53 protein-coding genes (1 of these 53 running past the window's edge) are annotated in these 57,671 nt (G+C 61.6%); 37 read left to right on the top strand and 16 right to left on the bottom strand.

The window, feature by feature from the left end; all coding sequences use genetic code 11:
* The 21 genes from LB577_RS19135 to LB577_RS19035 form a co-directional block, all read left to right on the top strand.
* Positions 1–259: the final stretch of a carbohydrate ABC transporter permease gene (locus tag LB577_RS19135; protein ID WP_031258236.1), read on the top strand. 680 nt of this gene lie to the left of the window's left edge; the window shows 259 of its 939 coding nt (coding positions 681–939); its start codon lies beyond the left edge, outside the window; it ends in the stop codon at positions 257–259.
* Between the two features lies 1 nt (position 260).
* Complete coding sequence (locus LB577_RS19130) at positions 261–1,154, top strand: carbohydrate ABC transporter permease (RefSeq protein ID WP_023767874.1); 894 nt, start codon at positions 261–263, stop codon at positions 1,152–1,154.
* A gap of 477 nt (positions 1,155–1,631) precedes the next feature.
* Positions 1,632–2,816 (top strand): ROK family transcriptional regulator, encoded by a 1,185-nt coding sequence (locus LB577_RS19125; protein WP_224687886.1) that lies wholly within the window; start codon positions 1,632–1,634, stop codon positions 2,814–2,816.
* 110 nt (positions 2,817–2,926) lie between these two features.
* A complete protein-coding gene (locus tag LB577_RS19120; RefSeq protein ID WP_224687885.1) occupies positions 2,927–4,237 on the top strand; it encodes an ABC transporter substrate-binding protein in 1,311 nt (436 codons plus the stop codon).
* A 77-nt stretch (positions 4,238–4,314) separates the two neighbouring features.
* The gene (locus LB577_RS19115) at positions 4,315–5,235 is read left to right on the top strand and encodes a carbohydrate ABC transporter permease (protein WP_224687884.1); all 921 of its coding nucleotides are present in this window, start codon (positions 4,315–4,317) and stop codon (positions 5,233–5,235) included.
* Positions 5,232–6,137: a carbohydrate ABC transporter permease gene (locus LB577_RS19110; RefSeq protein ID WP_224687883.1), complete on the top strand. Its 906-nt coding sequence runs from the start codon at positions 5,232–5,234 to the stop codon at positions 6,135–6,137. The genes LB577_RS19115 and LB577_RS19110 overlap by 4 nt, the downstream gene beginning before the upstream one ends.
* Before the next feature lie 24 nt (positions 6,138–6,161).
* Entirely contained in the window at positions 6,162–8,303 is a 2,142-nt protein-coding gene (locus tag LB577_RS19105; protein WP_224687882.1) for a beta-galactosidase, read from the top strand.
* Between the two features lie 1,156 nt (positions 8,304–9,459).
* Positions 9,460–10,398 carry a pyrroloquinoline quinone biosynthesis protein PqqB gene (gene pqqB / locus LB577_RS19100; RefSeq protein ID WP_224687881.1) on the top strand — a complete coding sequence of 313 codons (939 nt, stop codon included), beginning with the start codon at positions 9,460–9,462 and terminating at the stop codon, positions 10,396–10,398.
* Positions 10,395–11,153, top strand: a complete 759-nt coding sequence (gene pqqC, locus LB577_RS19095) for a pyrroloquinoline-quinone synthase PqqC (RefSeq protein WP_224687880.1) — start codon at positions 10,395–10,397, stop codon at positions 11,151–11,153. Before pqqB ends, pqqC begins: the two co-directional genes overlap by 4 nt.
* The gene (pqqD, locus tag LB577_RS19090) at positions 11,150–11,446 is read left to right on the top strand and encodes a pyrroloquinoline quinone biosynthesis peptide chaperone PqqD (protein WP_224687879.1); all 297 of its coding nucleotides are present in this window, start codon (positions 11,150–11,152) and stop codon (positions 11,444–11,446) included. The genes pqqC and pqqD overlap by 4 nt, the downstream gene beginning before the upstream one ends.
* Positions 11,443–12,561, top strand: a complete 1,119-nt coding sequence (pqqE, locus tag LB577_RS19085) for a pyrroloquinoline quinone biosynthesis protein PqqE (RefSeq protein WP_224687878.1) — start codon at positions 11,443–11,445, stop codon at positions 12,559–12,561. The genes pqqD and pqqE overlap by 4 nt, the downstream gene beginning before the upstream one ends.
* A 733-nt stretch (positions 12,562–13,294) precedes the next feature.
* The gene (locus tag LB577_RS19080; RefSeq protein WP_224687941.1) at positions 13,295–14,017 is read left to right on the top strand and encodes a heme-binding protein; all 723 of its coding nucleotides are present in this window, start codon (positions 13,295–13,297) and stop codon (positions 14,015–14,017) included.
* Positions 14,014–15,891 (top strand): methanol/ethanol family PQQ-dependent dehydrogenase, encoded by a 1,878-nt coding sequence (locus LB577_RS19075; RefSeq protein ID WP_224687877.1) that lies wholly within the window; start codon positions 14,014–14,016, stop codon positions 15,889–15,891. The genes LB577_RS19080 and LB577_RS19075 overlap by 4 nt, the downstream gene beginning before the upstream one ends.
* Positions 15,892–15,937: 46 nt before the next feature.
* Positions 15,938–16,741, top strand: a complete 804-nt coding sequence (locus LB577_RS19070; protein ID WP_023767860.1) for a substrate-binding domain-containing protein — start codon at positions 15,938–15,940, stop codon at positions 16,739–16,741.
* Positions 16,738–17,271: a c-type cytochrome gene (locus tag LB577_RS19065; RefSeq protein WP_224687876.1), complete on the top strand. Its 534-nt coding sequence runs from the start codon at positions 16,738–16,740 to the stop codon at positions 17,269–17,271. The genes LB577_RS19070 and LB577_RS19065 overlap by 4 nt, the downstream gene beginning before the upstream one ends.
* A complete protein-coding gene (gene coxB / locus LB577_RS19060; RefSeq protein WP_023767858.1) occupies positions 17,268–18,281 on the top strand; it encodes a cytochrome c oxidase subunit II in 1,014 nt (337 codons plus the stop codon). The genes LB577_RS19065 and coxB overlap by 4 nt, the downstream gene beginning before the upstream one ends.
* A complete protein-coding gene (gene ctaD / locus LB577_RS19055; protein ID WP_023767857.1) occupies positions 18,278–20,251 on the top strand; it encodes a cytochrome c oxidase subunit I in 1,974 nt (657 codons plus the stop codon). Before coxB ends, ctaD begins: the two co-directional genes overlap by 4 nt.
* The gene (locus LB577_RS19050; protein ID WP_023767856.1) at positions 20,248–20,853 is read left to right on the top strand and encodes a heme-copper oxidase subunit III; all 606 of its coding nucleotides are present in this window, start codon (positions 20,248–20,250) and stop codon (positions 20,851–20,853) included. Before ctaD ends, LB577_RS19050 begins: the two co-directional genes overlap by 4 nt.
* A 1-nt stretch (position 20,854) precedes the next feature.
* Positions 20,855–21,196 (top strand): hypothetical protein, encoded by a 342-nt coding sequence (locus LB577_RS19045; RefSeq protein WP_224687875.1) that lies wholly within the window; start codon positions 20,855–20,857, stop codon positions 21,194–21,196.
* Positions 21,193–22,071: a cytochrome c oxidase assembly protein gene (locus tag LB577_RS19040; protein WP_224687874.1), complete on the top strand. Its 879-nt coding sequence runs from the start codon at positions 21,193–21,195 to the stop codon at positions 22,069–22,071. The genes LB577_RS19045 and LB577_RS19040 overlap by 4 nt, the downstream gene beginning before the upstream one ends.
* Positions 22,052–22,468, top strand: coding sequence for a c-type cytochrome (locus LB577_RS19035; RefSeq protein WP_224687873.1), 417 nt, complete (start codon positions 22,052–22,054; stop codon positions 22,466–22,468). The genes LB577_RS19040 and LB577_RS19035 overlap by 20 nt, the downstream gene beginning before the upstream one ends.
* On the opposite strand, the gene LB577_RS19030 is transcribed toward LB577_RS19035, so the two are convergent.
* The 7 genes from LB577_RS19030 to LB577_RS19000 form a co-directional block, all read right to left on the bottom strand.
* Positions 22,469–23,272: an ABC transporter permease gene (locus tag LB577_RS19030; protein ID WP_224687872.1), complete on the bottom strand. Its 804-nt coding sequence runs from the start codon at positions 23,270–23,272 to the stop codon at positions 22,469–22,471.
* Entirely contained in the window at positions 23,269–23,994 is a 726-nt protein-coding gene (locus LB577_RS19025; RefSeq protein WP_224687871.1) for an ABC transporter ATP-binding protein, read from the bottom strand. Before LB577_RS19025 ends, LB577_RS19030 begins: the two co-directional genes overlap by 4 nt.
* Positions 23,991–24,953, bottom strand: coding sequence for a PQQ-dependent catabolism-associated beta-propeller protein (locus LB577_RS19020; RefSeq protein ID WP_224687870.1), 963 nt, complete (start codon positions 24,951–24,953; stop codon positions 23,991–23,993). Before LB577_RS19020 ends, LB577_RS19025 begins: the two co-directional genes overlap by 4 nt.
* On the bottom strand, positions 24,941–26,116 hold the full coding sequence (locus LB577_RS19015) for an ABC transporter substrate-binding protein (protein WP_224687869.1): 1,176 nt from the start codon (positions 26,114–26,116) through the stop codon (positions 24,941–24,943). The genes LB577_RS19020 and LB577_RS19015 overlap by 13 nt, the downstream gene beginning before the upstream one ends.
* Positions 26,117–26,862: 746 nt before the next feature.
* Positions 26,863–27,702 (bottom strand): hypothetical protein, encoded by an 840-nt coding sequence (locus LB577_RS19010; protein ID WP_224687868.1) that lies wholly within the window; start codon positions 27,700–27,702, stop codon positions 26,863–26,865.
* Positions 27,699–28,091, bottom strand: coding sequence for a phage holin family protein (locus LB577_RS19005; RefSeq protein ID WP_023767847.1), 393 nt, complete (start codon positions 28,089–28,091; stop codon positions 27,699–27,701). Before LB577_RS19005 ends, LB577_RS19010 begins: the two co-directional genes overlap by 4 nt.
* A complete protein-coding gene (locus LB577_RS19000; protein ID WP_023767846.1) occupies positions 28,088–28,696 on the bottom strand; it encodes a DUF1206 domain-containing protein in 609 nt (202 codons plus the stop codon). The genes LB577_RS19005 and LB577_RS19000 overlap by 4 nt, the downstream gene beginning before the upstream one ends.
* Positions 28,697–29,387: 691 nt before the next feature.
* On the opposite strand from LB577_RS19000, the gene LB577_RS18995 reads away from it, so the two are divergent.
* Together LB577_RS18995 and LB577_RS18990 are read left to right on the top strand one after the other, a co-directional pair.
* Entirely contained in the window at positions 29,388–29,639 is a 252-nt protein-coding gene (locus LB577_RS18995; RefSeq protein WP_224687867.1) for a hypothetical protein, read from the top strand.
* 148 nt (positions 29,640–29,787) lie between these two features.
* On the top strand, positions 29,788–31,410 hold the full coding sequence (locus LB577_RS18990; protein WP_224687866.1) for a M20/M25/M40 family metallo-hydrolase: 1,623 nt from the start codon (positions 29,788–29,790) through the stop codon (positions 31,408–31,410).
* A gap of 25 nt (positions 31,411–31,435) precedes the next feature.
* On the opposite strand, the gene LB577_RS18985 is transcribed toward LB577_RS18990, so the two are convergent.
* Positions 31,436–32,353 carry a hypothetical protein gene (locus LB577_RS18985; RefSeq protein ID WP_224687865.1) on the bottom strand — a complete coding sequence of 306 codons (918 nt, stop codon included), beginning with the start codon at positions 32,351–32,353 and terminating at the stop codon, positions 31,436–31,438.
* A gap of 501 nt (positions 32,354–32,854) precedes the next feature.
* Here LB577_RS18985 and LB577_RS18980 point away from each other — a divergent pair.
* Genes LB577_RS18980 through LB577_RS18970 form a run of 3 tightly spaced genes read left to right on the top strand, consistent with a single transcriptional unit; the run spans position 32,855 to position 35,589 of the window.
* Positions 32,855–33,886 (top strand): glycosyltransferase, encoded by a 1,032-nt coding sequence (locus tag LB577_RS18980; protein WP_224687864.1) that lies wholly within the window; start codon positions 32,855–32,857, stop codon positions 33,884–33,886.
* Positions 33,887–33,888: 2 nt separating this feature from the next.
* Positions 33,889–35,034 (top strand): UDP-galactopyranose mutase, encoded by a 1,146-nt coding sequence (gene glf / locus LB577_RS18975; protein WP_224687863.1) that lies wholly within the window; start codon positions 33,889–33,891, stop codon positions 35,032–35,034.
* Positions 35,035–35,067: 33 nt separating this feature from the next.
* A complete protein-coding gene (locus tag LB577_RS18970; RefSeq protein ID WP_224687862.1) occupies positions 35,068–35,589 on the top strand; it encodes a ferritin-like domain-containing protein in 522 nt (173 codons plus the stop codon).
* 52 nt (positions 35,590–35,641) lie between these two features.
* Here the strand turns inward: LB577_RS18970 and LB577_RS18965 are convergent, their stop codons facing one another.
* Positions 35,642–36,811 carry a beta-glucosidase gene (locus tag LB577_RS18965; RefSeq protein ID WP_224687861.1) on the bottom strand — a complete coding sequence of 390 codons (1,170 nt, stop codon included), beginning with the start codon at positions 36,809–36,811 and terminating at the stop codon, positions 35,642–35,644.
* A 297-nt stretch (positions 36,812–37,108) separates the two neighbouring features.
* On the opposite strand from LB577_RS18965, the gene LB577_RS18960 reads away from it, so the two are divergent.
* The 5 genes from LB577_RS18960 to cyoD all read left to right on the top strand — a co-directional run bounded on the left by LB577_RS18960 (position 37,109) and on the right by cyoD (position 42,302).
* Complete coding sequence (locus LB577_RS18960) at positions 37,109–37,978, top strand: MBL fold metallo-hydrolase (RefSeq protein WP_224687940.1); 870 nt, start codon at positions 37,109–37,111, stop codon at positions 37,976–37,978.
* Between the two features lie 205 nt (positions 37,979–38,183).
* Positions 38,184–39,209 (top strand): ubiquinol oxidase subunit II, encoded by a 1,026-nt coding sequence (gene cyoA / locus LB577_RS18955; RefSeq protein ID WP_224687860.1) that lies wholly within the window; start codon positions 38,184–38,186, stop codon positions 39,207–39,209.
* Between the two features lie 2 nt (positions 39,210–39,211).
* A complete protein-coding gene (cyoB, locus tag LB577_RS18950; protein ID WP_224687939.1) occupies positions 39,212–41,212 on the top strand; it encodes a cytochrome o ubiquinol oxidase subunit I in 2,001 nt (666 codons plus the stop codon).
* Positions 41,209–41,895, top strand: coding sequence for a cytochrome (ubi)quinol oxidase subunit III (locus tag LB577_RS18945; protein WP_224687859.1), 687 nt, complete (start codon positions 41,209–41,211; stop codon positions 41,893–41,895). The genes cyoB and LB577_RS18945 overlap by 4 nt, the downstream gene beginning before the upstream one ends.
* Positions 41,892–42,302 carry a cytochrome o ubiquinol oxidase subunit IV gene (gene cyoD / locus LB577_RS18940; protein ID WP_224687858.1) on the top strand — a complete coding sequence of 137 codons (411 nt, stop codon included), beginning with the start codon at positions 41,892–41,894 and terminating at the stop codon, positions 42,300–42,302. The genes LB577_RS18945 and cyoD overlap by 4 nt, the downstream gene beginning before the upstream one ends.
* A 76-nt stretch (positions 42,303–42,378) precedes the next feature.
* Here the strand turns inward: cyoD and LB577_RS18935 are convergent, their stop codons facing one another.
* Complete coding sequence (locus LB577_RS18935) at positions 42,379–44,370, bottom strand: AI-2E family transporter (RefSeq protein ID WP_224687857.1); 1,992 nt, start codon at positions 44,368–44,370, stop codon at positions 42,379–42,381.
* A 219-nt stretch (positions 44,371–44,589) separates the two neighbouring features.
* On the bottom strand, positions 44,590–47,907 hold the full coding sequence (locus LB577_RS18930) for a DEAD/DEAH box helicase (RefSeq protein ID WP_224687856.1): 3,318 nt from the start codon (positions 47,905–47,907) through the stop codon (positions 44,590–44,592).
* Between the two features lie 440 nt (positions 47,908–48,347).
* Between LB577_RS18930 and LB577_RS18925 the strand changes: the two genes are divergently transcribed.
* The 4 genes from LB577_RS18925 (at position 48,348) to LB577_RS18910 (ending at position 50,106) form a co-directional block, all read left to right on the top strand.
* Positions 48,348–49,082 carry a Crp/Fnr family transcriptional regulator gene (locus LB577_RS18925; protein WP_224687855.1) on the top strand — a complete coding sequence of 245 codons (735 nt, stop codon included), beginning with the start codon at positions 48,348–48,350 and terminating at the stop codon, positions 49,080–49,082.
* A gap of 19 nt (positions 49,083–49,101) precedes the next feature.
* Positions 49,102–49,338 (top strand): DUF6894 family protein, encoded by a 237-nt coding sequence (locus tag LB577_RS18920; RefSeq protein ID WP_224687854.1) that lies wholly within the window; start codon positions 49,102–49,104, stop codon positions 49,336–49,338.
* Between the two features lie 295 nt (positions 49,339–49,633).
* The gene (locus tag LB577_RS18915; RefSeq protein ID WP_023767901.1) at positions 49,634–49,810 is read left to right on the top strand and encodes a hypothetical protein; all 177 of its coding nucleotides are present in this window, start codon (positions 49,634–49,636) and stop codon (positions 49,808–49,810) included.
* 119 nt (positions 49,811–49,929) lie between these two features.
* A complete protein-coding gene (locus LB577_RS18910) occupies positions 49,930–50,106 on the top strand; it encodes a hypothetical protein (RefSeq protein WP_224687853.1) in 177 nt (58 codons plus the stop codon).
* Positions 50,107–50,255: 149 nt separating this feature from the next.
* Here LB577_RS18910 and LB577_RS18900 read toward each other — a convergent pair whose 3' ends face one another.
* The 3 genes from LB577_RS18900 to LB577_RS18890 form a co-directional block, all read right to left on the bottom strand.
* Complete coding sequence (locus LB577_RS18900) at positions 50,256–50,936, bottom strand: response regulator transcription factor (protein ID WP_249491036.1); 681 nt, start codon at positions 50,934–50,936, stop codon at positions 50,256–50,258.
* 325 nt (positions 50,937–51,261) lie between these two features.
* Positions 51,262–51,792, bottom strand: coding sequence for a DUF1003 domain-containing protein (locus LB577_RS18895; RefSeq protein ID WP_224687851.1), 531 nt, complete (start codon positions 51,790–51,792; stop codon positions 51,262–51,264).
* A 40-nt stretch (positions 51,793–51,832) separates the two neighbouring features.
* Positions 51,833–52,870: an alpha/beta fold hydrolase gene (locus LB577_RS18890; RefSeq protein WP_224687850.1), complete on the bottom strand. Its 1,038-nt coding sequence runs from the start codon at positions 52,868–52,870 to the stop codon at positions 51,833–51,835.
* A 180-nt stretch (positions 52,871–53,050) separates the two neighbouring features.
* Here LB577_RS18890 and xth point away from each other — a divergent pair, with 180 nt between their 5' ends.
* Positions 53,051–53,836 (top strand): exodeoxyribonuclease III, encoded by a 786-nt coding sequence (gene xth, locus LB577_RS18885; RefSeq protein ID WP_224687849.1) that lies wholly within the window; start codon positions 53,051–53,053, stop codon positions 53,834–53,836.
* 16 nt (positions 53,837–53,852) lie between these two features.
* Here the strand turns inward: xth and LB577_RS18880 are convergent, their stop codons facing one another.
* Positions 53,853–54,023 carry a hypothetical protein gene (locus LB577_RS18880; protein ID WP_224687848.1) on the bottom strand — a complete coding sequence of 57 codons (171 nt, stop codon included), beginning with the start codon at positions 54,021–54,023 and terminating at the stop codon, positions 53,853–53,855.
* A 214-nt stretch (positions 54,024–54,237) separates the two neighbouring features.
* Positions 54,238–54,486 (bottom strand): hypothetical protein, encoded by a 249-nt coding sequence (locus tag LB577_RS18875; protein WP_224687847.1) that lies wholly within the window; start codon positions 54,484–54,486, stop codon positions 54,238–54,240.
* Between the two features lie 276 nt (positions 54,487–54,762).
* Here LB577_RS18875 and LB577_RS18870 point away from each other — a divergent pair.
* Positions 54,763–57,671, top strand: a 2,909-nt coding sequence (locus LB577_RS18870; RefSeq protein WP_224687938.1) for a GAF domain-containing protein, incomplete at its 3' end; no start/stop codon positions are given.

Below are 57,671 nucleotides of genomic sequence, written 5' to 3'. Positions count from 1 at the left end.
GATCATTGCCATCACCATGACCTTCTCAGTGCTGTTCACCTTCACCGACTTCCAACTGATCTATGTGCTCACTCGTGGCGGCCCGGTAAACGCCACTCATTTGATGGCGACATTATCGTTCCAGCGCGGCATTTCCGGAGGCCAACTCGGCGAAGGTGCGGCAATCGCCGTCGCCATGATCCCCTTCCTGCTGGCGGCGATCCTGTTCAGCTATTTCGGCTTGCAACGGCGCAAATGGCAGCAAGGCGGCGGAGACTGATATGGCCACGATCAGGCAAGCGGAGCGCATCGAGACCGACGATGGCGGCATGGGCTATTTGCAAAGCCTGCCCCGCCGGGTTGTGACGGTCTATCTGCCGCTTCTGGTGTTTATGATCGTGCTCCTGTTTCCCTTCTACTGGATGACCATCACGGCAATCAAGCCGAATGCCGAGATGACCGACTACGTGAACTACAACCCGTTCTGGGTTGTTCACCCGACATTGCAGCACATACGTTATCTGCTGTTCGAGACCTCCTATCCTGGTTGGCTGCTCAACACGATCATCATCTCGACCGCCGCCACTTTCCTGTCACTGTTGGCAGCGGTGCTGGCGGCCTATGCGATCGAACGCCTGAGATTCTCGGGCGCGCGGCAGGTCGGCCTTGCAGTGTTCCTGGCCTATCTTGTGCCGCCTTCGATTCTATTCATCCCGCTATCGCTGATGGTGTTCAACCTCGGCCTCTATGACACCCCGTTCGCGCTGATCCTCACCTACCCCACGTTCCTCGTCCCCTTCTGCACCTGGCTGCTGATGGGCTATTTCCGCTCGATCCCGTTCGAACTTGAAGAATGTGCTCTCATCGACGGGGCGAGCCGCTGGCAGATCCTCACCAAGATCGTGCTGCCGCTGTCAGTCCCTGGCCTGATTTCCGCCGGCATCTTCGCTTTCACGCTATCCTGGAACGAGTTCATCTACGCGTTGACCTTCATTCAATCGTCGGAAAAGAAGACGGTGCCAGTCGGCGTGCTCACCGAGCTGGTTCGCTCCGACGTCTATGAGTGGGGCGCGCTGATGGCAGGCGCGCTGATCGGGTCGTTGCCAGTGGTGGTGCTCTATTCATTCTTTGTCGAGCACTACGTTTCCTCAATGACCGGCGCGGTAAAGGAATAACGCCGTGCGACGAACGCCGTTGGCAGATTAGCCACGGGAGGCGAGCAATGAAAACTTCGCTTGGAGATCGAGAAGCTTCTATTTGACGATAGCCCTACGAGCGCGGCCGCATTGGGGCCGTTAACGGCCTGGCAGCTTTCAAGATGACTGGCAAGAAAGCCGACCGTTAGGTCGAGCGTAGTGCGCGCCGCTTGGCGCCAAAAACGGTCCTTGTTGGTTCCGCGCCAAAGGCGGACGAGCTCGTAACCGATTGAAGCAACCGGACTCAGTTATTTGCACGAGTAAGCGCAGTGACTCCGGAGGGCTCGGGCGCGCACGGAACTGATCGCCGTAGTCATCGAACGGGCTACCGCGGTAGCTTTCACTGCGGAGCGACAACTGACGTTCGGCGTCATTAGAAAAAGGCGGACTCTGGGACGGTTCTGGTCTATGCCGACGCTCGTTGCCGGTCCGCCGGCCTTTGCAACTGGTCCATGAATGAAGCGCCAGCCCACGACGTCGAGCCTGTTACGCCGACTCAATCGTTCGGCGGTGGTGGATTTGATCCGCACCGAAGGAGTGGCATCACCTTCGAGCCTCGCCGAGCGACTGAACATCAGCATCCCGACGGTGATGCGGGTGATCGAGGATTTGATTGCCGAGGATTTGGTGGCGTATGACGGGTTTGACGAGGCCAATGTCCGTGGCCGTCCCCGGGCACGCATCAAGTTCCGCGGCGCGGCGCATGCGATCATCGGCATCGAGGCCGGCAAGGGCGAGTTCTATGGCGCCGTGGCCAATCTCCAGGGCGTCGTGCAGACCGAAATGCACGAGACCGCCGACGATGATGGCGAGCGCAATTTGGAGAAGCTGGTCGGCCTGATCCGCCGACTGATGGCGGCCCCCCGCCCGCGCGGCCAGACCATTCGCGGCATCGGCATTGGCCTGCCCTCTATCGTTAGGCAGCCGCAGGGCGAAGTGGTGCTGACGCTCGGGCTCGGCTGGCGCGACATGCCGTTGCGGGCGCGGCTCAGCGAATATTTTCAGATGCCAATCGTCGTCGAGAACGGGCGCAACCTCGCCGCCGTGGGCGAATGGGGATTCGGGGCCGGGCGTGGCGCCGACAGCGTCGTGAGCCTCTCGATCGGGCCCGGCGCCGGCGCGGGCGTCGTGATCGACGGCAAGCTCTATGGCGGGCACTCGCATGCGGCGGGCGAGCTCGGCTGGTATCTCGATGACCCCCTCCTCACCGGGCGGCCGTTCGAACATCTGGGCGACAAGCAATCGCTGCGCTTTTTCGGCATTCCCGAGGAGGCGACCAAGATGCTCGAAGAGGCCAACACGCAATATGCGGCGGGGAAGCTCACCCTGGCTGCCGTCACCGACCGGCAGGCGGGCAAAATCGCGCCAGTCGTGACCGAACTGCTCGACTATGCGACGATGGCGGTGGGCAGCGTTGCTGCCTTTATGAACCCCGAAATCATCGTACTGGCGGGCCGGGTCGTCGGCGGCGGTGATCTGGTGCTCGATGTGCTGCGGCATCGCCTCAAGGGCAATGTGTATGACCCGCCGCGCCTCGTGATCGGCGCGCTGGGGCACCGCGACGTCGTGCTTGGAGCGGTGCGCCTGGTGCTCGATGCGACGACCCTCAACCCTGCCGACAGCCTCGTGATGGCCGACTGAAGATCAATCGATCGCAATTGACAGCGACTGTATGTCGGCATTAAGTTTCTAACTGAAAGAAAAACGTGGCTTGCATCGTGCGGGAGCGTATCTTTCGTGGGAGGAATTCAATGACGAAGATTTTCAATCCGCTGGGGCGGACGATGCAGCGTCGTGACTTCTTGAAAGTTGCGGGTGCGAGCTTTGCGGTAGCAGCCCTGCCGACGGCAGTTCGCGCTGCCGATCCCGTCAAGGTGGTGCTGTGGTCGTGGGTGCCGGATCTCCAGCTTCAGGTCGACATGTTCAACGCCGCGCATCCGGGCATCCAGGTCGAACTCGTGAATGCCGGCCAGGGGAACCCAGAATATCAGGCGGTCCGTGCCGGCCTGAAGGCGGGCAGCGGCCTGCCCGACGTCGTCCAGATCGAATACCAGCTCCTCGAGACCTTCCGCCAGGTCGACGCCTTCGCCGACATCGGCCCGTACGCCAATGCCCATAAGAGCGAGTTCCCCGAAGGCTTGTGGACGCAGGTCGCCAAGGGCGATGTGGTCAACGGCATGCCGCAGGATTACGGTCCGATGGCGATGCTCTATCACAAGGACATCTTCGACAAGCATGGGATCACGCCGCCCACCACCTGGGCCGAGTTTGCCGATGCGGGCAAGAAGATCCATGCGACCGATCCGAATGTGTTCATCACCGACGCGCCGTTCGGAGCCAATGCCGACTGGGTCTTGGGTCTTTTGTGGCCGATGGGCTGGAAGCCGGTCAGCCGCGATGGCGACAAGCTCGCGATCAACATCAACGACAAGATTGCTAAGGACTTCGCCGCCTATTGGCAGGACCTTATTGCCGCGGGTGTCATCGAGACCAAGCCGGGCTTCAACAATGAGTGGTACACCGGCCTCGACTCGGGCCGCTATGCCACCTGGCTCGCTGCCGGCTGGGGTCCTCTGTTCCTGACCTCGGTCGCCAAGACCAGCGTGGGCAAGTGGCGTGCCGCCGATCTGCCGCAGTGGGACGCGAGCAAGTTCGCGACTGGCGCTTGGGGTGGCTCAGCGCTGGCCGTGATGAAAACGACCCAGCATCTGCCCGAGGCCGCCGAAGTCGCGATCTGGCTGAACATTAATCCCGAAGCCACAAAGCTCTACACCACCAAGCAAAACTTCTTTCCTTGTACCCGCGCGCTGCTGTCGGATCCGGAATGGGCGAACGCGAAGCCGGATTTCTTCGGCGGCCAAGCGGTGAACAAAGTGTTCGCCAAATCGGCGAATGCCGTGGCGCCGTTTGAGTGGAGCCCGTTCCAGGACTTCCTCTACCAGTCGATGTCCGATGAATTCGGCGCCTCGATCGGCGGCAAGGGCACGCTGTCGGATGCGTTCGACCGCATCCAGGACGCCGTGGTCACCTACGCGAAGGAACAAGGCTTCACCGTCGGCTAACTCCTCCCGGGCAACCGCCGGGCGCGCTTGACCGGCGCGCCCGGCCTCTTCATCTTGCCGGACGGGGGACCATGGCAATGTCGAATTGGCCAGCCGCAGCGATGCGCCCAACGCGATCGGGCGGTTTTACGTTACGAAAGCTCACGCCCTATCTGTTCCTGGCGCCCTTCGTGCTGCTGTTTATCGCCTTCATCGTCGCGCCGCTGGTCTATGCGTTCTATATGAGCCTCTACCGCGACACGCTGGTGGGCGGACGGCAATTCGCGGGTGCAGCCAGCTACATCAAGGTCACAGGCGACGCCAAATTCTGGGGCGGCGTGTGGAACCTCGTTCTGTTCGGCATCGTGCAGGTGCCGATCATGCTGGGCCTGGCACTGTTGTTCGCCATTGTGCTCGATCGTGGCCAGGTCTATGGCAAGGGCGTCTTCCGGCTCGGCTTCTTTCTCCCCTACGCTGTGCCGAGCGTGATCGCGACGATCATCTGGGGTTATCTCTACGGCCCCAACTTCGGCCCGTTCACGCAGATGGCCAAGGCGTTCAACCTGCCACCGCCGGACTTCCTATCGCCGGGCGTGATGATCTTCTCATTGGCCAATATGGTGACGTGGGAATATGTCGGCTACAATATGGTGATCTACTACGCCGCGCTGAAGGCGATCCCGTCCGACCTCGCGGAGGCCGCGCGGATCGATGGCGCCTCGCCCTGGCAATTTGCGCGGCTGATCCAGTTGCCGCTGCTGTGGCCGGCGATCCTGCTCACCATCATCTTTTCGATCAACGGCACACTGCAGCTGTTCAATGAGCCGTATTTGATGCGCTCGCTCGCCAGTAACACCATCAATTCGAGCTACACGCCGAACCTTTATGCCTATTCGCTGGCGACTCAGAACCAGCAGTATGGCTATGCGGCCGCCGTCTCGTTCGTGCTTGGCATCGTGATCGCCGGTGCCTCCTACATCTTCACCCTGATCGTCAACCGCCGTCGGCCAGAGCAATGATGACTGCGACCACCGACATTGCCACTTTCGAAGCTGCCAGACGCCGGCCCGGCGAACGGCGGCGCTCTCGGATCATCCTCACGCTGCTGCTGTCATTGTTCCTCGTCTATAGCTTCGTGCCGCTGGTCTATCTGGTCCTATCGGCAACGAAGACGAACGGCGACCTGTTCACCACGTTCGGCTTCGGCTTCGGCACCGAGTTCAACCTCTGGCAGAATCTGAGTGATCTGTTCAGCCGCGACAATGGCATCTTCTCGCGCTGGATGTTCAACAGCGTGCTCTATTCGAGCGTCGCCGGGCTCGGTGCCGCGATCTTTTCTACTGCGGCAGGCTATGCGTTCGCCAAGTTCAAGTTCCGCGGGCGAAATCTGACCTTTGGGCTCGTGCTGGGCGCGGTGTTTGTCCCGCAGACGGCCCTCGTCGTGCCGATCTTCCTGCTGCTGGCACTGTCGGGTCTCAGCGACAATCCGCTGGGTGTGATCCTGCCCTCGATGATCTCGCCGATCGGCGTCTATCTGATGCGCGTCTATATCGAGCAGGGCGTCGACGACGAACTGCTCGACGCAGCGCGTCTCGATGGCGCCAGCGAGTTCGTGATCTTCCGTGCCATCGTGCTGCGGCTGGTGGCGCCGGGCATGGTGACCGTGGCGCTGCTCTCGTTCGTCGGGACCTGGAACAATTACTTCCTGCCGCTGATCGTGCTGCGCTCGCCGGAGTATCAGCCGATCACGGTGGGCCTTGCGAGCTGGTATCAGCTCGCGCAGCAGGGCGGTGGCGGCGGACAGGTGCTGTTCTCGATCATCATCACCGGCGCGCTGGTCAGCATCATCCCGGTCATCGTGGTGTTCCTGCTGCTGCAGCGGTTCTGGCAGGGCGGCCTCACCGCCGGCGCCGTCAAATAGACTATCGCCTGGAGTTTTCCGATTATGACGACTACCTCGAAATCCGCGCCTCTCTCTGTCTGGCGGCCGATCGCGACCGACACTTTCCTCGTCGGTACCCCGCATTACCCGGAGCATGTCGATGAGAGCTATTGGCAGCGCGACGCCGACCGCATGGCAGCCGCGGGCTTCAACGCGGTGCGACTTGCCGAATTCGCTTGGCATATTATCGAGCCGCATGAGGGGACGTTCGACTTCGATTTGTTCGACCACGCCATAGATCTGCTGGGCAAGGCTGGCATCAAGACCATTATGTGCACGCCGACGGCGACGCCACCGCGCTGGCTGACGGCGCGTTATCCCGAAGTGTTGCGCGTCGATGCCAATGGCCGCGCCATGAGCCATGGCTCGCGCCAGCACGCCAATCTTGCGAGCGGAGTGTTCCGCGAGCATTCGAAGCGCATCACTAAAGCGATGGCCGAGCATTATCGCGGCAATTCGCACATCATCGGCTGGCAGACGGACAATGAGCTCAATACCTCTGGATCGCTGTCCTACGGGGCGGTGACCCTGGCCGAGTTCCAGGCCTTCCTCAAGGACAAGTACAAGACCATCGCCGCGCTCAACGTTGCGTGGGGCGGGCATTTCTGGGCCACCGCCTACGACGATTTCGATCAAGTGGTGCTGCCGCTCGACTACGCCCCTGCGCCGGTCGGGCCGACCCATGTGGTCGACTATCACCGCTTCCTCGCCTTCGTCACGGCGCGGTTCCAGCACGATCAGGTGCTGATCCTGCGCGCCACCAATCCAGACTGGTTCGTCTTCCACAATCTGGGGCGGATCGATGACATCGACTTCCGCGGCGAGTTCTCGACCGATCTCGATTTTCTCGGCTTCGACATCTACCCGCATCTCGATGACGAGATGCAGCGGGTCGGCAGCGTCGGCGAGGCGCAGGCGCTGCGTCTCGACATCTGCCGCGGCTTCACCGGCAACTTCATCGTGCCAGAGCAGCAATCGGGCTTCGGTGCGCAGCCGAACTTCTCGACGCTGACGCCCGAACCCGGCGAGATGCGCCGCATGGCCTATACGTCAGTGGCGCGCGGCGCCGATGGCGTGATGTTCTTCCGCTGGCGGCCGGCGCATTTCGGCGCCGAGATCTATTGGATGGGCATCATCGATCACGACGACATCCCGCGGCGGCGCTATGACGAGGCCAAGCAGTTTGCGGGAGAGGTCACGGCGCTCAAGGACAAGATCCTCGGCACGCATGTGCGCATGGATTTGGGCATCGCCGGATCGGATTTCGACAATCAGGAGATGCACCGCTCCTGCCCCATCGGCATGCCGAGCCCGCAGGACGATGCGACGCTGCTGCATCGCTATTGCTACCGCCACAACATCGCCTGCGGCTTCATCCATCCCGAGGATGATCTCAGCAAGCTCAAGGCGCTCTACGTGCCGCATTGGCTGAAATGGACCGATGCATGGACGGCGCGGGTCGAGGCCTTCGCTAAGGCGGGCGGAACGGTAATCCTGGGCGGCCGCACCGGATCACGCGACGTTAACAACCACGTCATCCGCGACACCTCGCCGGGCAAGACGCTCTCGGCGCTGGCCGGGATCACGGTCGAGGAGTTCGGGTTGCTGACGCCGATCGGCGGCGAGGGCCTGTTCGAGCATGGCGGCCGCTTCGGCGCCAACACGGTGCGCAAGAAGCTGCCGGCGACGTCGGCGAGCCGCCAATACGAGCTCAAGATCGGGAATGCGCAGGTGACGGCGGCGCATCTTTATGAGCTGCTTAACGTCGCGCCCGGCACGGAGGTTATCGGCAGCTGGGCCAGCCGCTTCGCCGAGGGCCACGCCGCAATGACTTCGCGCAAAGTCGGCAAGGGCAATGTGATCTACCTCGGCACGTACCTCAGCGATGCTCTGGTCGAGGTGCTGGCCGATCAGGTGCTGTCGCACGCCGGTATCGTGCCGCTCATCGCCGACATGCCGGCCGGCGTCGAAGCGACAATCCGCGAGAGCAAGGACCGCCGCCTGCTGTTCATCCTCAACACGCTGGGCGAGCCGGCAAGCATCGGCAATGTCCCCGCTGGCAAGGATTTGCTCGGCGATGGCAAAGTACGCGGCGGTAAGCGGTCGCTCCCGGCCTATGGCTGCAGCATCATCGAACTCGACTAGGGATGTTGTCGAAGTCCTTCAAGCTCCAACGCCAAGGCCTTCAGGCTGCGTGTCAGCGTCTCCCTGTCCATGCCTGCATTCAATCCTTCGAATGCTATCACGGCGAGCGCCGTGGTCCGACGCTGCGCGTCACGCGTTCTCAGTGCTCCAAGCCATATGCGCAAAGGGCACCAAGGTGTACGACTTGCCCGGCAGGGATTCGCATCTGGAAGAAGAATCCCGAGTCTTCGCGCCATAGATACATCGCCCGCTCCAGGTGTACGTTTTAGGCGTACGTTTCTGGACAAGACGCGGCAATTGTGAAACAAAATCAAATATTTAGCAATAGTTGGCCCGGAGGACGTATCCGGGTGATTGGCTTTATTGGGTTTTTCGCGGGCCAAGATCAGAAGTCTTCCCGTATTGTTCCGTGTCGTCTGGCCACCGATTGGCGACTGGATGAAGAATTCGTCTGGAAGCAAGCCTGAACCCGCAACCAGCGTGGTCCGGCCAGCTTAGACGCCGCGGTCGCGGCCAAAAATGAATGCCATAGGCGATTGGTCGGCGAATTCCGCTTCGCCTTCAGCCGCTATGTCTCCGGCGCCGACCGGGTTTGGCGTCCGCCAGGTGCCCGAGGCATCGATAGCAGCAAGGGCGCTGGCGCGCCTTCGGCGTGTGCGGCGCGGCCAAATTCGCCACCATCCGCGTCCTTTGACCATATCCCGGAATTGCGCGCTCTTCATCGCTTTTCATCCGACAGCCTCGTCAGATGGACGGCAACAACACCCAAGATGGGCGTAAGGCAAAGCTGATTGCCTTGTCCGCCCCTCCTCCGAGATCGACCTTTCCCGGGTCGTGCAAGGAACAAAGCCGGCCTGTGGCTGGTTATACCAAGGCGCGAGCAGAAGCCGCTCAACAGGAGAGAGCAATGAAAAAGAACTGGAAGAAGCCGACCATGTGCCAGGTTGCAGCGGGCTTCGAAATTTCGCGGTATCTGCCGGCTGAAATCCCGCCCAGGGAATAAGCAGCAAACGTGCAGGTTCCTCTCAACAGGTGCATGCGCCTCCGTGCCGTGTGAGGACTTCGCGACAGGCTATCGCGCGGAAAACGCGGACAGGAAACCGTTTGTCGCGGAGAACTGGCTGCCGGTCAAATGGACTGCGGAGCAGGCATCGCCATGCGCGTGAAGATTATCGGGTCTGCGGCGGGGGGCGGCTTTCCGCAGTGGAACTGCAACTATCACCTGAGCCGTGTGGCTCGCGCCGCGATGGCCGGCGTGCGGTCGCGAACCCAATCAAGCCTTGCCGCATCAGTGAATGGGGTTGACTGGGTTCTCTTCAACGCCTCCCCGGACATTCGCCAGCAGATTGCACAAACGGCCGAACTGCAACCCGCAGCCGACGCACCGCTGCGCTCGACTCCAATCCGGGCGGTGGTGCTGACCAATGCCGATGTCGACCATATCGCCGGCCTACTCAGCCTGCGCGAACGACAGCCTTTCGCTGTCTATGCGACCGCAGAGGTGCTGGCGACGCTGGAGGCGAATTCGATTTTCAACGTTCTCGATCCGGCGATCGTGCCGCGGCGTCTCCTGGCGGCCGAAGAGCAAGTTGTGCTCTGCGACGCCCACGGCCATGAGACCGCCATGGTCCTCGAGAGCTTTCCCGTGCCCGGGAAGATCGCGCTCTATCTCGAGGACAGAGCCCATCCAGACGCCGATTACAGCTCAGACGCCTGCGACACGATCGGAGTCCGGATCACCTGGGCCGGCAGTCGCGGCGCCATCGTCTACATCCCGGGCTGCGCGCGCGTCGATGCCGCCTTGCGCGAGCACCTGGCCGATGCCGCCTGCCTACTGTTCGACGGCACCGTCTACACAGACGACGAGATGATCACTGCCGGCGTCGGCCAGAAAACCGGTACGCGGATGGGGCACATAGCAATGTCTGGGGAAGCAGGTTCGATCGCCGGTCTCGCCGATGTGAAGATCGGCCGCCGGATCTTCGTCCATATCAACAACACCAATCCTGTCCTCGATGAGAATTCCGCCGAACACGCGGCAGTCACGGCGGCTGGCTGGGAAGTCGCCTACGACGGGATGGAGATGGAATTTTGAGCCATTTCCGCAACGCGACCAGAGGTGGCCTGTCCAAGAGCGAACTCGAGGCCGTGCTGCGGCAGGTCGGTGCCGAGCGCTATCACATCCATCATCCGTTCCATCACAGGATGACCAGTGGCGCCCTGTCGAAGTGGGAAATGCAGGCCTGGGCGCTGAACCGATACTGTTATCAGGCCGTCATTCCGCGCAAGGACGCCATGATCCTGGCTCATGCCGAGGACCCGGCGTTTCGCGCCGCCTGGCGCAAGCGGATCGAGGACCACGACGGCGAGGACGGCTGGAGCGGCGGCATCGCGCGTTGGCTGTATCTAGCCACCTCGCTCGGGCTCGATACAGAAACCGTTAGGAGCGAAAGGCTGGCGCTGCCGGCGACCCGCTTCGCCGTCGGCGCCTATCTTTCTTTCTGCACGAACCGCACGCTGCTCGAGGCGGTCGCCTCCTCGCTGACGGAGATGTTCTCGCCGACCATCATTGACGAGCGGGTGTCGGCGATGCTGGCCAGATACGATTACATCACCGAGGACACGGTGGCCTATTTCAGCCGGCGGCCAGAACAGGCATCGCGCGATGCCGACTTCGCCCTCGCCTACGTCCTCGATCATGCCGACACGGCGGAGCGCCAGCAGCAGGCGATCGATGCGCTGGTTTTCAAATGCGACATACTCTGGGCCATGCTCGATGCGCTTCAACATGCCTATGGCGAACCGGGAAACCTACCGCCAGGCGCCTTCCGCCCGGGGGCGGCCAGATGATGGCGCAGCGCGAAAGAGCCGTGGTGTCGCTGCGATCGGCGCCGTCGCTGCCGAGGCACGTGCGCATACAATACGATTCCGTGCGGCAGGCCTTCGCCGTGCTTTCGCCGGAGAAGGTGTTCTGGCCGAACGAGATCAGCCTTGACATATTGCGTCGCTGCAATGGTCAGTCGACGGTCGGCCACATCATCGCCGATCTTGCCGCCGAATATGACGCCGAGGAGGAGGCCGTGGCGGCCGACGTCATCGCCTTCCTGCAGGAATGGACGGACAAGTTGCTGGTGAAGTTATGAGCGAGTCCCTCCTGCCTCCGATCGGAATGCTTGCGGAATTGACACATCGCTGCCCGCTGCAGTGCCCTTATTGCTCCAATCCGCTTGAACTGCTGAAGGCAAACCGCGAGCTTGATACGCAGACTTGGCTCGATCTCTTCTCGCAGACCGCCGATCTCGGCGTCCTCCAGGTGCACCTTTCCGGGGGCGAGCCGACGCTTCGACGCGACCTCGAGCAACTGATCGCCGGACTTTCGGCGCGCGGCGTGTACACCAACCTCATAACTGCCGGCGTCGGCCTTGCCGAGGGCCGCATCGAGGCTTTTGCCGAAGCCGGGCTCGACCACCTACAACTGAGCTTTCAGGGTGCCCGGCCGGCGACCACCGACCTTATCGGCAACCACCGGGGTAGCCATGAAAAAAAGCTGGAGGCGGCACGCCGCGCCCGCGCGGCCGGCCTGCCGCTCACAATCAACGCGCCGATCCATCGTCACAACATCGAGGAAGTGCCGGAATTCATCGATATGGCTCTTTCATTGGGCGCCGAGCGGCTCGAGATCGCCAACGTCCAGTATGCCGGCTGGGCGCTGGCCAATCGCAATGTGCTGATGCCCGAACGTGCCGCGGTCGACCGACAGGCGAAGATCGTCGCGGCGGCGCAGGAGCGGCTTGCCGGCGTCATCAACATCGATTTCGTCCCGCCGGATTATTTCGCCATCTATCCCAAGCCATGCATGGGCGGCTGGGCGCGCGACGCCTTCATAGTGGCTCCTGACGGCACCGTGCTGCCGTGCCATGCCGCGCAGACGATTCCTTCGCTACGCTTCGAGCGCTTCGGAGAGCGCACGCTTGCCGAAATCTGGGCCGATTCAGCGGCCTTCAATGCCTTCCGCGGCAGCGGGTGGATGCAGGAGCCGTGTCGAAGCTGCGAGCGCCGCGACGTCGACTGGGGCGGCTGTAGGTGTCAGGCGATGGCGATTGCCGGTGACGCCGCAGCTGCCGATCCGGCCTGCATCAAGTCGCCGATTCACGAGCGACTGGCCATGCTTATCGCCGGAACAGGCCGCGCGGCGGAAACTGCTGCCGCGGAGGAAGCCTTCATCTATCGCCGAATAGGCGTGGCCGACGTAGCCTGAACCATTTTACGCTGAATCGCGAGCCGAGCCAAAGCTGGAGCCGAACTGCCGGATCATGCCCGTGCCAATAAACACTGCGTCAGTTCGCCTGCCGAAAGCGGACGGTTAACCCCGATCCGCCAGACTGCAGGTTGCTCGCGCGATCAGAGGCAATGGCAGGTCCTTACAAGAAAGAACACGCCGACCCCGTACGGCACGACCAGCAACCCCAGAGCAATCCAGTAGCCGGGCTGGAGCATGGCCGCGAAATCTGAACGAAGCTGTTCCATCGAGAACCGAACGACGCGGTCGTGTGGTTGTTCCAAGCGGGTCCAGACAAACGCTTTGTCAATTGTGCCGGCAAATGGAACACGTTTTGGGCTTCGGTTTGAGGCAACATCGACTGCAACGAAGACGTTGGGCGGCCCCTTTAAAGCCAGAGCGGCCAACAGCAGCCCAAACTCTGCTGACTGGCCGCGGTTTGAACTGTGCGTAGCTACGGTCGTCGCGACATGTGCGTCCGGTCAGCGAAACGGCCCGACCCAGCGACCGTTTTCTGATTCAGCTCCGCCCAATCCGTTTCAGGATTTACTCGCCGCAGCCGGCGGAATGGTCGGTTACAAACTTTTTCGCATCGAGGAACAAAGGAACCGACTACCAGTTGGGATGATGTTCAACAACATGCATCGAGGCCATGGCACATCGTCGGTTCTCGCCACTAACTCTTGGTTTCCTGGCTTTGGCGTTCGGCTCGATGCCGCAAGGTGCTGCTTGGGCGCAGGCGCCTTGCCCTTCCGATCACGACAGGCTGCTCTCGGCGTTGAAGGCCAACGTAAAGGCGAGCGGCGGCCCGGCAAATGGCGGCTTCGAGACCAACGAATGGGCGGCGATCGTCGCCCGCGACGGTATAGTCTGCGCCATTGCCTTCAGCGGGCCCGCGGTCGATGCGCAGTGGCCCGGCAGCAGGTTGATCGCGGCTGAGAAGGCCAACACAGCCAATGGCCTCAGCTTGGCTAACATGGCCCTGTCCACCTCCAACCTTTATGCCGGGGTGCAGCCAGGGGGTCCGCTGTTCGGCTTACAGTTCACCAATCCCCCCAATCAAGCCGCGGCCTTTGCCGGCGACGCCAAGAGGTTCGGCAGCGCCAACGACCCGCTGATCGGCAAGTCGATCGGAGGCGTGGTGGTGTTTGGCGGCGGCCTAGCCCTTTACGACGGCAAGGGAATTGTGGGCGGCCTCGGCGTCAGCGGCGATTCTTCCTGCGCCGACCACAATGTCGCCTGGCGCGTCCGCGCGGGCCTCGGCCTCGACAAGGTTCCGGCCGGTGTCAATCCCAATCGCAAGGACGCCATTATCTACGATCTCAACCCCGGCGGGAAAAGCGCTTCCGGCTGGGGTCATCCGCTGTGTGCCGGGCACGAGGCCGACATAGCGGATGAACTGGGCGCCGGCGTCGGTGGTTCGACGCCAAAATGACGCAAGCAGCGCAATCGGCAAGACCCTGCGCTCACGCGGCACCTATCAAGCGCTCGGCGGCACCCCGGAAATATTCTGAGGGAATTCTTGCGGTGCTGCTGCTGGCCTGCGCTCCCTTGGTGACAGCCGCCTCGGACGCTCCGCCGTCGCCAACTATCTCGCCGCCCGCCGCGGCCGCACCGCCCGACGATGGGCAATGGACTATGCCCGCCAAGAATTATGCCTCGACCCGCTACAGCGAACTCGCCGAAATCAACGAAGGCAACGCCAAGAACCTTCAGGTGGCCTTCACTTTTTCGACCGGGGTGAACAAAGGCCAGGAAGCGGCGCCGCTTGTCGTCGGCAGCACCATGTACATCGTGACGCCGTTTCCCAACATCGTCTACGCGCTCGACCTCTCGAAGCCCGGCGCGCCGATGAAATGGAAGTACGAGCCCAATCCCGAGCCCGCCGCGCAAGGGGTTGCCTGTTGCGATGTCGTCAATCGCGGCGCGGCTTTCGCCGACGGGCGCATCTTCTTCAATACGCTCGACGGCCATACCATCGCGCTCGATGTTAATAGTGGCCAGCCAATCTGGAACGCCCATATCGGCAACATCAATATCGGCGAGACCATCACCATGGCGCCGCTGGTGGTGAAAGGCAAAGTTCTGGTCGGCAATTCCGGCGGCGAGATGGGCGTTCGCGGCTGGGTCAAGGCGCTCGACGCCGGCGACGGTCATGTCGTCTGGACGGCTTACAATACCGGCCCCGACAAGGATGTGCTGATCGGGCCGGACTTCAAACCGCATTACGACATGGACAAAGGCAAGGATCTTGGCGTCACGACATGGCCGCCAGAAGCATGGAAGATCGGCGGCGGCAACATGTGGGGCTGGATCTCCTACGACCCCGATCTCAACCTGATCTTCCACGGCACCGGCAATCCCGGGCCTTGGAATCCGGATCTGCGGCCCGGCGACAACAAATGGACATCAGGCATTTTTGCCCGAGATCCCGATACCGGAGCGGCGAAATGGTTCTATCAGTGGAGCCCGCACGACCTGCACGACTATGACGGCATCAACGAACAGGTCCTGCTCGACATGAGCTGGCAGGGCAAGCCGCGCAAGGTGCTGGTCCGGCCGGAGCGCAATGGCTATCTCTACGTCCTCGACCGGACCACCGGTGAGGTCTTGTCTGCAAAACCCTATGGCCCTGTCAATTCCAGCAAGGGCGTCGATCTCAAAACCGGGAAGTTGGCGGAAAACCCGGACAAGAAGACCGGCACTGGTAAGGTCGTCCGCGACATCTGCCCAACTGCCTCGGGCCTCAAGGATTGGCAGCCCTCCGCCTTCTCGCCGAAAACCGGCCTGCTCTACATCCCGCACAACAATCTGTGCATGGACGAAGAAGGCGTAGAGGTGAACTACATCGCCGGCACGCCCTACGTCGGAATGAACGTGCGCATGATCCCAGGCCCTGGCGGCAATCGCGGCGCCTTCACCGCTTGGGACATCGCCGCCGAGAAACCAGCCTGGAGCCTCAAGGAGAACTTCCCGGTATGGAGCGGCGCGGTGGTGACCGCCGGCGACGTGGTCTTCTATGGAACGATGGAAGGTTGGTTCAAGGCGGTGAGCGCGAAGACTGGTGACCTGCTTTGGCAGTTCAAGACCTCTTCGGGCATCATCGGTCAACCCATCACCTATCGTGGCCCGGACGGCCACCAATATGTCGCCATATTGTCCGGCGTCGGCGGTTGGGCCGGCGCGATCGTATCGGGCGATCTCGACCCGCGCGATGCCACCGCCGCGCTCGGCTTTGTCAATGCGATGAAGGACCTGAAGAACGCGACCACGGCGGGAGGCACGCTTTATGTGTTCCGTCTGCCCTGATGTATTCGGCTTGATCCACAGCGTGGCACGGAATGTATTCCCGCGGATGGCGCGCGGCATCACCGCGCTCGTCTTGCTGGTCTTACCAGCGACAGCCGGCACCCGCGAGCTCAGGGTCTGCGCCGACCCGAACAACCTGCCCTTTTCCAACGCGGCCGGTCAGGGCTTCGAGAACAGGATCGCGGAAATCATCGCCGGCGATCTCGGCGCCAAGCTGACCTACACCTGGTGGGCGCAGCGCCGCGGCTTTATCCGCAACACGCTGAAGGCAGGTCGCTGCGATCTCGTGCCCGGCACGCCGGCCAATCTGGAGATGCTGCGCACCACCGCGCCCTACTATCGTTCGTCTTATGTTTTTGTGACCCGCCAGAGCGGCCCGGATGTGACCTCCTTCAATGATCCGCGGCTGCGCGACCTGCGGATCGGTGTTCAGCTCATCGGCGACGACGGCGCCAACTCGCCGCCTGTCCAGGCGCTCGGCCGCCGCGGCATCGTCGGGCATCTCGTCGGCTACCCTGTCTATGGCGATTACTCCGCTCCCAATCCTCCGGCGCGCATCGTCGAGGCGGTGGCGAGCGGCGAAATCGACCTCGCGGTGGTCTGGGGTCCGCTCGCGGGCTATTTCGCCCAGAAGCAGAGGGTACCCCTCCGGATCACCCCTGTCACGCCTCGCATCGACGGACCGCAACTGCCGCTGATGTATGACATCTCGATGGGTGTTCGGCGCGAGGATGATGCGCTGCGCGGCGATGTGAACAGCGCGCTTGCCAGACACAAGGCCGAGATCGATGCGGTTCTGGCGCAATACGGCGTACCGCGTCTGGACATGCCCGGGAGTCCGGTGCGATGAGGCTGGCTCTGGCGATGGTGCTGCCCTTGACGATGGCCCTGGCCGCCTGCCAGCGTGAGGAGCGCGACACGCGGCCGCAATCGGCGCTCGGCTCAGGCGAGCAGCCGGCGCCTGTGACCACGCTGGAGCCGGGCGGCCAGCGACCCTCACCTTCCGAGAATAAGGCGGCGAGCTTCGAGGCCAACGCCTTCCACATGAGCGAGGGCAAACGCCTGTTCAGCTGGTTCAACTGCTCCGGCTGCCATGCCAATGGCGGCGGCGGCATGGGACCGGCCCTGATGGACGAGAAGTGGATCTATGGCAGCTCGATGGAAAGCATTCATGCCACCATCCGCGACGGCCGGCCGAACGGCATGCCGAGCTTCCGCGACAAGATCCCCGACGACCAGATATGGGAGCTTGCTGCCTTCGTTCGGTCGCTGGGCGGCAATGCACCCTCGTCCGCTGCGCCATCGCGCAATGACGACATGATGGTGCATCCCTCGGAAAACCGAATGCCGGACGCCGCCACGCTGGGGAAGTCGCCGTGAAGCGCCTCGTCTCGATGGCGTTCGCCACCGCCAGCGCTCTATTGCTCCAGGGATGCGCAGGCTGGCAATCGGCTCTCGACCCGAAAGGTCCAGCGGCGAGCGAGCTGGCATGGCTGATCTGGTTTTTCACCGGCCTCTGCGCGGTGGTGTGGGTGCTGGTGATGATCTCGGTTGCCGCGCCGTTGATGATGCGGTCGCGCGCGCAGGCGGAACCGCTTGCGATCGACGTCGGCGCGGACGGCCGGAAGCTTCGCGTGGTTCTGATCGCCGTCGCGCTGACCGCGGTGATACTGGTCGGGCTGACCTTGCTGAGCTTCTTCGCCAACAGGACGCTCGCCGCGATCGGCTCGGATGCAGCGCTGACCATTCGGGTCACGGGGCATCAATGGTGGTGGGAGGTGCGCTATGAGGATGCCACGCCGGGCCGCATCCTGACGACCGCGAACGAGATCCATATCCCTGCCGGCGAGCCGGTGAGGCTTCTTCTGACCTCGACCGATGTCATCCATTCCTTCTGGATCCCGAGCCTTTCCGGCAAGCTCGACCTCATTCCGGGCCACATGAACGTGCTCGACATCAAGGCCGACAAGCCCGGCGTCTATCGAGGCCAATGCGCCGAGTTCTGTGGCGCGCAGCACGCCAACATGGGCACCTTCATCATCGCCGAAACGCGTGAAAAGTTCGACGCGTGGTGGAACGACCAGTTGCAGCCGGCCGCGGCGCCGACCGATGCCGAGGCGAAAGCCGGCCAAGATCTGTTTCTGAGGCGCCCCTGCGTGATGTGCCACAGAATAGGCGGCACGCCGGCTGGAGGAACGGTCGCTCCCGATCTGACCCATATAGCCAGCCGGCAAACCCTGGCCGCCGGAACATTGACGATGAGCCGCGGCAATCTCGCCGCCTGGATAGCCGACCCGCAAGGTGTCAAGCCCGGATCCCATATGCCGGTGGTCGATCTTAGCGGCGACGAGCTCAACGCCATCGTGGCTTATCTCGAGGGTCTGAAATGAGCAGCGCCGATATCACAGGCGAGCGCGAAATCCCGGAGCCGGACACAGCGTCCAAGGGCGACATTGTTCCCGAACGCGACGGACCTCGCGACACCGGCATGGACGAAGCCAGCCTGCATCGCTGGCTGGCGCGGACATGGCGCACGCCTCCCGGCATCGTCGGGGCGCTGTCGAGCGTCGATCACAAGGTCATCGCACGGCGCTATCTGATCACCGCCTTCGTATTTCTGTGCCTGGGCGGGCTCAATGCCGTCGCCATGCGCATCCAGCTCTCAGGTCCCCGGCGCGGCCTGATCGGGCCGGACCTCTACAACCAGCTGTTCACAATGCACGGCGTTACGATGATGTTTCTGTTCGCTGTGCCAATCGTGCAGGCGACCGGCATCTATCTCGTGCCGCTGATGGTCGGCACCCGCAACATCGCGTTCCCTCGCCTGATCGCCTTCAGCTACTGGATCTACGTTTCGGGTGGCGCTTTCGCCTGGGTGTCTTTCGCGCTCAACATGGCGCCCGATGTCGGCTGGTTTGCTTACGTGCCGCTGTCCGGTCCCGAATTCGCACCGGGCAAGCGCGCTGACGTGTGGGCGCAGATGATCACCTATACCGAAGTGTCGTCACTGGCCGTCGCGGTGGCGACCATCGTCACAGTGTTCAAGCAGCGAGCCCCCGGCATGTCGCTGGACAAGATCCCGCTCTTTGTCTGGGCGATGCTAGTCACTTCCTTCGTCGTCGTCTTCGCGATGCCGGCGGTGATGATCACCTCCACGTTCCTGATCCTGGACCGTCTGGTCGGCACGCACATCTTCAACCCGGCGGAAGGTGGGGATGCTCTGCTGTTCCAACATCTCTTCTGGTTCTTTGGCCATCCGGAAGTCTACATCATCTTCCTGCCGGCCACTGGCATGGTCTCTTCAATTATCCCCGCCTTCGCTAGGCGGCCGACCTTCGGACACCTCGGGCTTGTCCTGTCGCTGATCGCGGTCGGCTTCCTGTCGTTCGGCCTTTGGGTTCATCACATGTTCGCCACCGGCTTGCCCAAGCTTGGCGCCAGCTTCTTCACCGCATCCAGCATGATGATCGCCATTCCGAACGGCGTGCAGATCTTCTGCTGGCTCGCGACACTGTGGGATGGCCGGCCGGTGATCCGGACGCCAATGCTGTTCGTCTTCGGTTTCTTCTTCATCTTCGTGATCGGGGGCCTAACCGGCGTGATGCTCGCCTCGGTGCCCTTGGATCTTCAGGTCCACGATACTTATTTCGTCGTCGCGCATTTCCACTACGTGCTGATTGGCGGCTCGGTGTTTCCGCTGCTTGGCGCGGCTTATTTCTGGTTCCCGAAGATCAGCGGCCGCATGATGAGCGAACGCCTCGGCCGCTGGCATTTCTGGCTGGCGTTTATCGGCTTTAATGCCACCTTTTTCCCGATGCATCTCGTCGGGCTGTGGGGCATGCCGCGCAGGGTTTACACCTATCCGGCCGAACTTGGTTGGGGAAACATCAACCTTTTCATCTCGGCCGGGGCGGTGCTCTTCTTCCTGAGCTTCGTCCTGTTCACTTTCAACCTTGCGCATGGCGCGCTGAAGGGCGCACCGGCCGGAAACAATCCCTGGGATGCCGGCACGTTGGAATGGGCGACGTCTTCGCCGCCGCCAAGCTATAATTTCGCGCGCATTCCGATTGTCACGCATGTCGAGCCGCTCTGGGCCGAGCGCGAAGCGCTGCCCGTGGCGACCGGGTTGCGGGTCGATGCACGCGAGCTTCTCATTTCGACTGTTGCCGAAGCCCATCCAGACATTCGCGAGAAATCGGCGACGCCGTCGATCTGGCCGCTGCTTGCGGCGCTCTCCGTCGGCGGTACATTTGTCTATTCGATATTTACGCCATGGGCAGTTGTCTGGGGCGCCGCACCGATCGCCATCACTTTGGTCGGATGGTTTTGGCCCAAGGGCGATCCGGAGGACGAGGAATGAACCAGCGCCCCGCCGCCGATATTTCCGGCCTGCCGACCTTTGGACATGGTCCGCGCAGCCCGACGTGGTGGGGCACGCTAGGCTTCATGGCACTCGAAGGCACCGGCTTCGCGCTGGCGGCAGGCGCTTATCTCTATCTCGCGACCCTGTGGCCCAACTGGCGTCTAAGCGCTCCGCAGCCCAACCATTGGCCGGGGACGATCGTGACGCTGCTCCTCATCCTCAGCCTGGTGCCGAACCACATCCTCAAACGTTACGCGAAGCAATGCGCGATCGGGCCGGTGCGGATCGGCATGGTGGTGATGTCGCTGCTCGGTCTGGCTCCGCTTGTCGTGCGCTGGTTCGAGTTTCCGGCGCTGAACATCTATTGGGACACCAATGCTTATGGATCGATGCTCTGGGTCCTCCTCGGGCTGCACACCACGCATCTCATAACCGATGTCGGCGACACCATCGTGCTGGCTGTGCTGATGTTCACGCGCCATGGCTATAGCGGCCGTCGCTTCGGCGATGTCGGCGACAATGTCTTCTACTGGGACTTCGTGGTCCTGACCTGGATTCCGATCTACCTGCTCATCTATTGGCTGCCGAGGCTAGGCTGAAATGCGTGCATTGCGTGTGGGAACGTCCTGGGGTGGCCTTCTGTCGGGCCCGCTGGCATGGGCACTCTCGACGCAACTGAATTATGCGCTGGTCCCCTGGCAGTGCAACCGGCAGGTCCCGGTAGTGCTTCCCTTGGCGCTGCTGCTCATCTTGTTTTCTCTGCTCGGCGGGGCGCTGTCCTGGCGGGCGAAGCGCCGAGGCGGTGCCGCTTTCAAGCCGGAGCGTACGGGCGGCACCGAACGGTTTGTCGCCAATCTCGGCATGCTATCGGCGCTGCTGTTTGCACTTGTCATCGTCATGCAAGGCAGCGCCGCGCTCGTCCTGGACGAGTGCCTGCGATGAACCTCGACGCGCTGTTCTCAACATCGATCTGCTATGGTGCCGGCGCGCCAGAAGCCGGATGGACGCTGGCACTGCCGATTACGCTGCCGCTTGCCGCCCTCGGTCTCGTCTATGTCGTGGGCGCGAGCCGGCTTTGGCGGCGCCGCCGCCGCGGCAGGACTTTGCGGCTGCGCCAGGCGCTGCTGTTCACGGCCGGATGGGGCGTGTTAACAGCCGCATTGGTCAGCCCCATTCACGCGCTCGGCGAGCAGGTGTTTGCGGCGCATATGATCGAGCATGAACTGCTGATGGCCCTGGCGGCGCCGCTGTTGGTCGCGGCCTGCCCGGCCGCGGCCTTGATGTGGGGCCTCCCCACCCGCTTCCGCCACATTCTGGGAATTGCCGGGCACGCCGGATGGTTGCAGGCGGTCTGGGCTTTCGCAACCCGGCCGCTCAGCGCGACCATTATTCACGGCGTCGCTATATGGATCTGGCACATTCCGACGGTGTTCGAGGCAGCGCTGGAGCGCGGCGTGCTGCACTATGCCCAGCACGCGAGCTTCCTTGGAACCGGCCTGCTGTTCTGGTGGGCGATCTTGCCGCGCTCCGGCCGTCAGCACAACTATGGCGGCGCGGTGATGCATCTCTTCGTCACCTCGCTGCACACTGGCCTGCTCGGCGTTCTCCTGTTGTTTTCGCCACGGCTCTGGTACCCGGAGAACGCCGTGGGGGCGGCGCTGTGGAATTTGAGCCCCCTCGAAGACCAGCAGCTTGCCGGGCTGGTGATGTGGGTGCCGGCCGGATTGATCTATGGCGGGGCGGCATTGCTGCTGGCCGGGCTGTGGATCAGGGCGAGCGGAAGGAGGGAGGCGGCGCATGCGCCCTGGCCTGTCTAAATTGCTTGCCACCGCCAGTGCCTTGCTGGTGCTGCTCACCGCGGCTGTTGCCGGGCTGACCTTGTGGTCCGATCGGGCCGCGCGCATCCGGCATGAGGCGGAGGCGGCTACAGGCGGTAACGTTGCGCGCGCTTTGCCGATCATGACCACGAACGGCTGCTCTGGCTGCCATACGATTACGGGGGTGCCGGGCGCGCAGGGGCAAGTCGGTCCTCGCCTCGATTCCAGCCTCGCCGACCGTGTCATAATCGGCGGCGTCCTGACTAACAATCCAGAGAACCTGGTCCGCTGGATACGATCGGCCAGGGACATCAATCCGCACACGGCCATGCCATCGACCAGGATTACGGAGCAGCAGGCGCGCGATATCGCGGCCTACCTCTATGCTCTGAAGTGACTAACCTCCGGGGCGCCGTGACCAAAGGCCGCGACCGGGGTCATAACCGAGCACGGCTGCCAGGAAGAATGCGAGCAGGCAGAAGAGAACGACGAGGGCTGAAACGGCATCGAAGCGCAGATATAGCGCAAAGCGGATCAACTCGACCGCGGAGCTGAACGGGTTCCAGGCGGCGATGGTTGCCAAGACCGGCCCCGCCTCGGCCAGACGCCATAGCGGATAGAGCGCTGTCGAGGCGAAGAACATTGGGAAGATCACGAAATTCATCACGCCGGCGAAGTTCTCCATCTGGGTCGAGATGGACGATACGAGCAATCCGAAGGCACCAAGCATCAGGCCGGACAGCAAAAGCGCTGGAAATACCGCCACGTAGCCGAGAGCAGGCGGCCGAACATCCCAATAGCGCGCAATAACCAGAAACAGATAAACCAGCGGCAGGCCGACGACGACGCTGGCCAGCAGCCGCGCGGCAAGCAGGTACCAGCGCGGCAACGGCGCCGTCAGCAACAGGCGCATACTGCCCATCTCGCGGTCGTAGACCATGGCCAGCGAGCTCGCCATGGCGTGGAAGAGCAGCATCATGGCCGCCAGGCCGGGCACGACATAGACATCGTAAAGAACGTAGGTCTGGTAGGGCGGCGTGATCGAGAGGCCCAGCACGGATCGGAAGCCGGCGGCGAAGATCGCTAGCCAGACCAGCGGCCGTACGATTGCCGAGAACAGACGACCGCGCTGCCTGAGCGTGCGCAGCGTTTCTCGCAGCACGATGCCCGTGAGTGCCCGCAACGCGTGATCCATCTTCATGGCGAGCCCGTCAGCGAGGCGAACGCCTCGGCCGTATTGGCCACTCCGAGAGCGGCAGCGAGGCGGTCGGCGCGGCCGCCCCAACGCACCCTTCCCTCGTGCAGAACCACGACGCGGTCGGCCGAGCTCACTTCTTCGAGGAAGTGCGTGGCCCAAAGCACGGCAATGCCACGGTCCCAGCAGAGGTCGCGCACATGCCGCTCGAGGGCGCGCCGGCCCGGCACATCAAGACCGGTGGTCGGCTCGTCGAGCAACAGAAGACGCGGCCGGTGCATCAACGCCCGTGCGATCTCGACACGCCGCCGCTGGCCGCCAGACAGAGCGCGAGCAGGATCGTCAATCCTGTCAGCCACTTCGAGCCGGCTGAGCTCCTCGACGGAACGCTCTTTGCTCAACGCCTTGGGAAGGCCATGCAGGGCAGCATGGTAGCGCAGGTTCTCGCCGGCTGTCAGGTCGAGGTCAAGCGTCGGCTCTTGGAAGACAACGCCCATTTCGGCAAGCGCAGTTGACGGGTTCGCGTTCATCGCGTGGCCGAAGACCAGGACCGACCCGGCGCGGGCGTGGTAGAGGCCGGTGATCAGCGAGAACAGTGTCGTCTTGCCGGCGCCGTTGCGTCCAAGCAGAATGCACATCCCGCCCTCCGGCACCGAAAACGAAATGTCATCCAGAACCCGCCGGCTTCCGAAACTGTGGCTAAGATGGTCGACCGACAAGGCGTTCATGGGCCGATCACCACGCCCCAGGGACCGCGGCCCACCGGCAGCGATTTCACCACTTCCTCGTTCTCGAGATCGATGAAGGAGATGTCGCCTGAATTGCCGTTTGCGCTGATCAGACGCTTCTGATCGGCGGAGAGCGCAACGTGCCATGGCCGTTGGCCAACCAGATAGAGCCGACGGACCGTCAGCGTCTTGACGTCCACTTCGGCCACCCTGTTGGCGGGTCCAAGCGCCACGTAGGCGGTCGCGCCCTCGCGGGAGATCTCCATGCCGACCGCCTGCACGCCTTCGCGTCGAATACCCGGCACGGCGAACTCGATCTTGCCAGTTTGCGCTCGAGTTGCCGTGTCGAAAACGGTGACGGTGCCCCGAATCTCCGACGAGACCCACAATTGCTTGCCGTCTGGCGTGAACACAGCCGCGCGCGGTCTGGTGTCGACCAGCAGATTGTCGACGAGTTCGAGGGTGGCTGCATCGATCAGATGGACCATGCTGGTGGTCTCCGACGTACAGGCGACATAGCGGCCATCAGCGCTGGCCGCCATCCCTTCCGGTTCCACGCCGACATCCACCGTGCCGATGACCTTGGCCGCGGCGATGTCCACCACCGACACCAGATTGTCGTTCTCGTTGGCCACGAACAGCCTCTTGCCGTCCGGATGGACCACGAAGAATTCCGGATCGGCTCCCGAGGGCAACTGCCCGACCACCCGACGTTTCGCGACGTCGACCACGTCGATGCGGTTGTCGTCACCTTCCGCGACGAACAGCAACTTGTTGTCGATCGAGAGCGCCAGTCCGCGCGGACGTCGGCCAACGTCGATCGTCGCCAGCAACGTCATCGTCGCGCCATCGACAACCGCGACGGCATTGTCCTGCTCATTGGACACATAGACGGTCTCGGCGGCGGCGGGAGCGGCAAGAGCGAGCGCCGCCAAAAGCAGCGCGATCAGAACTTGCATGTGCTCTCCTCCAGGTCGATGCCCAACGTGTCCAGCGGCGTGCGCTGGTGCAGGAAGCCCGGTTGGGGCGAGCTGGAAACCAGCAGGCGCGGCCCTGCGATGAAGATGGGCTGGCGCATCTGTCCGTCCCAGGCACGGAAACTGAGCCCCTGCCCCTTGAAGCCGGAGAGAAGAAACGCGTCGTCGCGTATGTATTGCGCGATCGCCGCGGGATCGAGACTGTGCAGGCGCGTCGCTGCCTCGCCAATGCTGCGCATCGCGAGCCAGGCGGCATAGTCGCTGGGCAGCATCCAGCGCCCGGCCTGCCTGTGGAAACGATCCTGCAGTTGGGTTGCGCCCCACTCCTCGCTGACCGGGCTCCAGCCGGTGGCGACCAGCCCTTGGGTGCCGGCGACGATCCTCGGCAGAGCAGTGCGCTCCTCCAGATAGGCGCCGAACTCATCCGCCTCGTCGGCGACCACGAGAACATCATAGTCGCTGACCTGCGTGACCGCGGGTATTTCGGTCTGCAGCGTGACATGCCCGGTATCGGCACGACCGTTGGCGGGCCTGAATGTCCACGGCTGATCGGTCGTAATCTCGGCTCCGAAGCGAGCCGCCGCCCGTCGAAAGGCGGCCGCCATCGCCTGGTCCCCGGGATGCGGCCCGACCAGCAGAAACCAGTGCTGCCAGCGTTTCCAAATCAGGTATTGCGCCAACGCATCGGCGAGCATGGCGCGGCTTGGTATCGTATGCAGCACGTTCCTGCGGCAATCGTCCTGGCGGAGCCGGTCATCCGGGGCGCGGCTGTTGAATAGCGTCATCCGCTCGGCGCCTGGGGCGGCGCTCGCCTGCAGCAACCGGTCGGCGTCGAGATCGGCGACGACGAAGCTGACGTTCGCGGCGGCGAACTCCTTGACGGCCTCGGCCGGAGCCTCGCCCGGCTTCAGGATCTTTTCCCGCAATCGGAATTGCTGGCCGAGAAACCGGCCGGTGCTGGCGTCGTCGGCAATGCCGAGCCGAGCGCCCTGCAGGCCTTCATCGGCAACGGCCTCATCCAGCGGCCCGAGCGGCAGAGGCGATTTGCGCTGTTCACCGAGATAACCGATCACCATCGTCGGCGGCTCGGCAAGTGTCGGAGCGGCTAGGGCAAGGAGCATGAGAAAAGCCAGCGCGATCTTCATTCGCGTTGGCCTTCCCGTCCGCACGGTTGGTCCGGAATAGTCGTCAGGCCCCGAGCGATCGCGGCCTGCCCATCTCCCGGCACGACAAGGTGGTGGCTCGCCGTTGACGCCATGGCCGCGAGAGGCCCGTCAAACGACTGCTCCTGGAAATTCGAAAGCAACACGAGCGCTCCGGTAACGCGGAGCAATACTAACCCCCTGGGCAAAGGAATGTTCCTGGATTCGAACGGCGTTCGTGCCGAGCCACGGCTTCGTGATAGCCGACCACTGGCTGAGCATCCCGCCCGCGGCACCGCGGCAGGCTCCGGGTTTAAGTCGATCCTCCGCCTGGCGCTGTCGCTATCGGCTCCACGCGCGTCAGAAAGGTCTCGGCGACTCGCGGAAGGTTGTCCTTCAGCCACTCGGCCATGGCTTGCTCCTTTGCGCAGGTACTGTTCACACACACGTGCAATCTCGCCCTCGCCCGCGGCATTGGAGCCGATGATGAGGATCGTATAGGACGCGATTCCATAGGTTCGAACGTGAAGCTCGCCAGAGACCTTTCATGGGCTCGTCGCCGGCGAACACGCCGCTGATCGACTGCACCGTGGCGGTCAGAGCGCAACTAGGATGTCTTGCCCGCCGAGGCTTCGACGTCCGAAAGCTTCTCGCGCACGGACGCGTCCTTCTTGTCGGCCGCAGACTAGACGGGAAAGCGAGTGACGCCGGCGGTCTTGGCCACGACCCCATCGAAAAGCTGCCGTCGTCTAGGATTCTTCCTCCGAAAGGCGCGAAGTCCGCTCGCGCACGGACTGCTCCGTCGCGTCGGCCGCAGACTTGACGATCCCGCCGAGTTGGTCGGCCAATGTGCCTGCGTCCTTGTCCTGCCGGCCAGCTTCGTGCTTGACCGTTTCATAGCCGTCGGCGGCAACCTGTTTGGCCTGCTCAAGGCCCTGGTTGAGCATGTCCTGAGAAGTGTTGCGAAGCTGTTCGCGATAGCCCCCCAGTTGCTCATCCTCCATTGCGGTGTGGGGCAGCATGGCACCTATCGCGGCGCCGATCGCGAGACCGACCGCCGCGACCGCCAAGGGCTGGTCATTCAGTAGCTCCTGAGCCGAGCGGCCGGCCTTCGCAGCCATGTCGCCAGTCGCCGATCCTGCACTCGCCGCGTTGCTCGTCAGCCCCTCGGCGGCGATCGATGCCGCGCTCGATAAGGTGTCGCCGACGCTACTTGCAGCCGAGGAGAGCGACGTGGCAGCGTCGGCGAGCGTACTGCCCGACGCTCCACCATCCGCATCGTCACGACGGCCGGGCGCCATAGCCGCCGCGTAACCGGCCGGGCGTCGGCCGCCGGTTGAAGGACCGCTGCCCAGCATGAGCCAAGCCAGGCCCGCACCTACCATCGTCACGGGCAAGGGATTGTCCCTGACCTGCGTTCTCAGGTTGTCGAGCATGGCCGAACTCTCTCCGCCGGAGAAGATGCCGGTGAATTCGTCCAGCAATTGTCCCGGTGTCATTTTGCCTCGGATGGATTCGGCCGTTTCCACTACCCTGGCGCGCGCGGCCTCCGCCTCGCGTTCAAATTCGGCTGCGGATTTCTCGTTCATCTCACTTGTTCCTTGATCACATTCGCGTCGCGCCTGAGCTGTTCCTGGGTTCGGTCGGGTGTAAGTTCGGAAGGCGCCATGCTTGCCATTCCGGTCCGCAGCAGGATGATGCCAAGAATTGCCACGACCACACCGACCAACAGGGAGGACCACCCGGCGCCCAGCCCTGCCCGTGTCAGAGCGATGACGAGTGCCTGCAGCAGCACCAGTAGGGCCGCGAGCAGGCAGATCGCGCCGCCCAGCACCTCGGCGGCGCCCGATCCCGCTTTGGTAAGCTTTTCGGACAGCTCTGCCCGCAAAAGTCGGGCTTCGGTTTGCACCAGCGTGGTGGCGTGCTGGGCCAGGTCGGTTACCAGGGTCGCGAGGCTGGGATTGTCTTGCGTGTTCATCTGTCTTGCTCCGCATGCTGCGTGGCGACATCATCGCCGATACGGTCGAATCCCCACGAGCCGTCAGCCCGTTCAGCCGGCTGAGCAGTCTGCGAGTTGGCGTCTTCCGAAGCATTCTGAGATGCTTGACGGCTTGCCGGTGGAGAAGCCTTGATGAACCGGCCGAGCGCCAGTCCGGCCAGCACCGATCCAGCAAGGAGGACACCGGGATTTTGTCGGCCAAAAGACTGCATGTCCTCAAGCACCTGTCCGAACGGCTTTTGTTTCAGTGACGAGGAAAGCCGCTCCAGGCCACCGGCGGCGTCCAGCGCAAATTTCGATGCGGTCCTTTCGTCGTTGTTGGCCAGGTGATCGCTGGCCGCGCGCAGTGCGCCGCCCAGTGCCGCCAGGCTCGATCCGACGTCGCGCTGCGCCTCCTCCGCCTTGTCGGAAATGACCTGCGTGGCTTCTGTTGCGTACTCGCCAGCCTTGCTGGTCAGTTCGTCGCGAGCATCGTGAAGCAACTCGTTCGCGCGTTCTTTTTCCTGACGAAGCCTGTCGGAGACATCACGTTTCGCCTGGTCGAAATCAGAGGGTTTACGGCCCTGGCCGTCATCACTTTGCATGGTCACCACCTAGCGAAAACCGAGGAAAGAGAGGACAGCAAGCACGACAACGACAAGGCCGATAAGATAGATAACACTGTTCATGGCACGTTCCTCCTTGGCTGCCCAACTTCGAGAAACGTTGGATGTTCCATGAACGAAAGGTTTTGCGATCGAGCCGTGGTGCGTGTGCTTTGTCAGCAAAACATGTCAGGAATGGCCTGCCCGGCCCTGGCGTGTTCGATGCCATTGTTCGACATTCGACAGGGATGCAACGATATGCCGGGCTGGGGTAATCAGCGATGGCCGTCGCCGGGCGCCAAACCAGCAGCGCGACCTCTGCCGCTATCCCTGTTTCAACAGCCTAACGCGCCGGAGAGCCTGGCTGTTGCCTTCTGTCGGCAGGAAGAGGGACCACATTATCTTGCCTGCCCCAGCGTCTCCGACCGGATTTGGTCCGGCCTGCTCAAAGCCGGCGCCATTATATGATTGCAGGTCTGCGACGCCAGCTGCCTTCAAGGCGGCGCGCACCTGAAACAGCCGGATGAGTTCCGGTCGCAACCCGTCGCTTCTCCGGGCGGCGATCGCATGCAGTGACATGAAATTGTACATCTAACTGGCCTTCCACTGCAAAGCGGGCGATCAGCTCCTTCGTCCAGCGACCGCCTTCGCTCGTCTTGCGGCCTCGAAATCAATGGATACGGATACGGCTATGTTGCCGCTGCCATCGCGAACCCGCACCGCCCAACCGTTCCGAGCGGCCGCGATGCCGAACAGCGCACTGGACCATCATCTGCCGAGCGACCAGCGCGGCTTCAGCGAGCGGCAGTTGCCGGTCGGACAAGACAGTGGTGGTGGCGATCTTTTGGCCGCCTTCGCCGAGAAACTCGACCACGATATTCTCCGGCCCGATATGTACGGCTGTATCGAGCACCTGCATCTTCGCCTCATCGTTTGCGTGTGATCAAAACAAAAGCTGCCCCGGGTCCGAAAGTTCCTCCGAGCAGGAATGTTTCCGCGGGGGATTTTCCTGGAACACACCGAACCGTGCTTGAGAGATGGCGCTTGCCCAAGATACTGTTCACCGCGCCAACCCGAATGTCAGGACGATAATGATCCAAAGGTTTCCCGTGACGCTGTCCAGCCACGCGCGGCGCTGGGCCGTTGAACTCACCGAACAGAAAAGCGTCACCGGGACGGACGGCGAGGCCGCTTTCGGCCCGTGGTTGGCGGGCGAACTGCGACGGGAGACAGCATTCCGGAACGCCGAGGTGTGGACGATCGAGATCGGACCTCGGGACGGCCGTCACTGCGTGGCGATGCTGCTTCGCGGCACAGGACGCTCAACGGTGCTTTTGACAGGTCACTACGACACCGTTGGAACCAGCGACTATAGGCACTTGGAGCATCTGGCCACTCGGCCAGAGGCCCTGACACGAGCACTTCGCGATTCCCTCGTCGCAGCCGAGGCTCCAGCCGCCAGATTGGCCCATCGCGATCTCGCGGGCGGCGATTTCCTGGCCGGACGTGGCCTTCTCGACATGAAGGCCGGCCTTGCGGCGGGCCTATCCGTATGCGCCGATTTCGCCGGAGAGGCGAAGCCGTCTGGAAACCTGCTTTTTATCGCCGTGCCGGACGAGGAGAACAATTCCGCCGGTGCCCGCAAGGCGGCACGGATGCTGCCCGAAATCTGCGAAGAGCGCGACCTCGATCTGATCGCGGCAATCAATCTCGACGCGATCGCTGATGACGGCGACGGCAGCAAGGGACGCGTGATCGCCCTGGGAACAGTGGGCAAGCTGCTTCCCACCGCCTTTGTCGTTGGCGTTCCCACACATAGCGGTTTTCCCCTGAATGGCCTCAACGCGGCGGCCATCGCCGCCGCAATCGCTGCTCGGCTGGAATGGGCGCCCGAACTCACCGAAGAGGGTGGATCGGCACCAGGCACGCCGCCCAGCCTCCTTGGGATACGGGACGGAAAGACCGGATACGATGTCACCACGCCGCGGGTGGCCTATGCCAGCTTCAATGTGCTGAGCTATCGCCGGACACCCACTGAGATGCTCGACCGGTTCGACAAATTATGCGCCGAAGCGGCCTCGCGCCTTCTCCAGGAACTGCAGAGCCGCGTCAGTGCAACGACAGGCCAGGTCGACACGGCAAGGTCTGTTCCGGTCCACCGGTACGAGACTTTGATAGAGCGTCTGGGCCAGCCGGAGCGGGCGCAACTCGAAGCTGTTGCCGCCTCGATTGCTGCCGGCGATCTCGCGCTGCCTGAGAAATGCCGATTGATAACGGAGCAGGCTTGGGAACTCAGCCGGTTGACGGGGCCGGCCATCGTTACAGGCTTCGGGTCAATCCCTTATCTGCCGACGAACCTTTCCGAACTGCCGGCCGCCGCCCGGTTGCGAGCCGCCGCCGTCACCGTCGCCGCCGAGGCGATGGCGCGCCACGGCAGCGCGGTCGGTTGCACGGACTATTTCGCCGGCATCTCCGACATGAGCTTCCTTGGCGAAGCCGAGGAATCCTCTCTCGACATCGTTGCCCGCAACACGCCGGCCTGGAAGGACAGCGTGCGATGGCCACCGCGGCGAGCCCTGGCCAACATTCCGACGATCAATATCGGTCCCTGGGGACGAGACTATCACACGCCGCTCGAGCGACTGCATGTCGGGTATGCGTTCGAGGTCCTGCCACAGCTCGTTCGCGACATTTGCCGCAAGCTCCTTGGATAGGACGCGGCGTGCAGAATGGCAGTGATCATGCAACCTTTGAAAACAGAGCGACGTCGCATCTGGCCAAGCCGTAACGCCACCGGTGATCGGTTGCGGCAACCCGGCTCTGGTAGAACAGTGAAAGCTGGCTGCCTTCGATCATCACCGTCGAGTGACCATTCTCTCCCGGCTGCCCCGGTTCGAGCACCGGGCCGATGGAGACGTAGGGTCCGCTGACCTCGTCCGCGATGGCAAAAAACACCCGTTGCCGGTTCCCCCGAAGGCCATTCGGAAGAAAGCAAGTTGCGTTGAGCAGCACTCGGCCATCCGGCAACTCGACCAATTGTGCGCCTTCTATGCCCCATTCGTAATCTGGATCCTCTCTCGTATTGTGATGAGGAACATCGTTGTGGTCGAGGATCTTGCCGATCCGCTTCCAGGGACCGAACCAGGAATCGGACTGGCTGCGCGCCAGATAGATGTCGGGCTGAGGCACCCTGGTGAATTTCGGCATGGCCGAATAGGCGAGGTAGCGCTTGCCGCCAATGACCGCTGGATGCGGATCGTAGATACCATCCTCCTCCGTGTCCGGGATGGCAAGGATGGCCGGGCTGAGAACCACCCAATGGAACCCGTCGTTGGAAATCGCGTGCTCGCAACGGCCACCAGACTTCATGAACTCGGTCTGAATAAACATGTGGAACACCCCGCTTTCGTGGATCACACCGGGAGCCGCGACACCAGTGCCGTTGATCGGAAGTTCGATCGGCTCATGCTCGGTCCACGGGCCATAGAGGTCGGGCGCCGTGGCATGCAGGATTCTCCACGTCTCGGTCGTGACCGTGCCGCTTGAACCGAAGACGTGCCACACACTGCCATCGAAGACAGGGCACGGGTCCTTGAGATCATCCACGCTTTGCGGATGAAACAGCGGGAAAACGTTGGTTTCAAAATCGATCTTCATGTCAGCCCCGGAATTCGCCCTAGCACTCGGACCCGCGCAGCGATGAAGGCGAATCAATTTGATGTCTCGCGCACTTTATAACCAACGAGTTCAGCGCAAATGCGGCAATGCCGCTCTCCACCGCATTCCTCTGGTCGACCGCGCTTTCAATGGCAAGCAAGCGCCGACAGCCATTCCCGACGCGGCAGTTTGAGCTTCGCGCTCGTCGACCAACGGATGGGCTGAGCCTCTCCATTTCACCTTGGAACAACTCACCCGATCGAAAGTTAGAAGCTTGAATCGAAGTTTAGTTCTCCTTCACCCGCGATTAACAAATGTTAGTCGTAAAATAAATTAGCGTCTATAAAAAGGAATATGTCAATGGAAGCAGCCTTGGGCAGGGTGGCCAGAAGTAAATACCCCCGTCGCGAAAATCTATTGGTTTGCTTCTCACACCTTCGATGGAATTTTGTTCATCAACGCCCACAGCATATTCTCACTCTCGCGTCCAAGCAGCAGCGAGTGGTCTACTTTGAAGAACCTGTTTTCGAAGACCTGACACATCCGCTTATGCGGACGAGCGAGGCGTCGTCAAACATTCTGATTGTGACACCGGTGCTCCCGCTCGGCACGTCGCCCACGAAAGCAGATGCCGTCCAGCGGAGATTTGTTCAGCAGGCAATCGCTGCCATGCCGCATAGTCGCTTGATCGCTTGGTACTACACCCCGATGGCTCTTCGCTTCACGGAGTATCTCGACGCAGACATATGCGTCTATGACTGCATGGACGAACTCTCCGCGTTCAAGAATGCTCCGCCAGAACTGGGGCAGATGGAAAAGGCCCTTCTGCGCCGCGCCGATCTCGTCTTCACCGGCGGCCTGAGCCTGTTCGAGACCAAGCGCCGCTTGCATCATGAGATCTACCCCTTCCCCAGCAGCATCGATGTGCAGCACTTCCACAGGGCGAGGAAGCCGGGAAAGGACCCAGCCGATCAGGCCGACATTCCCCACCCGAGGGTGGGATATTTCGGCGTCATCGACGAGAGACTGGACGTTCGTCTCGTGGTGCTGGCGGCAAAGACCATGCCCGACGTCCATTTCGTGATGCTCGGCCCCGTGGTCAAGATTGATCCTTCAAGCCTGCCGCAAGCCGAAAATCTGCACTGGTTGGGTGCGAAGCCCTATTGCGAGCTACCCGACTATTTGCGCCATTGGGATGCCGGGTGGATGCCGTTTGCGCTCAACGAAGCGACCCGTTTCATCAGCCCGACCAAGACGCCGGAGTTCCTGGCTGCGGGCCTGCCGGTCGTCTCGACGGCAATCGTGGATGTGGTGCGCAGCTACGGTGCCGCCGGCCTGGTGGAAATCGCCGACAGTGACGATCTGGAAATCAAGCTGCGCTCCGTTCTTTCGCGACCGCATCAAACCCTCTGGCCGCGAGTCGACGCCTATCTCGCGAACATCTCCTGGGAGAAAACATGGAATGCCATGGCAGCTCACATTGAGCGTGCCCATCAAGGCAAGAAGGTCGTCCCCCTTCGCAGGAGCGCATAGCCATGTTCGACTGGCTGATCGTCGGCGCAGGGTTTGCCGGCAGCGTGCTTGCCGAAAGGATAGCTTCGCAACGTCATGAGAGCGTGCTCGTGGTCGACCGCCGCGGCCATATCGGCGGCAACGCCTATGATTGCTACAATGAAGCCGGCATCCTCATCCATCGCTACGGGCCGCATATCTTCCACACCAACAGCCAAGCGATCGTGGAGTACCTGTCGCAGTTCACCGAATGGCGGCCGTACGAGCATAGGGTGCTGGCGGCGGTGGACGGGAAACTGGTTCCCATCCCGATCAATCTCGACACGATCAACCGCCTTTATGGGCTCAACCTAACCTCGACGCAGCTGGAAGATTTCTTTGCGTCACGACGCGAGACGGTAGAGGACGTTCGCACGGCCGAGGACGTCGTCGTCAGCACCGTGGGACGAGAGCTCTATGAGAAGTTCTTCCGTGGCTACACAAGGAAGCAATGGGGCGTCGATCCCAGTCAATTGAGCAAATCGGTGACAGCACGAGTGCCGACCCGAACCAATCGCGACGATCGCTATTTCAACGACAGCTTCCAAAAAATGCCGGCTGGCGGGTACACACGGATGTTCGAACGCATGCTCGATCATCCGAATATCAAGATCCTGCTCCAGACCGATTTCCGCGAAATTCGTGAGAAGATACCATTCAGGCGCCTGGTTTATACCGGCCCGATCGATGAATATTTCGGCTGGCAGCTTGGGCACCTTCCCTATCGCTCGCTTCGTTTCGAGCACGTTACGCTGGACCGCGAACAGTTTCAGCCGGTCGCCGTCGTCAATTATCCCCAGACGGAAGATTACACACGCATCACGGAATACAAACATCTTACCGGCCAGCAGAGCTCGCGGACCAGCCTGACCTACGAATATCCCACCGACATCGGGGATCCATACTATCCGGTGCCGCGGGCCGAAAACGAAGCGCTCTACAAGCGCTATGAAGCGCTCTCCGCAACCTGTCCCGACGTGTGGTTTGTCGGTCGCCTGGCAACATACCGCTATTACAACATGGACCAGGTGGTCGGGCAGGCCTTGGCTACTTTCTCCCGCATCCAGAAGAGCGTCCCGGGTCCGCCATTGGCGGAGTTGGCGGTAAGCTCCCCCGCATACAGGACCTAAGCTCGGGGGCGCAAAATCAAAAGGAGAACTACGATGGACACAAACTTCGATTCAGAAAGCCGTGAGATATTCGTTGTTGGTTTGCGCAACGCCCACGCCATGGAAAACCAGGCGCTATCGATAATGAAACCCCAAGTCGAGCGTATCGAGAATTATCCAGAGGTGGCCGATCGTTTGCGTCGGCACATTCAGGAAACCGAAGGCCAGATCACGCGACTTGAGGCCGTCCTGGACGGTCTCGACGAGGAGCACTCCACTCTCAAGGATACGGCGTTGTCGATGGTTGGCACCATGGCTGCCATGGGGCATTCCATGGCCGGCGACGAGATCATCAAGAACAGCCTGGCGAATTTCGCATTCGAAAACTACGAGATCGCCGCTTACAATTCGCTGTTGGTGCTGGCCGAGGCCGGTGGTTTTCAGGACGCCGAAAGGGTTCTCAAGCAGAATCTGAGCGAAGAGGAAGCCATGGCCAATTGGCTGAAGGAAAACCTGAGCGACGTCACCTTGCGCTATGCCAAGTTGCGCGAGGCCGGGGAGACCGCAAAGAGCTGATCCATAAGGGCGCGGGCGTTCATGACAGACGCCCTGCCCCGGACCACACCCGTCAGCCCGTCCGTTCCGCGGTGAACAGATTTCGCTGACGGACCAGTTCGTCCGCGATGGGCTGACGGAGGCGTCGCATGCCATCCGCTTGAATGACAGAAAACAGCCCTACCTCCGCATGTCGCGAATTGTCCCAGCCGGGGTAGGCTGTTATCGGGTACAGGCAAATGCCCTCGATCGGCGCTTCCGAACTCATGGCGGCGCGCACCTCGTCGCAGACATAGTGGAGCCAAGCCGGCCCGCCGGATCCCTCGGAACCGGTCTCGGCGATGAACATCGGCTTACCGTACCGACGAGCGACTTCGAGCAACATTTCCGACAAAGCGCGGTACTCATGATGTCCCATCGGTATCGTCGGCCCGTTCAGGTACCATTGATTGTGCGGGTAAAAATTCAGGCCCACGACATCGACAACATCTTCGCTCCCACCCAACTCGGGTTCGACGCGGCCCAGCAACATGTCGTAAGCTTCGAACTGCCCCTGACGGGCGTTTTCGGCCCGACGCCGTTCGCCGCGGGTTCCGTCGCGAGGAGCGATATGGATAAGCGGCTCGGCCCAGACAAATCTGCAGGCGGGGTCGATCTCGCGCATTGCACGCACGCCCGCGATGGCAGCCTTCACGAGATGCCGCTTGAACCATCCCCGTTTTTCCGGCCCCACGCGCGGGAAGTAACCGACCTCGACAGCCCATGCGAAAAAGGAGATCTCGTTGATCGGGCAAAACAGAGGCGATGTTCCGGCGATCGTACGGTGCACTCTCACGGCTTCCGCCGCGAACGAGGCATAGGCATCGATGAAATCCAGCGATCCCTGGTCGACATGGTCTGGAGATCCGTAGTGGAAGATGTCCCAGATGACCTGGACACCTGCCGACCGGGCGGCCTCGACCATCGGTGCCCAACTTGACCAGTCATAGGTCCCGGGAGCGGTTTCGATCAAATGCCACCGCAGCCCGTCGCGAATGGTGCGAAGGCCGAGTTCGGCGCAGCCGCGATAGTCGCCTAGGGCATGCAAATTATGCGAGGTCGCGCGGATAAGGTCGAGGCGAACGCCGTCCTTGCGTCGGTGCGAGGAGCACTCAAAGCCCGCCATGAAAAAACTGGCGAACCGCGAAACTTCCGTATCCGAAGCCTCCGCCTGGTGCTCGTGCCTGCGTCCCATATCGCTCATTCGAAGTCTCCTTCGGCCAGTCGGCTTCAACCGCCTTGCTCGGACCGGGACCGCGTGGCGAAATACTGCGCATCCAACTGGGCGCGTTCTTCGTTGCTCAGTCCGGCATACCCTCATCCCCTCGCCCTTGCCTGACCGGGTAATGCCGAACCGATTGGTCAAGGCTTTGTTCCTGTGGTGATGCCGGGAGCTGGGTTGCGAATGAGGAACAAGCAGGCCCGCGCCAAGTTCGGGCGATGTACACGGCCGCCGATCAACCCGAGCGGCTGCTCGGCAACAACAGAGGCACGGGATCACATGACCGTTCAGATTCAACTTTCCGAGATCGACCACGCCAGACGCGAGGATCGTGGCGATGGCGCTTGGAGCATCGCACCGGATTTGGGCTATTTGCGGCTGGCAATCGTCAACGTCGTGTTCTTCGGCGCGCCAGGCGGCGGTGATCGGAACTGGGTGCTGATCGACACGGGGTTGCCGACGTCACGCAGCAGCATTCTCGCGGTCGCGGAAAAGCGGTTTGGCACGAACACACGGCCAGCCGCAATTATCCTGACCCACGGCCATTTCGACCATGTGGGGCCGGTTCTGGACCTTGCCAACAAGTGGGACGTGCCTGTCTTCGCGCACCCGCTTGAGCGTCCTCACTTGGACGGGACAACATCCTATCCGCCGCCGGATCCGTGGGTCGGGGGTGGACTGATGGCCCTGCTTTCACCGCTTTTTCCACGCGGGCCGATCGATCTTGGCAGCCGTTTGGAGATCTTGCCGGGCGACGGATCGATCCCCGGAATGCCCGGATGGCAATGGCTGCATACACCCGGGCACGCTCCTGGGCACATCTCGCTCTGGCGCGAGGAAGACGGCTCGCTGATCGTGGGGGACGCGTTCATCACCACCGGCCAGGAGTCCGTCTATGAGGTTGCTGTCCAGGATCTCGAGATGCATGGCCCGCCGCGCTACTTCACGCCGGACTGGGAAGCGGCAGAAAGATCCGTTAAGCAACTGGCTGCGCTAAAGCCGCGGATGGTCATCAGTGGACACGGCGCGGCTGCTGCGGGAGCGGGCATGCGTCAAGCTCTCGACAGCCTGGCGGAGCGGTTCAGGGAGTTCGCCGTCCCGCCCAAACTGAAATTCGTGCGCGAGCCAGCGACGGTCCCAAATAGTTGAGTTCGGTCTGTACGAACGGCAGTAGTCCGCGGCTGCTCCGATAATCCAGCGCGGGGCGAAATCGACGGGATCCAGAACCCCACACTGCGACCGCGACCGACAACGATGCGCAGGCGCGTCGGGAACAAACCAAGGCGGCGCCAGTTAGGACGTCCGTTCGCGGCGGCGAAGTGCATCGAAGTTCTGCGTCAAGGTAAGCCTTCAGATGGAAAACGCGATGAACGCGTGCCCTTATGACGCGTCCTCTCCAGGGTTCAAGGCGAAGCCGGTGTTGTTGCCATCCAGCGCCAAGTTGGCGAACGCACTGCTCTGGATCCCGGCAATCGCAGTCTTGCCCGGTTGCGCGGGCGGTGTGCTCGACCCGCAAGGGCCCATTGGCTGGGGCAACCGCACGATCCTGTTGAACTCGCTGGCGGTGATGCTGGTGATCGTTGTTCCGACGGTTGTTGCGCTCCTAGCCTTCGCATGGAAATTCCGCGCCTCGAACAGCAACGCCCGCTATGATCCGGAGTTCACCTATTCGGGGCGCATCGAGTTGATCGTCTGGTCGATCCCGACGCTCACCATCCTCTTTCTTGGCGGGCTGATCTACTACGGATCGTACCAGCTTGATCCGCGCAAACCGATCCCTTCCGCGCAGCCACCGCTCGACATTGAAGTGGTGGCGCTCGACTGGAAATGGCTGTTTCTCTATCCCGAGCAGGGTGTGGGCGCGGTCAACCAACTGGTCATCCCGGCCGGCGTTCCGGTGCGTTTCAAGCTGACCTCAGGCAGCGTGATGAACACGTTCTTCGTGCCCCAGCTTGGCAGCATGATTTACGTTATGAACGGCATGCAGACCGAATTGCATCTGCAGGCCGACCGCGAAGGCAGCTATTTCGGTCAGTCGGCGCACTTCAGCGGCGACGGCTTCTCGGATATGAACTTCAAGGTGAGCGCGGTTTCAGCTGATGCCTTTGCCCGCTGGGCCTCGTCGCTGCGCGGCGGCGGCGGCGTGCTCAACGCCAATGCGTATCGCGAGCTCGCCCGGCAAAGCACAAACGTGCCGCCGGCCGCGTTCGGCCATGTGCAGCCTGGGCTGTTCGACGCAGTTGTTCAGCAGACACTGCCGCCCGGTCCGGGACCTTCTGAAAGCGCGTCCAGCGGCGAGCCACAGGTGAGGCCAAAGGCAAGCCCCGCGGCGGCGGCGCCACCGATGGCGCATAGTCCACAGGCAGAAGCGGCAGAATGACGATGCTGGGCAAGCTCGATTGGTCGGCCATTCCTTTTGATCAACCCATCCCGCTCGGTGCAGCGCTCGGCGTCTTTCTGGCAGCAGCCGCCGTGCTTGGCTGGATTACGGTGAAGGGCTATTGGCCCTATTTGTGGAGCGAGTGGATAACCTCTGTCGACCACAAGCGCATCGGCGTGATGTACATTGTGCTGGCGATGCTCATGCTTCTGCGTGGCTTCGTCGATGCCATCATGATGCGCACACAACAGATGCTGGCGATCCACGGACCGGGCTACCTGCCGCCGGAGCATTACGACCAGATCTTTTCCGCACACGGCACGATCATGATCTTCTTCGCGGCGATGCCTTTCATGGTCGGCCTGATGAATTTCGCTGTACCGCTGCAGCTTGGCATACGCGATGTCGCTTTTCCGACGCTCAATTCCGTCAGCTTCTGGTTGACGGCTTCCGGAGCCCTGCTGGTCAACATCTCGCTTGTCGTCGGCGAATTCGCGCGCACCGGCTGGCTGCCCTATGCTCCGTTGTCGGAAATCACCTACTCACCGGGTGTCGGTGTCGATTACTATCTGTGGTCGATCCAGATCTCCGGTGTCGGAACGCTGCTTACCGGCGTCAACCTGGTGACGACTATCCTCAAGATGCGCGCGCCCGGAATGGGTTATCTGCGAATGCCGATGTTCTGCTGGACCTCGCTCGCATCCAACCTGCTTATTGTCGCGGCCTTCCCGATCCTCACCGCCACGCTGGCGATGCTGACGCTGGACCGCTATCTCGGCTTCCATTTCTTTACCAATGAAGCCGGCGGAAATCAGATGATGTTCGTCAACCTGATCTGGGCCTGGGGCCATCCCGAAGTATACATTCTGGTGCTTCCCGCCTTCGGCATCTATTCCGAGATCTTCTCGACTTTCTCGTCAAAGCCGCTGTTCGGATACCGTTCGATGGTTGCGGCCACGATGTTCATCTGCATCGTATCCTTCATGGTTTGGCTGCACCATTTCTTCACCATGGGCGCCGGAGCGGACGTCAATGCAGCCTTCGGTATTGCCACGTCGGTCATCGCCGTCGGCACCGGCGTGAAGATCTACAACTGGCTCTTCACCATGTATGGCGGGCGCGTTCGCTTCGACACGCCGATGCTTTGGGCGCTCGCTTTCGTGACCACCTTTACTGTCGGGGGCATGACTGGCGTTCTGCTTGCCGTCCCGCCGGCCGACTTCGTGCTGCACAATTCACTTTTCCTCGTCGCACATTTCCACAACGTCATCATTTCGGGCGTGTTGTTCGGCGCGTTCGCCGGCTTCACCTACTGGTTTCCCAAGGCGTTCGGCTTCCGCTTGCACGAAGGCTGGGGAAAGGCGGCATTTTGGGTCACCTTGGCCGGCTACATGCTGGTCTTCGTACCACTCTATATCGTCGGTCTGCTCGGCATGACGCGGCGCCTGCAACATATCGACATGGATCTTTGGGCGCCATGGCTGGTGGTGGCCGCATTCGGCGTGCTGGTGATGATCGCCGGCGCCGCACTGCAGATCGCACAGCTTCTCGTCTCGATCCGGCATCGCGACGAACTCCGCGATCAGACCGGCGACCCGTGGGATGGGCGTTCGCTGGAATGGTCGACATCGTCGCCTCCCCCCGTCTTCAACTATGCGCGGCTGCCTCACGTCGAGGACGAAGAGCCCTACTGGCGCATCAAGCAACGAGGGATCGAGCAGAACGCAGCCGAGGAAAAGGAATACGAGCCTATCGAGATGCCGCGCAACAGCCCGACAGGCTTCGTCACCGCCTTCTTTAGCACGCTGATCGGTTTCGCGCTGATCTGGCACATATGGTGGCTAGCGATCGTCGGCTTCATCGGCGCCTACATCACCTTCGTCGTCTTCGCCTGGCGCGATCATGGGGACTACGAGATCGCCGCCGACGAGGTCGCGCGCATCGACCATGACCGCGAGGCCGCGCAGTCGGCCTGGCTGCGGCGCTGGGAGCGGCCGGTATGAGCAATCACGCATTCTCCAGCGTCATCACCGCCGGCACCCGGACACGCGACCCCTACCGGCTTGATCGCGCCGATCGGCATGGCGCGCGATCCGCGACAGGCCACGGAGAGGGTGGCCCAGCCTCCAAGTTCGTCACCGTGGCCTACGGGTTTTGGATCTTTCTCCTGTCGGACATCATCATATTCTCAGCCTTCTTCGCCGCCTATGCCGTCCTCGCCAAGGCGACCGCCGGCGGACCCACCGGCAAGGAATTGTTCGAGCCCACCCGCGTTGCCGTGCAGACGGGTCTCCTGCTCACGTCGAGCTTCACCGGTGGCCTGGCAACGCTCGCGACCCACCGCAGATCGATGGCTGCCACGCAGTTTTGGCTTCTCGTCACCGGGTTGCTCGGGGCAGCCTTCCTGTTCCTGGAGGTGCAGGAGTTCGCGGCAATGATCGGCGAGCAGGCAGGCCCCTCGCGCAGCGCATTTCTTTCAGCCTTCTTCGCGCTCGTAGGCTGCCACGGGACCCACGTCGGACTTGGCCTTCTCTGGCTAGGCACAATGATGGCGCAGCTGTGGGTAAAGGGCTTTCGGCCGGACACTTTGCGACGGCTCCATTGCTTCGGCCTTTTCTGGCACGCACTCGACATCATCTGGGTTGCCATCTTCACCCTGGTCTATCTGCTGGGAGTATCGCCATGACCGAGACTGAGAGCAGGCCCGGCGAAGTACAGGACCGCCGCGATTCAGCACCGGGCGAGGAACGCATCACAGAGCACGAAATGGCTGGGGGGCTTTTAGGCTACCTGCTCGGCTTCGGCCTCGCCATCCTGCTGACGATTGCCTCATTCATGGCGGCGCAAACGAACCTGATATACCAGCCGGCGGTGATCTCGGCCCTGGTGGTGCTCGCGGTCGCGCAGATGGGTGTGCATCTCGTCTTCTTTCTGCACCTGACCACCGGACCGGACAACACCAACAACATCCTGGCCCTCGCCTTCGGCGTGCTGATCGTGGCGCTAGTGGTTCTGGGCTCGGTCTGGATCATGGCCCACCTGAATGAGAACATGGCTGCCATGACGGCCCATCAAGCCGGAACGATGCCTTGAGCGAGCAGCACCCCCGCGCGAGCACCGGAGCTCATCTACCGGGATTCAACAGGCCAAACGAGCGCTCTCTTCCAGCTCATTTGGCCGACACAAGGGTCTCTTTCCTGCGCGCCGGTGACTTGCGGCGAACGCGCCGCTTGACAACGGTGCTCAGCGCAACCGGCGGATCTCTCGATAGCGCCCCTGTCACCGCGCTCACCATGTCGAGCGCGACGAAGTCCGCATTGATGGCGTTGGCTAATTTACCGGTCGTCTCTCCATGGTTCTCGCCGTTTCCTCCCCAGAACACAACGCCCACCCGTATCGCTGGATTGATGCGTTTTAGGCGCCGCACCATAAACCGCGCATGTTTGACGGAGTTGCGGTTCAAGAACCCGATCACGACAGTGTTCAGCCCATCCAGCTGCAGCCGGCGAATGCTAGCCGGAAGCAGCTCTGCAAAACTGGCCTTTGACGTGACCGCGCCTTGGGTCAGCAACACCTGCCCTAGCATCGCCGCCGCCGCGTCGTCGAGTTCGCCGCGTCCGCCGGCACAAACTACGGCCAGGCCGGTACCGTCCGGGAGATCGATGTCCTGTCCCGCTTCCGCATCGATTGCCTTCTCCTTGTCCGAACCAGACGCATCACCGGCGGCGAGATCGTCCTCCTCCGCTTCCTCCTGAGCGCTGTCGTCAAGATTCGCCACCAATATCTGGGCGCTGGCAGCCAGCTGCCGCAGTTGGTGATCATCCATCACGCCCCTGACGCGGTCTTGTTCTCCGAGCAGCAGGGCGGGAACCGCGACCTTGCCGTAGAACTCGAACAGATATTGTTCCTCTAGAATTTCCTCGGCGTGGTCCGTGGCTTCATCTGGATCGCCGGCCAGCAGCCGCTGATACAGCCGGGCATGTGGCTCGAGCACCGGTTCGTTGCCAAACAGAACGTCAAGGAACTCGAACTGCGCCACATGCCTGCCCAGTACAACGAGACAGACCGTGAGCGGAGTAGACAAAACCAGGCCAAGAGGTCCCCACAGCCACGTCCAGAAAATCGCGGCGACAATGACGGCCAAGGGAGAGAGCCCTGTGCGGGATCCGTAGAGCCAGGGTTCGATGATGTTGCCAGTGATAATTTCCATGATCACGAACAGCGCGGCTGTCCATAGTACGAGCGACCATCCGGGAGCCACGGCCAGAGCAAGGAACAAGGGCAGCAGTGCACCGATGATAGGACCAATATAGGGAACGAAGCGCAGCGCTAATGCCAGCAACCCCCACAGGAGTGCATTGGGGATCCCAAGGACCCATAACCCGATCGAGATGGGAACGGCATACAAGATGTTCACGACCAGTTGCATGAGCAGATAGCGGCCGAGCCGCTTGCCGGCGTCCTGTAGCGCTTCGGTGGTTCTGTGAAGGTCGCCGTAGCCGACCAACCTTATGAACCGATCGCGAAGATCCTCGCGCTCAAGTAGCATGAAAATAACGACGACGATTATGAGGCCCGCCGACGCCAGCGGACTGACAAGCGGGGCGATCAGTTTTTGCAGGATCTCGAGCGGCCTTTCGCGCGATACGATCTCAACGGGTACCGGCTCGCGTTGAGGCTGGCTGGCCGCTGGCTGCGAGGGCTCCTGCTTGTTGATCTCCTGGCCGACGCGCTCGATCACCCCGCTCAACCTGGCGATGATGCCGCCGCCGACGCCGGTTTCTTTAAGGGACCTGACCTTGGTCAGGATATTCGCTTGGTAAAGCGAAACATTCTGTGCCAGCTCGCCGACTTGCGTAACGACGACGAAGGAGAACAGGGCGAGCGCCGCGAAGGTGCCAAGCACGCTGGAGATGACGGCCGCAAGGCGGGGAATGCCGATCCGTCTGAGCGCGGAAACCACCGGCGCAAGCGCGAAGGTCAGCAGAAGCGCGATGGCGATGGGAAGGAACACCTCGCGACCGAAATACAAGGCGGCAACGACTGTCACGACAGTCGCCACCGTGGGCAAAGCAGTGCGCGGGTGTGCCGTGATCCCTGTGTTGATGTCCCTCAACAGAGGAACAGAGGGTTGCGCGCCGTTTAGCCGACTTGTCGCCATCCAATTCTCCTGCCCAACTTCGCATGATCAGACATATTCAGGCGGAGCGCAACTTGTGCTGCCAGCTTGAGGGGAGTTCCGCTGGAGCCGGTAATCCGAGCAAATGCCCCATGCGCGGCGCCGTCGCAAGGCGCCTTGGATCCGGCCGAATTCCCACGCACGCCGCAACAGTTGCGGGGGTGATATTGCGCGCTCGACAGTCGCTGCAGATTCAATCAATCATGTCACTCGACTGGCGGCGCGCATGGCGTCAAGTGCCATGCGAACTGCTGCGGTGTCTGACACGCGGGACTGGGTCGGCCTGAAAATCAAGCGGCCGTTTCGGTATTCCAATCCCTTTCTATTGCCCGATTGGGACGCCACCGGCTTGTTGCGCAAGGTGATCGCGATGGCTTCAGGACCCACATCGACTTTGGCCACACCCAGTTCCGACGCTGCTATTCGCAACCTGGTAAGCTCCAGCAAAACGGCTACTTCACCGGGCATGTCTCCAAAGCGGTCCTCGAGCTCTTCGCTGAACGCGTCGAGGTCCGACTCCGAACGCATACGAGAGAGCCGCGCATAGAGGCCAACACGCACCGTCGGCTCGTTGACATAGGTCTCGGGAAAAGCCCCTCTTTCCAGGCCAGCGATGTCGGCAAGTTGCCTGTCAGGGCCGGGTCTTCTTCCAGCCGCCGAAACCGCCCGCTTCAGCAGATGCGCATAGAGGCCCGCACCGATCAGCTTCATATGTCCAGCCTGATCTTCGCCGAAGAGATCTCCGGCCCCGCGCAGGTCAAGGTCCCTTTGACTGATCGCCAGGCCGGAGCCAAGCCGATCGAGCGCAAGCATCGTCGAAAGTCGGGCCTTGGTGCTGTCGGCCAGTTCAACGCCAGGCTCGGTCAGAAGAAACGCAATGGCCTGCACCGCTCCTCTACCGACCCGGCCGCGAAGCTGGTGTAACTGTGCCAGACCGAACCGATCCGCTCGCCACACGATGATTGTGTTAACCCGTGGAACATCGAGCCCGCTTTCGATGATGTCGGTGCTCAACAAGATGTCGCCATCGCCGTCGGCGAAACCGACCATGATTTCGTCCAGCTGTCTCCCTTTCATTTCGCCATGCGCCGTCTTGACCTCGAGTTCCGGCGCCAGTCTGTTTAGCTGGTCGCGGACCCTGGCAATCTCCTCGATGCGCGGGACCACGAAGAAGCTCTGTCCACCCCTTTGAAATTCACGCAAAAGGGCCGCGCGCACCGATGCCGGATCGAACGCCGCCAAGATCGTGCGGACGGGGCGCCGTTTGGCGGGCGGAGAGTTTAGCACGCTGACATCCTGGATACCCGACAACGCCGATTGCAGCGTCCGGGGTATCGGCGTGGCGCTCATGCTCAGCGTATGAAGGCAGGGCGCCCTGTTCCGCAGGGCCTGCTTCATCTTGACACCGAAACGGTGCTCCTCGTCGATCACCATCAGTCCGAGATCGGCGAAGGTGACGCTCTTGGACGCCAAGGCTTGGGTGCCCACAACGATCGCAACATGGCCGCTCCGCAGGCCCTCTTTTGCCGCTCTTGCTTGGGCTGCCCCGACCATTCTTGAAAGGTGAGCGACCTTGAGCCCCGTTCCCGCAAAGCGGCGGCTGAACGTCTCGTAATGCTGGCGCGCCAACACAGTTGTCGGCGCTGCGACCGCAACCTGTTTTCCGCAGAGAGCGGCTGCCGCGCAAGCACGCAGGGCAACTTCCGTCTTGCCGAAACCGACGTCGCCGCAGACGAGCCGGTTCATTGTTCTTCCCGACGCAAGATCGTCGAGCACAGCGCGGATGGCGACAGCCTGGTCGGGCGTCTCGGTGTAGGGGAATTTCGCCGCAAAACGGGCCAAGTCCGCGCGGGAGGGCTTCATGATCTCGGCAGACTGGCTGGACCTGACCTTTGCGAGGCCTACCAGGCGCTTGGCCAGCCTATCGATCTCGCGCAACGCAGCTTCGCGTCGCTTGGGCCAGCCCTCGCCGTTGAGGCGATCGAGCGACACTGCCTCCGGTTCCGAGCCGTAGCGCCATATTCGCTCAAACTCATCGACCGGAACCAGCAAGGAAGCCCCGCCATCATATTCCAACCTGACGACGTCCTGTCTTTGGCCGGCCACGTCGACCTGTTCGACGGCCATGAGCAAGCCCAGGCCGTGATCTTCGTGGACGACGACGTCGCCGATGCGCAGCTCGGGTTCGGGCATGCCTGTGGCCGCGCTCCCATTCGCCTTCAAAGCGGGACCAAACAGGTCGGCCGCGGTCACCACCGCTATATCGGATTGCGCGTCGACAAACCCTTCGTCGAGAACGAATTCAGCCTTGAGAAGAGAGCCTCTCGCGGCCGAAAGGATCTGCGGCAAGTCGGCGGCTTTCTCGGCCCGTCGACCTAGCTTCCTATCGAGCAGCCGATCTGCTCGCTGCAACTCGGAGGCATCGCCGGTGAACACCACGCTGGCCCCGGTGCTCGTCTGCCTTTTGACGAATTCCGCGAATTCATGCCCTGGTCGGGCCCGGCGAAAGAATTTGGGAACTGGGGCAGCAGAAACGGCAAGTCTTGTGGAACAGCGGCTACGCACAGCAGCATCCCACTCGTCTCGCGACAGGTAGAAATGCTCAGGCAAAGGTTCTTTCCGTCCGGCAGCTACCTGCCTGGCACGGCGTGCATCCTCGACCAGAGCCAGAACCCTGCCGAGCGGCTGATCGCCGGCCTCCTCAAGGAAGGAGATCGAGGCGCCCGACGCCGCATCGAAGACAGACGGCATATTGCCGTACAAGGCGACTAGGCGTTCTTCCATCGAGGTCGTGCGCATGGCTGCCAACGCGGGGTGGTCCCCGGCTTCAAAAATGAGCTCGGATGCCGGTCCGACGGTAATCGAGTGACGCGTCCGTTCGCTGAGCTGACTGACTGGATCAAAGGTCTTGAGTTCGCGAATGCAGGTGTCCGGGCCGACGACGATGCGAACGGGGCCATCCGCGCCAGCGGGAAAGATATCCACCACATCGCCCCGAAAAGCGATCTCACCCGGTTCATCAACCTTCTCGTCGACAATATAGCCAATTGCTTGGGATCTAATTCTGAAACCGTCCCGGTCGAACTTTTGTCCCACCTCCAGAACCGTGAAACCGCCAGCAATGACCGGAGCAGGCGGCACCCGTTGCAGACTGGCTTCGATCGACATTACAGCGATCCGCGGGCGTTCGGGCTCTGTTACGATCTCACGCAACGCGCGAAGTCTCCGCCCCATATTGGCGCGTGTCGGCCACACCCTGTCGTAAGGCAAGCAATCCCAGGACGGCAGGAAGATGATGTCCGCGCGGGGCAGGAACTGACGCAAAGCCCCGGCGATCTCCTCGGCGCTGTGTTCCGAGGCAGCTACATGGACGATGTGCTTGTCGGGACTGGCCTCAAGCCCGCCGGCCAGCGCTGCCGCCATTGCCGAAGATGGCGGGACGACGTGCTCTGTCGCGAAGCAGTTATCATCCGTGGAACCGATTTGTCCGACATCCGTCCGCGAAACATGCTTGTTCACTGAAATCTCACCTTGCCCGCAGGAGAACGCCAGCGGAGCCACCCTGTTCCGTGGCACGCATTAAAAGTGTCCCAGGACCGGGCCGCGGTGCGGGCTTGCAATGAGAGACGAGTGGCAAGGTCAAAGCCGAACCACCATGGCGAGTTCCCGAAGCTGCTCACCAGCGGGACAATTTGGGACCGAGCCTATGTCATAGGTTAATGCACTGCTGTCGGGGTCCCTCTATGGCTGCCCTGAAAAGTTGGTGGCTTCGATCATTTCCGGAATCTTCAATCGCCCTCGACGTCGGCAGGATGCTCTACGCGTGAACCACGCCGATCGGTGCCGTCTCCGCCGCCTCGCCGTACCTCACCGCGCGATGCCATCGGTCCGGAAACTGGCCTACCGGAACTTTTGGCGCGAATAATAGTTCGATCACCAACATCAGCTAGGTAGTCAGTTTGTCTCCCACCTCATCCTCGGATGTGCTCGTTCGCAAACTTCAGACCATCTCGGATATTCGGGAGGCTGATATCGGCGTCCTAAGAAGCATTCCGATCCAAGAGAAGGATTATTTGGCCAACCACGACCTGGTGCGTGAGGGCGACCGTCCTGTTTACTCGTTTGTCGTGCTGGATGGTTTGGTCGGTTCGACCAAACATACGGGCGAAGGAAAGCGACAGATCACATCCTTCTTTGTGGCCGGCGACATTCCTGATCTGCACGGGCTGCATCTATCGATCATGGATTGTAACTTCTCAACTCTTACGCCGGCCCGAATAGGTTTCATGCGGCACGACACGCTACGCTCCATCTGCGACCAACACCCCCGCATTGCCGCCGCATTTTGGCGATCGACATTGATCGACGCCGCGATTTACAGGGAGTGGGTCACCAATGTGGGAAGGCGCGAAGCATACACCCGCATGGCTCACATTCTGTGCGAACTTATTTTTCGCTTGCGCTCGGTCGGACGCATCCAGGATCACGTGGCGGATATTCCCATCACACAGGCAGCCCTCGGCGATGCACTGGGCTTGTCTACGGTCCACGTCAATCGCATGCTTCAGGAACTACGACGGAGAGGCCTCATTGCCACCTCTGGGTCACAAGTGCATGCTCTGGACTGGGCCGGCCTCACTCATGCAGGAGATTTCGACACGACCTACCTGCATCAAAGGAACCCCGCAGATTAGTGGTGACGGAAGCTCTCCGATGGCACGATTTTACTTCGATAGCGGCGATCGTGATTTGTTTTTCGAGGATGAGATAGGTGTCGAGTGTGCTGGCCTCGATGAGGCACGCCGCGCGGGATTCGAGGGCCTTATCGACCTCACGAGAGAGTCCCTGAAGAGCGTCGACGGGGAGCAATTGTTTGTCGAAGTGCGTAATGAGAATGGCGATAAGATTTTGCGGCTGAGCCTCTCACTTCAGGTCAAATTGATGAAATAGGTCTGGACGCTCCCATTCGCGTCAGGCCGGCCGGATTGGGACTGCAACATTCGTTGCGGGCCACATCTGCCCCAGGAATACGGCATCGGCGATCATCGATACGGGAAAGTGGTGATCCGACCCGCCTCCAGGCAGCATCTTCATGCCGGTCGACCATCGGGGGCCCAATCAGCTGACGCTTGAACCTGCGGCGTGACACGCGCCGGTTTCTCCACCCGCCGCGGTTTGTGATGCAAGACCGGGAACCATCAGAGAGCCGCCGAGTTCGACCCACGGACAAGCCCGGGTTCTCAACATGGAAGAAATCGGCAAGGCACAACAGAAGGCCATCGCCCGTCTCATACGTCAGTGGATTTCATCGGACGCCAGTCGCCGCCAGTTGCGCCAGTTGCTGGATCTGCCGACCGACGCGGACATACCCAGCGAGCATCGGTCATTGCTTGACGAGCTCGACCGAAAGCTCGAGCAGTGAGAGCGCCCTGCTTTCAGGAGGGCTCCCGAGAGGATTGATTGTGGGGGCCAATTTTCTTTGAAGCCCTTGGAACCGCAATCCCACATGCTGGTTCATGTTGTCTGACCATGGACACCGCAATGAAACGAAAAGCAGACAAAGTGAGCCGGGTGGCGAAAGGACAGGAGCTCGAGGTCGAACATCTGGTCGAGGTCACCGACGTTGACCCGAAGCAGGCACGCACGCTACTGCGCCGACATGGCGCCGATTGGCCGAAACTCAAGGAGCAGGCGGAAGCCCTGAAGAAGGAAGACTAGCCGTTACCTTCCCAGCGGTTGTCGAGAAAGCTGTTCGAGTTCGGTCTCGTCGGTTATCCCCGCTTGGTAGTATGCCAGGATGCGCGATGCCCGCTGTTCTCTCTCGGTTTCAGTTTCGTTTTTGATATTGCTGCGTGCCAGGACGCGGCTCAGTATGGCAAGCTCTGACGGGGTGAATGCGTCTCTATGCATTGGATCTCAACTCCGCGCCGCCCGCCCCGCGAGGGAGCCGAGGCGATCTGAAGCAATCGGGTTTCTACCACCGACGCCGGACAATATGGGATTGTGCAACAAGGATTGTCCAGCGTGCGCCAACGCTGGACAGAAAGAATGTTCCGTCGGTTTTCGCGGGATGATGAAGGCTCGGGCAGCCAGGAGCCTGCGGATGTTTGGGATTTGCGCCCAGGAACATGACGCGGGATACGGGATTCAAGACTTCGAGTTGCGGCATGTGAACCGAGCCGAGATCCGATACCTAGACGTGAGTTTCTGGACGTAGCTGCGCGTTTCAAGAGTTGGGAGACGGCTGTTATGATCTGCGGCAGAAAGAAGGGTTTGGTGATCATTATACTGTTGGGCACACCTTCCGCTCCCCAGTGTTCCGCGCTATCGCCACTGATATAGACAACCGGGATGGTCGAATTGGACCTTCGCAAATGCCGAGCGAACTCCCACCCCGATTGTCCCGGTTCCAAACGGATGTCCGTGAGGAGGGCCCTGAACTTGGTTGGATCGGGATCGAAAGCCGCCAGCGCCTCGGCGGCATTCCGAGTGCCAACGACCTGGAAACCGGCCTCCTCCAAGGCTGACTCTAGGTCGAGCAGGATCATGGTCTCATCTTCGACGATCAGAACAGCACCTTCGCTCATCCGGGATTTCCCAAGTCGCCACCGCTACTACGATTTCGGCATCAACGTGGTTCCATCCGACACGCTCCGGCCGGCTGGTTGCATTTGAACTCCGCGCTGCCGCGATTGCGTGACGTCATGAAGCCGACTTGGAGAACGGCGACTGGAATAAGCTGCTTCGACAGCCTCGAGGCCCAGATAACGGGCTAATTACAGGCCTGTAGCGAACTCTTGAACCGCGCGAGCTTCCTCCGCTGTAAGCCCTTGTGGGTCGGTCCGCGGCCGAGGCTTGCGATGATGCCTTTGATCAAGGTTCCTCCTGATCTCCAGATGCTTGCTGGATCTGCGTCATCACCTTTCGGGGATCGACATTCTCGGCCAGTTGCGGCAGCTCTTTGTCCGCCGGTGTCGACACGTTCAGACGCGCCGTCAGGGCAGCCACCATCTCGATCAGCCGCGTGGTTTCATGTTCGTTGAGAAGGCTGATCTGCAAATCCAGTTCCGCTCGGCGTTCGCTGGTTTCGGCCATTCTGTTCTGGTTGATCAGCACGAAAGTTGACAGGAAGATTGCCTCGACCGAGGCCACCATGGCCAAGATCACAAAAGTCGGGTCCCAAGCTGGGATGGCCGGTATCGCGCCAAGGTTCGCTGGGATCCAGGCGACAAGGATTGCGAGATGCAGATAGACGAAAGCCATGCTTCCCGCGAAGCGCGAAATAGCGCCGGCAATCCGCACCTGAACGCCTTGGTGCTCCTCCTCTTTTCGCCTGTGCTCGACCAGGGCCTGGATGTTCAGGTGGAGCACCGACTGCATGTCGGCCGGAGTTTGGTCGCTCATTTGGGAGCCCCGTTTGAACAACAATTTCGTGCAAGCGGCGTCACTTGTCGCCCGCCTGGACCCCCTGCGACGTTGAACCCGCCTTGCCGGCACGCGGCTTAAGTCGCGGCCGACGGGGTCCTTGGGACAACGCGTGCGATCCCGCAATCGCGTGCACCATGCCGACCACTGCCTGCGGTGCGCTCTGATGAACCATATGGCCCGTGCCGGGAATCACATCGAGGAAAGATCCCCCGATTTCGGCATGCAGGCGTCGTGCATCCCCTTCCGCATCGAACAACCGGTCTTCGGATCCCGCCAGAATTCCGGTCGGCACGGCAATGTCCTTATAGCTGGCCTTCCTCGACAGGGCCGCGGCTAGCATCAATGCCGACTCCGAGCAAATCGCCCGCAGTTGGGAAGGGCGGCTGGCGATGTCCTTGGCGAATGCGGAGAAGTCGCTGGCGATCACGCCGGGTTGAAAGATCTTCTCCATTGCCCACGGCCAGGTGAGCCTCACGAGCAGAGGCAGCAAGGTGTGGCGAAAGGCCGTGCCGATCACAGGCAATGCCGGCAGCGCGGCCAGTGCAAGATCCAACCGCGGTGGCGGATAGTAATAGCCGGAGACCAGCACAATGCCGGCCACCGATGGAGAATGCCTTCGCGCCGATTCGAGGGCGATCCAAGCTCCCCAGGAATGTCCGAGCACGAGATATTTCTCTATGCCCATCCGGCTGACGGCGGCATGTATGAGGTCGGCTTGGTCGCGAGCGGACCAGCGCCGGCCGCGCGGCCGTGGGGTTCGCCCGAAGCCGGGGCGGTCAAATGCGAATACCCGGTAGGTCTTTGCCAGCTCATCGAAGATGCCGCTCGACCTGAAATCGTCCGCCATGGACCCGTTGCCATGCAGGAGGAGCAGCGGCATGCCGGTTCCGGCTTCGATAACATGCAGGCGCAGACTAGCGATCTCAATCACCCGTCCGTGTGCGCGGCTGGCGATCGCACGTTTGGCGCGGACGGCGTTATATCCCGCCAATGCCGCCAATATGGCCACGAGCAGCCCGGCCGCGAGTTTCGATCCATCTCTGTCGAACGCCATGCTCGTGCCTGTTGGAAGCTGTGTGCGCGAGCCCAACCTTCGGGGTCACAGCTTGTTCCGTCAGACAAGGAGGACGCGGGAGCCGGCGAAACCTTCTTGGCGGCTGGCGGTTAATGCTGATTGGCAAGATGAACTCACCAAGCGGAGAGCACCATTGAATGGGGCACCTCAAAGCGTCAGATGATCCGGGTCGCGACCTTCAACGTGAACGGCGTCAACGGACGATTGCCGGTGCTGCTCAAATGGCTGGGCGAGACGCATTACGACATCGTGTGTCTTCAGGAATTAAAGACATCGGACGAGAAGTTTCCAGCCCAAGCCATCAGGAACGCCGGCTACGGAGCGATATGGCATGGTCAGAGGTCATACAATGGCGTAGCCATTCTCGCTCGAGGCAAGCAGCCGCATGAGCGTCGCCGCGGGTTGCCGGGTGACCTCGATGACATGCACAGCCGCTACATCGAAGCGGAGATCGACGGCCTTGTCGTCGGCTGTCTCTACTTGCCCAATGGCAATCCAGCGCCCGGTCCGAAGTTCGACTACAAGCTACGCTGGTTCGAGCGGTTGATCGACTACGCACGGCTCCTGCTCAGGGACACGCCTGCCAGCGTGCTCTGCGGCGACTATAATGGCGTGCCGAAGCCGATCGATGCCGCGGTCCCGGCGAGATGGCTCGGCGACGCCGTCTACTTTCCGGAGAGCCGGCAAGCTTACGCGGACATGCTGGCTGAGGGCTGGATCGACGCAGTCAGGCTGATCCATCCCGAAAGGGGCGTCTATACCTACTGGAATTTCTCCTACCGGGGCGGTTTCGACCGCAGTTCCGGCCTTCGGATGGACCATCTACTGGTAAGCCCCTCGCTTATGAACAGGCTGGGCGGCGCGGGCGTGGACGTTGCAGTGCGGGGATGGGAAAAGCCGAGCGATCACGCGCCAGCCTGGATCGATTTGGATTGGCCCGGCTGAATTGAAAATCCGAACTTCAGCCCGAGCGCATGACGCCAGGTTCTTCCATCTCCTCGGACTGCTCCGAATTCTCGGACCCGGCGATCAGATCTTGGAATCCAAGGGTGGCGACCAGATAACCCGCTATGTCGTAGGCTTTCGCTACCCAACTTGTCGGGTCCGCGCCACCGACAATTCCGTCAAGCATGGCCTCCTTGGCAGCGAGCTTCGCCTGGCAGACAGCTTCATCTCGATCAGCCATGTCGGCAAAGATTGCAGCTTGGGGGGCCTTCGATGAATTCGAAGCGAAATTTCGGCATCGATTCCTCCCATCAGCGGCGCCAGTGGATTGCTGACAAGTCGAGGGTCGACGCCAGCATCTCGAAAACGATGCAGAAGATGCGCCCGCCTGACCTCAAACGTCAGGCAGCGCTGCTGCCCTCCATTTTCCAATCCCCTTGCCAACGTGCTCGCACGGCAATTGTCAGCATGGCCGCTTCCGTCATCCCGGTCTGGAAAAGCCTGACCAGCTCTCTTGCGATGGAATGGGCCGCCGCACTGTCCGGCCGAATTGCAAATTCCTGGCACATCGCGTCGAAAACCGCGCGAAGGGTGTCCAGATCATTCGGGCAGAGAGCTTCGGTGTTCGTGCGAATAGGTCGGTCAAGCATCAAGCGTCTCCAAACGAGCAAGAGTACGATGGTCGCTCCCAAGCAGCGGAGCTCGTTGCATGCCCGCTGATCCGAAGTTTATGCGGCGCGCCGCGCCGCGTGTCATTAACCTATGATGTACCGGCACAAGGGTCCGTGCCCGCAAGATCCCAATCTGCAAAGCGATATCGGCCCGTATTGCGTGTACTGTCGACCCGTCAGTCGGGAGCGTTCCATACTGTAACGGAACTCTTGGCCGTCGACCGCATTATCCAGTCCGGGCAAAACGGGGGCGATATGGGGGTCACTTCGCGCGATGATCGATCTGAACTGCAGCGCTTCGAGCTTCTGGCAGCGCTGGGCGATCGCATTCGCGAGATTGCTGATCCTGCCGATCTAGCCTACGCAGCCGCGGAACTGCTGGGTAACCATTTTGGCGTCAGCCGAGCCGGATACGGCACGATCGATCTCGATAATGAGACGATCACCATTGACAAGGATTGGAACGCGCCGGGCATCAAAAGCCTGGCTGGGACGCTGAATTTCAGGAACTACGGCTCGTATATCGAGGACTTGAAGCGGGGGGACACCGTTGTTTTCGAAAATGCCGAGACAGACCCGCGAACCAGCGACCGTGCGGAGGCCCTAAAAGCCATCAGCGCTCAATCTCTCGTCAACATGCCGATTACTGAGCATGGCGGTTTGGTGGCGCTGCTTTATCTGAACCACTCCGCGCCCCGACGCTGGGCCAAGGAGGAAGTGACCCTCATTTCGGAAGTCGCGGACCGGACGCGTACCGCGATAGAGAGACTTCGCGCCGAGAAGGCCTTGCGAGAGAACGCCGAGCGCCTCGCCTTTTTGGACCGCCTCGGCAGAGAGATTGCCCTCGCAGCCGACGCCGACGCTGTAATGGAGATCACCACACGGCTTCTCGGCGAACATCTTGGCGTCTCGATTTGCGCCTATGCCGACATGGAGCAGGACCAGGATCATTTCACAATCCGAGGCGACTGGAGCGCACCCGGCTCGCCCAGCATCAAAGGACATTACAGTCTTGCCGATTTCGGTCGCCTGGCTGTCAGCAAGCTCAGCGCCAACCGGCCGCTTATCATCAACAACAACCTTGAGGAAATTGCTCCCGAGGAAGCAAAGACCTTTCAGGATATCGGCATAACGGCAACCATCTGCATGCCTTTGGTCAAACAGGGCCGGCTGGCCGCCTTGATGGCCATCCACGACAAGCAGGCCCGCGTCTGGTCGCAGCGCGAACTGTCTTTGCTGACCGAGGTGACGGAACGGTCCTGGGCTCACATCGAGCGCGTTCGCTCAGAACAGGCGGCCCGGGCGAGCGAGGAGCGGCTGAGGCTTGCTACTGACGCGGCGGCTATTGGCATCTGGGATTACGATCCCGTAACCGGGGTGCTGCGTTGGGACGCCCGGTGCAAAGCCCTTTTTGGCCTTCCGCCGGACGCGGAGGTGACATATGAGAGCGCCTTTTTGGGGGGCCTCCATCCAGAAGATCGGGCACGGGCCGACGAGGCCGTGCGCCGGGCGTTGGCGCGGGACACGTCGTCGCGCTACGACATTGAATACCGGACCATCGGCTTGCGGGATGGCAAGGAGCGCTGGATTGCCGCAACCGGCGAATCGTTTTTCCGATCCGGCCGCGCGGTCCGCTTCATCGGCACCGTCATGGACATCACCGAGCGAAAGCGGGTGGAACATCAGCTTCAGTTGATGAATGCCACCGCTGCCGCCGTGGCGGCCGAGCTTGACGTGGAGCGGATTGTCCAGACAGTCACTGATGCCGGCGTAGCGCTGTCGGGCGCACAATTTGGAGCTTTCTTCTACAATGTAATCGACGACAAGGGCGACAGCTACGTGCTCTACGCTCTGTCGGGGGCACCTCGTTCTGCCTTTGAGAACTTTCCCATGCCGCGCAACACCGCGGTGTTCGAGCCCACTTTCCGCGGTACTAGCGTTGTGCGCTCCGACGATATCCTCGCCGATCCGCGTTACGGAAAGAACTGGCCCCGCAAGGGCATGCCAGAGGGCCATCTGCCGGTGCGTTCCTATCTTGCCGTGCCGGTCGTCTCGCGTTCCGGCGAGGTGCTGGGTGGTCTCTTCTTTGGTCATTCAGAGACCGGCGTCTTCGCCGAACAGCAAGAGGCGGCCTTGCTGGGGCTTGCGGGCCATGCCGCGACGGCAATCGACAACTCCCGATTGTTCAAGGCGCTGCAGACACTCAACGCCACGCTCGAACAACGCGTCATAGACGAAGTTGCCGAACGCACCAAGACAGAAGAGCACCTGCGCCAGGCTCAGAAGATGGAAGCTGTCGGACAGCTCACCGGTGGCATCGCGCACGACTTCAACAACATGCTGGCCGTCATCATCGGCGGCCTGAACCTTGTGCAGCGCAAGCTCAGAAACGGCGACACCAACGTCCACCAATTCGTGACCGGCGCGATCGACGGAGCACAACGTGCGGCAGAACTTACCAAGCGACTGCTTGCTTTTTCCCGCCAGCAACCGCTGGCGCCGAAACGGCTGAACCCAAATCGCCTTGTCTCGGGCATGAGCGAATTGCTGAACCGGACGTTTGGCGAGACCATCCAGATCGAGACCGTGCTCGCTGCGGGATTATGGCATGTGGAGGTGGACGCAGGGCAATTGGAAAGCGCGCTGCTCAACCTTTGCGTCAATGCACGCGATGCCATGCCCACCGGTGGAAAGCTGACGATCGAGACGTCCAATGCACATGTCGACGATCGCTACGCCAGGGAGAACGCAATCGCTTCGGGCCAGTATGTGATGATAGCGGTTACGGATAGCGGAATCGGCATGACTGCCGATGTTTTGGCCAGAGCCTTCGATCCGTTCTTCACCACCAAAGGGGTCGGCAAGGGCACTGGGCTGGGGCTGAGCCAAGTCTATGGGTTCGTTCGTCAGTCGGGCGGCAGCGTAAAAATCTACTCCGAGAAGGGTATCGGAACCACTTTGAAAATTTATCTGCCGCGTTCGCATGGCGGCGTGCTCGACAGCCAAACCGAGGCCGTCGCGGGCGAGCACCCCGGACGTGCGGACGAGATCATCATGGTTGTCGAGGATGAAGATCGCGTCCGGCTGATGGCTGCGGAAGCGCTGCGGGAGCTGGGTTATTCCGTGTTTGAGATGCAAGGGCCACGGGACGCTCTGGCAGCCGT

Origin of the sequence: Mesorhizobium sp. B283B1A (genome assembly GCF_020165735.1) — a bacterium.
Lineage (GTDB): Bacteria > Pseudomonadota > Alphaproteobacteria > Rhizobiales > Rhizobiaceae > Mesorhizobium > Mesorhizobium opportunistum.
Note: the sequence above shows the minus strand (reverse complement) of the source record. Positions and strands in the feature narration are given on the sequence as shown.

Bases quoted from the DNA above. Each gene is read 5' to 3' on its own strand.
- LB577_RS19000 (WP_023767846.1), bottom strand. From the start codon at position 28,696: ATGCAAAGTGATGACGGCCAGGGCCGTAAACCCTCTGATTTCGACCAG.
- LB577_RS18985 (WP_224687865.1), bottom strand. From the start codon at position 32,353: ATGAAGATCGATTTTGAAACCAACGTTTTCCCGCTGTTTCATCCGCAA.
- LB577_RS19065 (WP_224687876.1), top strand. From the start codon at position 16,738: ATGAGGCTGGCTCTGGCGATGGTGCTGCCCTTGACGATGGCCCTGGCC.
- LB577_RS19075 (WP_224687877.1), top strand. From the start codon at position 14,014: ATGACGCAAGCAGCGCAATCGGCAAGACCCTGCGCTCACGCGGCACCT.
- cyoB (WP_224687939.1), top strand. From the start codon at position 39,212: ATGCTGGGCAAGCTCGATTGGTCGGCCATTCCTTTTGATCAACCCATC.
- LB577_RS19050 (WP_023767856.1), top strand. From the start codon at position 20,248: ATGAACCAGCGCCCCGCCGCCGATATTTCCGGCCTGCCGACCTTTGGA.
- LB577_RS18960 (WP_224687940.1), top strand. From the start codon at position 37,109: ATGACCGTTCAGATTCAACTTTCCGAGATCGACCACGCCAGACGCGAG.
- LB577_RS18895 (WP_224687851.1), bottom strand. From the start codon at position 51,792: ATGAGCGACCAAACTCCGGCCGACATGCAGTCGGTGCTCCACCTGAAC.
- LB577_RS19120 (WP_224687885.1), top strand. From the start codon at position 2,927: ATGACGAAGATTTTCAATCCGCTGGGGCGGACGATGCAGCGTCGTGAC.
- LB577_RS18890 (WP_224687850.1), bottom strand. From the start codon at position 52,870: ATGGCGTTCGACAGAGATGGATCGAAACTCGCGGCCGGGCTGCTCGTG.
- LB577_RS19080 (WP_224687941.1), top strand. From the start codon at position 13,295: ATGCCGCAAGGTGCTGCTTGGGCGCAGGCGCCTTGCCCTTCCGATCAC.
- LB577_RS19040 (WP_224687874.1), top strand. From the start codon at position 21,193: ATGAACCTCGACGCGCTGTTCTCAACATCGATCTGCTATGGTGCCGGC.
- pqqD (WP_224687879.1), top strand. From the start codon at position 11,150: ATGATGGCGCAGCGCGAAAGAGCCGTGGTGTCGCTGCGATCGGCGCCG.
- LB577_RS19015 (WP_224687869.1), bottom strand. From the start codon at position 26,116: ATGAAGATCGCGCTGGCTTTTCTCATGCTCCTTGCCCTAGCCGCTCCG.
- cyoA (WP_224687860.1), top strand. From the start codon at position 38,184: ATGGAAAACGCGATGAACGCGTGCCCTTATGACGCGTCCTCTCCAGGG.
- LB577_RS19005 (WP_023767847.1), bottom strand. From the start codon at position 28,091: ATGAACACGCAAGACAATCCCAGCCTCGCGACCCTGGTAACCGACCTG.
- LB577_RS18945 (WP_224687859.1), top strand. From the start codon at position 41,209: ATGAGCAATCACGCATTCTCCAGCGTCATCACCGCCGGCACCCGGACA.
- LB577_RS18995 (WP_224687867.1), top strand. From the start codon at position 29,388: ATGTTGCCGCTGCCATCGCGAACCCGCACCGCCCAACCGTTCCGAGCG.
- LB577_RS18965 (WP_224687861.1), bottom strand. From the start codon at position 36,811: ATGAGCGATATGGGACGCAGGCACGAGCACCAGGCGGAGGCTTCGGAT.
- LB577_RS18970 (WP_224687862.1), top strand. From the start codon at position 35,068: ATGGACACAAACTTCGATTCAGAAAGCCGTGAGATATTCGTTGTTGGT.
- LB577_RS18990 (WP_224687866.1), top strand. From the start codon at position 29,788: ATGATCCAAAGGTTTCCCGTGACGCTGTCCAGCCACGCGCGGCGCTGG.
- LB577_RS19020 (WP_224687870.1), bottom strand. From the start codon at position 24,953: ATGCAAGTTCTGATCGCGCTGCTTTTGGCGGCGCTCGCTCTTGCCGCT.
- LB577_RS19105 (WP_224687882.1), top strand. From the start codon at position 6,162: ATGACGACTACCTCGAAATCCGCGCCTCTCTCTGTCTGGCGGCCGATC.
- pqqE (WP_224687878.1), top strand. From the start codon at position 11,443: ATGAGCGAGTCCCTCCTGCCTCCGATCGGAATGCTTGCGGAATTGACA.
- LB577_RS19070 (WP_023767860.1), top strand. From the start codon at position 15,938: ATGGCGCGCGGCATCACCGCGCTCGTCTTGCTGGTCTTACCAGCGACA.
- LB577_RS19025 (WP_224687871.1), bottom strand. From the start codon at position 23,994: ATGAACGCCTTGTCGGTCGACCATCTTAGCCACAGTTTCGGAAGCCGG.
- LB577_RS18880 (WP_224687848.1), bottom strand. From the start codon at position 54,023: ATGCTTGACGGAATTGTCGGTGGCGCGGACCCGACAAGTTGGGTAGCG.
- LB577_RS19110 (WP_224687883.1), top strand. From the start codon at position 5,232: ATGATGACTGCGACCACCGACATTGCCACTTTCGAAGCTGCCAGACGC.
- LB577_RS19035 (WP_224687873.1), top strand. From the start codon at position 22,052: ATGCGCCCTGGCCTGTCTAAATTGCTTGCCACCGCCAGTGCCTTGCTG.
- LB577_RS19115 (WP_224687884.1), top strand. From the start codon at position 4,315: ATGTCGAATTGGCCAGCCGCAGCGATGCGCCCAACGCGATCGGGCGGT.
- LB577_RS18875 (WP_224687847.1), bottom strand. From the start codon at position 54,486: ATGCTTGACCGACCTATTCGCACGAACACCGAAGCTCTCTGCCCGAAT.
- LB577_RS19125 (WP_224687886.1), top strand. From the start codon at position 1,632: ATGAAGCGCCAGCCCACGACGTCGAGCCTGTTACGCCGACTCAATCGT.
- pqqB (WP_224687881.1), top strand. From the start codon at position 9,460: ATGCGCGTGAAGATTATCGGGTCTGCGGCGGGGGGCGGCTTTCCGCAG.
- LB577_RS18915 (WP_023767901.1), top strand. From the start codon at position 49,634: ATGGAAGAAATCGGCAAGGCACAACAGAAGGCCATCGCCCGTCTCATA.
- cyoD (WP_224687858.1), top strand. From the start codon at position 41,892: ATGACCGAGACTGAGAGCAGGCCCGGCGAAGTACAGGACCGCCGCGAT.
- glf (WP_224687863.1), top strand. From the start codon at position 33,889: ATGTTCGACTGGCTGATCGTCGGCGCAGGGTTTGCCGGCAGCGTGCTT.
- LB577_RS18920 (WP_224687854.1), top strand. From the start codon at position 49,102: ATGGCACGATTTTACTTCGATAGCGGCGATCGTGATTTGTTTTTCGAG.
- LB577_RS18910 (WP_224687853.1), top strand. From the start codon at position 49,930: ATGAAACGAAAAGCAGACAAAGTGAGCCGGGTGGCGAAAGGACAGGAG.
- LB577_RS18900 (WP_249491036.1), bottom strand. From the start codon at position 50,936: ATGATCCTGCTCGACCTAGAGTCAGCCTTGGAGGAGGCCGGTTTCCAG.
- LB577_RS19130 (WP_023767874.1), top strand. From the start codon at position 261: ATGGCCACGATCAGGCAAGCGGAGCGCATCGAGACCGACGATGGCGGC.
- xth (WP_224687849.1), top strand. From the start codon at position 53,051: ATGATCCGGGTCGCGACCTTCAACGTGAACGGCGTCAACGGACGATTG.
- LB577_RS19010 (WP_224687868.1), bottom strand. From the start codon at position 27,702: ATGAACGAGAAATCCGCAGCCGAATTTGAACGCGAGGCGGAGGCCGCG.
- LB577_RS18935 (WP_224687857.1), bottom strand. From the start codon at position 44,370: ATGGCGACAAGTCGGCTAAACGGCGCGCAACCCTCTGTTCCTCTGTTG.
- LB577_RS19030 (WP_224687872.1), bottom strand. From the start codon at position 23,272: ATGAAGATGGATCACGCGTTGCGGGCACTCACGGGCATCGTGCTGCGA.
- ctaD (WP_023767857.1), top strand. From the start codon at position 18,278: ATGAGCAGCGCCGATATCACAGGCGAGCGCGAAATCCCGGAGCCGGAC.
- LB577_RS19045 (WP_224687875.1), top strand. From the start codon at position 20,855: ATGCGTGCATTGCGTGTGGGAACGTCCTGGGGTGGCCTTCTGTCGGGC.